Consider the following 57,671-nt stretch of genomic DNA (forward strand, 5'->3'; position numbering starts at 1 on the left):
GAAAGAGAATTGCGTACCGGCATCCTACTGGGCGGCAGGTCCGGGCTGGGGCAATTATTTCATGTCGGTTGAGCCGGTAAATGGGCAGGATCGCCCGCAGTGGCCGACGCTCAAGAAATACATGGATAACACCAGCTGTACGGAAATAGGCCCGAAGAAGGCAGGCGCCTCCACGACGCCAACGCCATCCACTCCGTCTGTGGGTACAACTCCGGTTGCGACCACACCGTCTACGGGTACTGGCTCTTCCACAGCACCGTCGACTTCGGTACCACCGGCAGCAACTCCAATAACCACCACACCTGTTGCTGGAGTAGACGGTGCAGTTAGTAGTGTAATCAACAACTTTACTAACGCCGATTGGCTCAATGGTGTTTATCGCAAGAAAGCCGGTTTCTCGATCCCTGCTACGGCCGCTAATAAGGCTGCCTTCATAGTAGGTGCTTCGGTGCGACTTGCTAACGGAGAGGTCAGAAAGATCTCTGCTGTCCAGATCGGTACCAATATGGCGGTGTACCTGGAAGGCGCTCCGGTAAATGGATCGATCGTAGGCTATCCTAATAAGCTGGCGTTGGTATCGGCAGTACTCGCCACAAGCCCGATCAATGACTTTACCAATGCTGACTGGCTCAACGGTGTGTACCGCAAGAAGGCTGGCTTCTCGATTCCTGGCACCTCAACCAACCAGGCGGCATTCAAGGTAGGAAAATCTGTACGCCTTGCCAATGGCGAGGTTCGCAAGATTACCTATGTCCAGGCAGGTAAAAACCTTGGGGTTTATCTCGAGGGCGCTCCGGTAAATGGATCGACCGTAGGTTATCCCAAGACATTGGCGGCGCTAGCCAACTAATCGGAGCTATGCCTCCAGAGCCTCTTTCGCCAAGAGGCTCTGGAACTTAATCGTTGTCCTGCATAGCAATTGATTCGGTTCATCATAAGCCCTTGAAACATAATGAAAGCATTTATAAGCGTAATAATCAGGCATCCTTGTAGTTACTGTCTTTAAATGAACCAACACGTTCATAAATACAGCTAGGTGAACCTACTATTGAATGCTTTTATAGAATGGCTGCTGAGTAAACCCGAGCGCACCAGTGATTGGGACTGGTTAGGTGATCTGGAAGCACGTAGCGCTGAAGATGAGCGTGACGATACTGACGTGGAGTTTTAAGCGTATGAGGCGTTATCGGTATGCTTCATTTTCTGTAGTTTGCCGTGTTAAAAGCCTTTATCCGCTTAATATAACGTTAGCCACCTCTTCCTCATGATGCGATTCGTGAGAGGAAAGCTGCCTCAAGCTTAAAGCTTCTGCTTTATCGGATAACGCCCTTTTCTTTTCGACTGATAAGGTTTGATATACAGAGAAGCCTTATCCTTACAACCGAACACCCGCCTTGCCACGGAATGAAAACCAAGCGCTCTTTACTAGCAAGCTTTCAACGGCAACTGGCTAAGAACTGGAAGGAGCGGAGCATACTTTTGCAGGGTCAGTAACTCAGGGACAGCGGGCAGCACTAAGCCCTGCATGCTCCAGCAAACCTCGTTATCATTGCTTCCGCTCCAATAACTCATCTCACTTGACCACTCTTCATCAGGCGAAGCCAACTTCCTTTGTTAAGATCTCTCCTTCTTCAGATCACGCCGGTTTTCTGACGGGCCCAGCATCAAGCGTATCAATCACCGTTGTAATTGGCGCCTATCGGCCATAAGTGATCGTTCGGAGGATGATGCTCGGAAAAGCATCGTTGCAATGCTATTAAAGTAGCCAGGCAAGCAATCAGACTTGCCAGGTAGTTGGACTATGGAAACGAGTGATCGCCCCGTGAAACCTGACAATGTGGTTCATGAGTACACGTCTGCATTAGTACTGGGCATTCGCTTCGTCTGTGTATTGGCGCTGTCTGCAATGATTGCCGGTAAGCTTTCCAGGCTTATGGGTACTGACAATGTTGTTGTTTATTTCCTGGTGTTTATTGCGCTGGTCGTGCTGTTGAACAAGATTCTGGAAAGCCTGTTTGCGCGCCGCAAGTTGGTGCCGGAAGAGGAATGAGATTTACATTACTGCTTCCTATACGATCGTCACCATTGATCGCTGACGCGGTTAGCTATCGCACTTCATGGTATCGCTTGCACAAAGGAGCAAAAACGGAATCCGTCATCGCTCTATGATTGTCTATGCTGCATAACCAGACGCCCCACGGATCTCGCAGCCATGACAACAATTCCCTCCAACAAGGCAGCCGTACTGGCTCAAGCGCTTATTCGCAACCTGAACAATGCGTCGCTGACGCATGAAACCTACGGCCCTTTGTTTGAAAGTCAGAGCGGCAGCCTTTCTGAAGGAACAGCCGCACAAAAGCTTGGTTTTTCGCTGGATATCGTTCCGCCAGGCAAGCGCTCATGTCCCTATCATTTTCACCATGCTCAGGAGGAGGCATTTCTCATTCTGGAGGGCACGGGTACGTTGCGGGTAGCAGGCGAGCATGTGCCGATACAGGCCGGCGATGTGCTTTTTATTCCCGCCGGCCCTGACTATCCACATCAGATCATCAATACGTCTCACGCTGAGTTGAAATACCTGTCAATCAGCACGAAAGAGTCGCCCGAAGTCGTGGAGTATCCAGATTCGGGTAAGTACCTTGCGACTGCCAGTGCCAAGGGAATCAAGGCGTTTCGCGCCCTACAGAGGACCGAGGCCAACTTGGACTATTGGGAAGGTGAAATCTGAACACGGCTGTGTTCTGGAGGCCTCTCTATGCCCGAGGTTATGTCGTTAGAGAGGCATTGCTTGCTGCCGTGACCTGTATGGGCGTGCGCTTTTTCCATTTCCAGCCAGCAGCCATCCTGCTACAGGCACGGTCGTTATAGAACGCCGTTCTGCTGATACGGCAGCGCTTCACGCTCAACAGCGTCCTACTGTGTAAGCCTCCGGGCACGCCTAAGCCAGGGATGTGTCATGCAGGCGGCTCTTGAGCCATCCGAGGGTAAAAGACGGCAATGGCAAGCGACTTTGAAAGTCGTCTCCCTGGCCAGGAGTCTCACCTGTGTAAACTGTATACGTCCAAAGGTTGTCAACGAAACGATAATCGCGTTCACTACCCTGATCTATCGTCAGGGGCAGCCGTGAAGTACGCCTCGCTTCAAGGTATAACTCATAATGCGTACACTCGCGAATGATCTTTCCATCATCGCTAGAATCAGTGCTGTTGGTGTTATTCTCAAGGTCATATCTGAAAGCACCCTTCTTCGTTTTGTCGCAATCGCACGGGTAACTGAAGATTCCTGGACAACCTGTGCCGTATTGGACCTGATCGGCTTTGGGCTCAAGGTAGGCGATCCTCTGGATGTCACCACAACACTGTGCCGCGAAGTCCATGCAAGCCAGGACTCGATCCTGATCAATAACGCCAGTGCAGATACGCGCTACTGCAGCCACCCAACCCCCAAGCAGTATGGTTTTGAAAGTTATATCTCGGTTCCCATCTTCCGGCGCGATGGCAGTTTCTTCGGCACGTTGTGCGCACTGGATCCAGAGCCCGCGAATCTGGACGAGACGAAAACCTTGGCAATGATGAGTTCGTTTACTCATCTGCTTTCGCTGGAAATAGAAACCCAGGAAAACCTTATCGAAACCGAAAGCAAGCTGCTTGATGAAAAGCTGACGGCCAAATCCCGAGAGCATTTTCTTGCCTTGGTTGGCCATGATCTGCGCAATCCACTGTTCTCCATTTGTGCGGGTGCACAGCGGCTGCTGAAAACACCGCGCGAGGATCAGGAGCGCTCGCTGGTCGAACTGATCCACGCTTCTGCCCAGCGAGCCCTACGAATGGTGGAAGACATCTTTGATTTCTCCAGAGGACAGCTGGGTAACGGCATCCCGCTAGCCAAGGAGGAGCGCGGCAACCTGGAACTGCACCTTCGGCAGGTCGTCAATGAGCTACAGGCAACCTACCCTGATCGCTGCATTGAAAGCGCGGTAAATACATTGGGGACGGTCTATTGCGATTGCGACCGCCTGGCGCAGCTTCTGTCGAACCTGACAGCCAACGCCATTCAGCACGGCAATCCGCAGAGCCCTATTCTGATCCGTGCAGAGGTGGAGAATGGTTTACTGACGCTATCCGTCCACAACGATGGCGAGCCTCTTTCTGAAAACATCCTGTCTGGCCTGTTCCAACCGTATTGGCGGGCCAGCCGAACGACGCTTCAGACCAACCTGCAACAGGGGCTGGGTATCGGGCTGTACATCATCAATGAAATTGCCCGCTCCCATGGTGGCCATATGAAGGTAAATTCCAACCGAGACAGCGGGACGGTATTCACCCTCACCATGCCTGTAAATCGCTAGCAAGCAAGCGCTCTAGCATCGCCTTTCGAGCTGAATGGTAGGAACATCGGCGGTGCTGTACCTGTCGAAGTGAAAACAACGACAGAATGGTTTTATGACAGTGAACGCCTTGAAATACCGCCTTGCCTCGCTCGATCCACCGGTCAAGTACACACTTGAGAGTCGCGGCGATGTATTTGTCATTACGCTCATCGACCCGCGAACGCCTGCCAAGGTTGAGCGGAGCCTACTTAATCGTCATGCCGCGAATCAGGAACTCATGAACACCATCATTGAAGATGCCATCCATGAGCTCCGTCGCAAAAGTTCTGCCGTTGCACGGGATCTATAAGCGCAACCGCTTACAAGCAAGCGAACGGTAACGATTCTGTCCTCGTTTTAGTACCCAACGGTAAACCGGTTGCGGAGATGCCTGCCTTGCTCCAGTTCGTCAACCATGGCGATTGCATAATCTTCGAATGAAATGTGGCTCCGTCCCTTCTGATCTACCAGTAGGCTGTCTTCACCCAGTCGAAACGTCCCAGTGCGTGGCCCATGTACGAATTCGGCCGAGGGCGAAAGGAATGTCCAGTCAAGCGCTGGCTCCCTTTGTAATCGCTCGAGAAAGAGCGCACCCGCCGAAGCCTCTGGCTTGTATTCCACTGGGAAATCAGGCGTATCGATTACTCTGACTCCGGGTGCCACCTCAAGGCTTCCCGCGCCACCCACTACCAGATAACGTCTGATCCCAGCCTTTTTTACCGCTGAGATAAGAGTTTCCGGGTTGCTGCTGGTAAACATGACGGCACTGATAACGGCGTCATGACCCTTTAGGACACCCGTCAATTCAGCTTCGTTATTCGCATCGACCGCTACCGGTAGTACGCCTGCTGCCTTTTTTATACGAGAGGCATTTCTGGCAATTGCAGTCACTTGATGCCCTCGCTTCATCAACTCATCCTGAATGCACGAGCCGGCATTTCCTGACGCGCCAATTAATGCAACCTTCATGTATAGTCCCCTTCCGTTAGTTAGTAACTTTCGGAAACCACGTTAATTGACGCGGTACGTTCCGACAAGAACGCACTTTTTTCTCACTTGGTTACCCTGAGGTGACTGCCAATGAATCAAGCGGCTCTGGCACCCGACACATTTAACGCTGACTGTCCAACCCGACGGATACTGGATCGAATTGCAGATAAGTGGACGGTGCTGATACTTGATCTTCTGCTGGAAAGTCCCCTAAGGTTCAATGAGCTATTGCGCCGAATCGGCGGGCTTTCCCAGAAGATGTTATCGCAGACGTTGAAAACGCTCGAGCGGGACGGTCTGGTCTTGCGTACGGCATTTCCCACCGTTCCGGTCACCGTGGAATACCGTATCACCGAGCTGGGCGTTACCCTCGCCGAGACGCTCAAGCCACTTCGGTTGTGGGCAGAGGCGAATATGGAGGCGATCGATCAGGCCCAACTGCGCTACGACAGCACGCCTCGGTAAACCAAGGCATGCTGCACGTTACTTTGCACGCGCCAGACAGCGCTGGTAGCGCTCCTCGACACGCTTGGCAAACCAGGCGGTGGTTAGTTTGCGGGTAATCTTGGGGCTTTCGAGCGTAATGCCTGGCAATATGGCCCGAGGTAGCGATTTACCCGCTTTCTTCTCAGCCAGCTCGAAAACGCGGGTGTACAATTTGGATTCCTCGAAATCGAGTGTTTCTCCTTTTTCAAGCGCACGTCGTATGGCCAGTTCACTCATGTCCAGTCGTTTGCCCAGCTTACGGACGGCCAGTTCGGTTGCACTCGGCTCCAGTGAGCCATAGCGGATCAGATCGCCGTCCAGCGCAAGAGAAACGCCTGTCAGACTGCTCACTGCCCGCTGAAACGCAGCATTACGGCTCGAATACCAACCGGCATTGTAATCGGCAAATCGGTAGATCTGTTGGGTGTAGCTGACCGGATAGCCAAGCAGGTGTGCCGTCCCGAAATAGACACCGCCGCGTCGGGTAAAGACCTCGTTACGAATCGATCCGTCAATCGTATAGGGATAACCTCTGGATTGGCGCTCAGCGAACGCTACGCTGACCTGCATCGGCCCGCCAGTTTCAACAGGGTTGAAGCTGCCAAAGAGTGTCTTGCCCAGCGGAACCATGCCAATGAAGTCATCAAAGATATCGCTCAGCTCTTTTTCGGTATGCGCCGCAGCAAGTCGCTCGTTATAGGTTTTGCCGTTGGGTGACCGTAGGCTTAATGCGGTACGGACCAGAAAGGCCGGTATATGCAACTTGCCGGCGCGGCGATCGATTTCCTTTTTCGCAATCGAGCCCATGCCTGGCACTCGAGGGTTTGCCTGAAACGTGGACTCCTGCTCAGTCACCGCCAATACGGAACAGATGTTTTCGGTCGTTGGAGGAATTTTTTGCGCATCGAACGCCGTATAAATATCCCTGGCCCAGCCCTGGCGCTCAGACACACTACCAGGCATGAGCCTGACAATCCTGGCTTGTACTTCAGTTGGGCTGGGCGCAGTTACCTGCTGCGGAGAGTGTGTTCCACATCCTGCCAGCATCAATAGGGCTGTAAGTCCAAGAGCGTACCGGCCATAGCGTAAACCGCTATCCAGGCCCCTGGAAATGGAGTGGAATGATACAAGGAACGTGGCCACCGTGGGTGTGAGACGGAGGGTCTGCAAGGATTATGGTTCCCGTGTCGAGGTGAGATGCGTGTGAGACCTGCCCCCTATCGAAAGAATTCCACCTCGATAGCAAACGTAACGGCCTGCCTCATCCTATCGGATATCGGCCTGAACAGCTGAGATCCGGATTGCCAGATGACCCATCCATTTTTAAGTTGTCATACTGCTGTCTATACTCTCGCCTCAATAACAACAACAGCCGGAGTCGCACCTTGAATATTCTGAAATCTCTCGTGCTTTGCGGGATCAGCCTTGCCGCAACGGCAAATGCCCAGGCCCAGTCAGCTTCCGCTCCCATTACGGCCGACGCACTTCCCGGCAATTACCTGCTGCTCAAACAGAAGATGACCTATCCAGATAGCTGGCTGTCAGGTCATTACAAGCACTTTTCAAAATGGCGTACCTATGCCCAAACGCTACTGCGCGAGGCGTTGCTAACGCCAGATTCAAAGCGTGCCTTCAACGCTCAGGTTATTGATCAGCAGCAGCGTTCAGGCTACAGCGCTCAGAAGATCAGGTTCACGCTGACGGATGAAAGTCGTGTCAACGCTCTGCTTCTTTTGCCTGATACGCCCGGCCCTCATCCCGCGGTGCTAATGCTGCATGACCATGGGGCGCGCTTTGATATTGGCAAAGAGAAGATGGTCAAACCATGGGGTGATCAAACAGTATCTGCTTCCGCGCAGCAGTGGGCCGACAAATATTTCTCTGGCCGCTTTCCTGGCGATGAGCTGGCCAAGCGGGGCTATGTCGTGCTTTCGGTCGATGCCCTTGGTTGGGGTGAGCGCGGCCCGGTGACATACGAACAGCAACAGGCGCTTGCCAGCAATTTCTTCAATTTGGGACGTTCCCTTGCCGGAACAATGGCCTATGAAGACATGCGCTCGGTCGATTTTCTGGCAACGCTCCCCATGGTCGACGCACGTCGCATCGGCGTTGTCGGGTTCTCCATGGGGGCCTTTCGCGCCTGGCAGTTAGCAGCCCTTTCAGACAAGGTTGCGGCAACTGCTGCCATTTCCTGGTTTGGGACTTACCAAGGCCTGATGACGCCGGGGAATAACACATTACGCGGCCAGTCATCGTACTACATGCTGCATCCAGGCATACCGGCCCGGCTCGATATTCCAGACGTTGCCGGAATTGCTGCACCCCGTCCGTTGTTGCTTTTCAACGGTGGAAAGGACACGCTGTTCTCTTCAGAATCGGTCGAAGCGGCTTACGCCAAGGTGCACCGCATCTGGCGTTCTCAACAGGCCGAGCTGAATCTCACCACACAGCTGTGGCCCGAACTTGGCCACGTGTTTGTGCAGGAGCAACAGGAAGCCGCTTTTGTCTGGCTTGATCAGTGGCTCAAGCCACGTTGATATAGAAGGAACGATAGGCATGAAGCTTGACACGATTGCCATTGGCGTCCTGGCGCTGAGCCTGACTGGGTGTGGAACCCTCAATACGGTGTTCCAAGACGATGCGACTACTAGCTACAAGCTCAGGCAGCAGAAAACCTATTGCGAGTCCATAAGCCGGGTCTATAGCGGCGTGGCGTACGATTTCTGCTCACTCAACGCTCCGCCCGTTATCTATCCCCCACCTCAGGAAAAACATGCTGTTCCACTGATTGCGGTAGATATGGCGCTTTCTGGTGTGTTGGATACGTTGGTATTGCCTTACACGATCTATCAGCAGAACAAATACGGCAGTATGGAAATCAAGGGCCAGAAATAGTTTATCCTTTTCCTTGCAGCCAGTAGTACCCGCTCGTAAGCGTTCGGATCTGCACTCGGTTAACCAGGTGTGATCGAGTACGAATGCTTACAGCGTGAACTAGGAATCGACAGAAGAACGGCCCAGGGGCCAGAATACTGCATGGGGGCGCAGCCAGCAGTGGCTCGGCAAAACTTCCCAGCCAGGGCAAGGGATGGTGCTCCGTACGACCAACTACCAACACATCCACCTCATCACGGCTGCAATAGTTGGTTACTGCAGCAATGGGCTGTAATCGCCTCGCCTCGACATAATCAAACATAACCAGGTGCAATGCTGCTCGGCTGGCTTGCGCCGGCGCTTGGGCACGCATAAAGGCAGCAGTCCGCTAACAGCTGTTGTCCACCACAAGAAGGAGGCGTTGATAGCGATTCATGCCGCGGATCCTTGGGGCTCTCCCCCTACCTGATGCCACTATCGTCATACGCCTGTAAAGCCAAGGCTTGATACATATCAAGGAAATGAAGCAGACCTGCGTGTTGCAGGACATCATAAATCACGGCACGTGATGTCACCCAGGTAGAAGGTGTTTCTCAGCCTGCCCCCAGTTATGGAGATCGGCAGCGCCGATTATCCATACGTCGCCAGGTTTCGCATATGACGCAAAGGAGTGCTTAGCTTGGAGGTACGTTCAAGTGGGGCCTACGGAAGTGACTGACATGTCCCAGGCTACTGCGCTCCGCTCAAACGGCAGTCTGTAGTACAGCACGTCGGTTACCTACATAGCCAAGGTCATGATTGCTGGCGGTGAAATAAGGCTGAAATGAAAAGAGCGGTATGTATACAGCACGCACAAGCCTTGATGTAAATCAGTACCAGACGCTCTACATGAGCGTAACTATGGACGAAATCTTACATGGTCCCTGCCCATGAACATACTTATCAAACAGTCACCAGCCCAGTCCCTGCTCCAACTCATGATCCACGGCTGCGATCTACAAGCCGGAACAATGTTGGCCCAGGAGCGCCAGCATGAGCAGTTGGGCCCCGTTCGCCTGTCCAGACATTTGAGACAAGGCTCCACTGCTTTTTTGGATCTTTATCAAAAGCGCTAATCGCTGTTAGGTTAATGTGTCATCCCTTGTGCTTACGCAACAGCTCGCATCAAGCACGAGGGATGGCACCCGTTTCAACGGACTGGATCAGTAGTACCAGTCGCCTTTTCAAGCTGCACCTGTTTTTGCGTACCCAGCAGAAAAGCCGCTTTTTCGGCAAAACTGGTGTGGATATGCAAGGCATTGACTGGATTACGAAACAATTGATGAGTCATGACGCTACCCTCTAACTGGTGGGCTCTTCAAGGAAGAGACAGGTTCACCATAGGCAGCGCAGGAACAGGCTAGAAATGTTTTGTAGCACTAGTCATCATCAGCCAAATCGATAATCGGAGAAATAGATTCCTTTTCAAGGGCTTAGCCGCTATCAACATGGCCCTCTGGATTTGGTCGTATACCAGAGTACACGACTGACTCCTCGTGTGATCGCGACATAAGAGAGCCTTGATGACTCATCGGCCATCGCCTGATCATAGGTGTTCTGAAAAAAACCAGACGCTGCATACAATGCGTTGCGCAGCGGATGCGGTAAGGTACCGGCTCCATCATCGACAACAATGGCTACTTCAGCCTGTAATCCCTTCGCGCGGTGAATGGTATAGCAGCGAACAGGTAGCGCCTTGTCGAGATGGCTTTGAAGAGTCTTGAGCGTCTCATTGCGTCGGCTCAACACCAACACCGCAGTCCGCTCCGAAGAGTTTCGACTTGCAGCGTGGGCGCACTGAGTCTCGATCTCCTTTACCACTTCCGGCAGGCGACTCTTGAAATCGAACCGTGTAACCGCCTGCACGCCATGATCACCTCGCTTGACAGTCCTGGCGGCCTGGCAGGTCTTTTCCTGCTTGAATACTACGCCAGCCAATACTCTCTCAGCGTCCCGAATAATGGGTTCCACGGAGCGGTAGTTGGTAGCCAGCGTCAGAACGGTACTTTTTCTGTTTCGCCCCTGGCTTGGAAAATGACGGTCGAAGTTCATGAAGAGTTCGGGAGAGCTTCCTCGCCAGCCATAAATGGATTGCCAGTCATCCCCTATCGCCATAAGACTGATTGCCCGCTTCTGACGGGCCAGATATCCATGGACGGCTTGCAGCCACAATACGATCTGTGGGGAGATGTCCTGAAATTCATCGATCAGCAGATGACTGAAGGGCATTAGCATTTCCGGACGGATACTCCGATCGTTTCGATTGAGCCGATCGGTAAGCTCCTGAAACGCACGGTTGAACGTCAGCAGGCCCCTCTCTTTCAGACAGGCTTCAAACGTTTTCCAGAAGAGCCCCAGGGCCTCGATAAAGATCTGCTCGCGAACGGAACACTGCACGCTATCGCTTTGTAGACGATCTATCCGTAGTCCCAGGCTTTCGATAAAGCCCGCCTGGACGTAGAACGCCTCAAAAAGCGGAACCGCTACGAACTCGCCCTCCAGCTTGAACGGCTTGAGTGGAGCGGGCCTGTTTCCTTCGCTTTCATCGCTTTCGTTAGCGATATTCAACAGCTTGTCGACCTTCCTCTTGAACGCCGGGACGTCTGAATAGGCACGCTGGTAGGCCTGTTTGAGCAGGTCCAACTGCACAGGATGAAGACGGCCGCCTGTCAATGGATTGTCCAGCTCGGTAGCCGATGCTTTGCGATCGGACAGCTGCTCAAACCATACCGGCGCACCTAATGCGTCCTTGGCGAGCATACCCATCGCCGAATGAAAGGTCCGTACGCAGCTGCGCGCCTGCTCAGCTGAAAAAGAGAACCTCCAGAAGGACAATACCTTGATAAGCTGCTCGCGCAGCTGCGCGCAGGAGTCGTTAGTAAACGATATGACTGTGAGCTGTTCGGGCTTGATATCCAGATGGCACAGCATGAAGACTACGCGCAGCACCAGCGTAGTGGACTTGCCCGACCCTGCACCTGCAAAGATGCGCGTAGCCGGGCTGCGGCTGACAATCATACCCCACTGCTCGTCTGACGGCGCCCGGATCACTCCTGCTTTGACGGCTTCGGCTACGCGCTCATGCATCGCCTGAACGTGCTGCTCGGTTATAGACAGTAACGCAGGCCCATAGAGTCCTTCCGTGGTAGCTCTATGGGCCTTGGGCTCAGACTCCAGAGGCTTCTTGGCTCGTCCGCTCGGCTTCGTCGATCGCTTGGTCGCAGTCGCACTCTTGCTTTGAGCTTTTTTAGCCGTGGGAGCCGGCTTGCCACGCTTTGGAGAACCTTTTGCACCGGTTTCAGGTTTTTTGCGTGGGTTGACTTTCTGGGTGGGCTTACGAGTGACCATGGACTTGAGTTTATTGGTCAGCAACGAGCCCGCCTGCTTGCTTGGCTTGGGATGAGACAGCGGGCCATCACCATTGCTCTGCAGGTATTCCGTGGTACGTGGAAAATAGTTCGATAACGCCCCTGCCAGGTAGCGTTTAACAGCAGACAGCATGTGGATTCTATCCGGTTGAAACTCACCCTCAATGATACGGCGTTTTGGCTCGTTGTGCTGGATAGATAATCAGGGGAATGCTCAGTGTGGCTGCAACGAGCAGAAGTAAACTACCGGCAGCCAAGCACCCTTTTGAAAAACCATGCACCATTACAGAGCACACCTGTGCACAGTCGGTGCGCATTTCATTACCAATATCTTTCTCAGGCGTAACAATGGTTTAGCGACTGTTACCAAATGTATACAGGCTTAATGATATCGAAGCTGCCCTGATTTTATGCATTTACGCCATAAATATATGTGTAACGGACAAACATAAACCTGACTAATCAGTCATGTTTCCTTAGGTACAGCTTCTGCATAGAGCCCTGCGACGGGCATGAAATCCTGGAACTGTTTCCATGGATCTCCATGCCGTTAAACGGCCTGCTTGGTTGCCTTGGCCCTGTCTCGATACGCCATTCGGGAAGTGAGCAAAGCGCAATAGAAGCAGAAACCCATTTTATTCAAATTGACTCGGCGAGACGGGTTTCTAAGCCATGGGCCTAGTACGTCTCGATTGAGGGAGAGCAAATACGTAAGCGTTGCGTTAATAGTCCTGGCAGAGCGTATAGCGCCGCGCCGCGGACACTTTCCTTCTGCCTGTCAGCAGGAAAAGCACCATGGGGCGTTTCACTCGAACTCCTATAAAAATCATAAGGAAAATAGATGTCTACTTTGTACCGCGCCGGTTTTACCCTTTCGCTACTTGCACTTTCGCTTGCAGCTCAGGCTCAATCTCCGGCCCCTGATGATCCCAGCTACATCAATGAAGTCCAAAGCCTTCCCAATGTACAGAAGCCGGTCAAAGGCCAGGCAGGTGCCAAGGGATTTTTTGAAGACGATACGCTAACGCTGACCACGCGGAACTTTGCTGCTCGGGAGATCGGGCAAGACCGTTTCGGTTTCACCTATCCCAAGAACGGCTCCCGTCACTTCACTCATACTCGTAATACCTGGGTTCAGGGCACAGCGCTCAAATACAGCTCCGGTTATACGCAAGGTACCGTGGGGTTCGGTATCGATGTTGCCGGGTTCAATGCCATCAACCTGGAGCGAGGCAAGGGACGAATCGGTGGTGGCGGCAACCGTACGCTGGCAGACAGTGACGGTCATGGCCACGATGAATGGTCAAAGCTAGGGGTAGCTGATGTCCGTTTGCGTGTGTCCAATACCGAGCTTAAGGTCGGTCGCTTTCTGATTGATACACCTGTGGTCAGCTATAACGACAACCGCGCTCTGCCTTCCAGCTTTACCGGTTTCGGGATCGTCAGCGATGAATGGGACAACCTGTCGCTTCAAGCCGGCAGCTTCCGCCGTGCCAGTCCGCGAACCGGTGCAGGCGATGAGAAATTCACGACCGAATACGGTACACGCGAAGTCATTGGTGATCATTTGAGTTATCTGGGCGGTAACTACAAGCCGCTGGACGGGTTCGAGATCAGCCTCTACGGCGCACAGTTTGAAGACGTCTGGAACCAGTATTACTTGGGATTGAGCAAGACCGGCGGTGATATCAAGACGTTTGGCTGGAAAGCTGCATTCAATGGTTATCGTACCCTCGATCAAGGCGATGCGAAGGCTGGCAATATAAACAATACTGCCTGGAGCATGGCGCTTACCGGCAGCCATCAGGCTCACAGCCTGACGTTCGTGTATCAGCAGATTGAAGGAAACGAATACTTCGACTATGCCCACGAGACCGCTGCGATCTACTTGGGCAACTCAATGTTTTCGGACTATAACGGGCCAAACGAGAAGTCCGCCCAGGTCCGGTACGAGACCGACTGGAGCTACTTCGGTGTTCCGGGTCTGACAACGGGCATCTGGTACGTTAAGGGCTGGGACATCGACGGTACGCATTACAATCCCGGCAGTGGCAATTACGCTAACTATGCCGAAGTACTACAACAGGACGGGGAAACCCACCACGAACTCGGGCTGGTCGGCACATACCAGGTCCAGTCCGGCCGAATCAAGGACAGCAAGTTCCGCCTGATGCTGACCCGTCACAAGGCTAGCCAGAATCAGGTAGACGGCAGCTTCAAGGAGATCCGCCTCGTTTCCACATTGCCATTCAACTTCCTGTAATACCGAAGGACGCGCTTCGGCGCGTCCTTTCTCACCCTGCTGGTCCATAGCAAATTGTAATAGTTTCGCTTTAGGCAAATGTCTATCGCCCGGTTAAGCTCTAGGCTTTCCACTCTATCCAAGGTGTTATGAACACGTCCTCCGAACCTCCCAGTCGACGCTTCCCTTCCATATCGAGCGGCCCTGCTCAGCGTCACGTTGCCACTTCCTTACGCCCTTTCTGTTTACCTCATAATGCCCTCTCGTTGCCACGGTGCCTGCCCGATCATCCCATCGCGCACACCGATACTGCACACGGTCGGCTATTCAACTTCCAACAGATAGAGGCCTGATCCACATGGAATGGATTGCTGATCCCACCGCGTGGCTGGGGCTTGCCACGCTGATCGTGCTTGAGCTGGTCCTAGGCATCGATAACCTGGTGTTTATTGCCATTCTGGCAGACAAACTGCCGCCTCACTTACGTGACCGCGCCCGCATCATCGGCCTGTCGCTGGCGATGCTGATGCGTCTGGGTCTGCTGGCCGGCATTTCGTGGCTGGTAACCCTTACCGCTCCGTTGTTCGAGGTATTTGGCAAGAGCTTTTCCGGGCGCGATCTCATTATGCTGTTTGGCGGTATTTTCCTGCTCTTCAAAGCCACGATGGAATTGCATGAACGCCTTGAAGGACATGTCGTTCAGACACGAAACAGCAAAACCTACGCGGCTTTCTGGCCTATCGTCGCTCAGATCGTGGTGCTGGACGCGGTCTTCTCGCTGGATTCCGTGATTACCGCGGTCGGCATGGTCGACCATCTCTCCATCATGATGATCGCGGTGATCGTCTCGATCGGGGTAATGATCGTTGCGAGCAAGCCTCTGACCCATTTCGTCAATGCACATCCTACCGTCATCATGCTGTGCCTGGGTTTCTTGATGATGATCGGTTTGAGCCTGACCGCCGATGGTTTGGGCTTTCATATTCCGAAGGGCTACCTGTATGCCGCGATTGGCTTCTCGATTCTGATCGAGCTGCTCAATCAGATCGCACGCCTGCGACGTCGTAAGAAGCTGCACGGAAACCATCCCTTGAGGGAACGCACGGCATATGCGGTCATGCGCCTGTTGGGCGGGCGTAAGTTTGAAACGGACGAGGTGGATGACGAAATCACCGACCTGCTGGATGATGACCATGATCAAAGCGTCTTCCATCGCCAGGAACGCATTATGATCAGCAGTGTATTGAACCTGTCCGAACGGCCGATTCGCAGCCTCATGACGGTACGCTCCGATGTGGACTACATTGACCTTGCCAATACAGATGAGCACAATCGCCAGCGTCTGATGGACTCCCCTCACTCACGCCTGCCGGTCATACGAGACGGTAAAGTTGATGAGCCGCTGGGATTCATTCATAAGAAAGACCTGCTTCGTGAGTTGCTGGCAGGACACGATGTAGCATTCGATAGCGCTATTCATGTCCCTATCGTATTGCCAGAAACCTGCGGGGCCTTGCATGCGTTGGAGCAGCTTCGCCATGCGTCGACGCACATCGCGTTTGTAGTCAACGAATTCGGTGATTTCGTAGGTGTGCTGACCATTACCGATATGCTTGAGGCCATTGCAGGTGATCTACCAGACGCCAGCGAAATGGAAGTGCCTGATATCCGCAAGGACAAGGACGGTTTTATCGTCAGTGGTGGACTTCCGCTGGGTGTTCTCAGGCAGCGCCTGGGCTTTCAGGTCAAGGCTACTCAGGACTATCAGACGCTGGCCGGCCTCGTCATGAGCCTGCTGGATCGGTTGCCTGTCAAAGGTGATCGCGTGGAATGGCTAGATTGGAGTCTCACCGTGACCGATATTGACGAGCGACGCGTTAGCCGCGTTTATCTTCGCAAGCGATAAGGCCATTGTCAGGGCTCTTGGAAAAGGGCGGCTTCACGCCGCCTTTTCTGTTCGCCCGCATTTGCTCGTTCCCCTCATAAAGTCGCAACGTTTTGTCAAACTTGTCAGTTGAGACGCTGCAGGAAAGGACTTAACGTAATCAGCGTGACGCCGGGCCCCTCTGACGGTTCCTACCGCCATGTCGGAGTCACAGCTGGTACAACTTCGACTGTAAGGAGGGGCTCATGAACACCCTAGAAGCGTTTCTGTTCGCCGATTTTCTTGGTACGGCCACATGGTTGTGGCTTGCATTTCTGGCTGTCGTCATCACCCTGCTCACGCTTGATCTTGGGGTTCTGCATCGTGACAATCACGAGATAGGGATCAAGGAAAGTCTATTCCTCTCGGCAGGCTATATCAGCATGGGCCTGTTGTTTGCCGTATGGGTATGGTTCCAGAAAGGCGGTGACGCCAGCATGGACTACCTGACCGGCTTTCTAATCGAAAAGTCGCTCTCCATGGACAATGTGTTTGTCATGGCGATCATCTTCAGCTTTCTTGGTATTTTTCGACAGTATCAGCACAAGGTGCTGTTCTGGGGAATCATGGGTGTAATCGTCCTCCGAGCGCTTATGATTGGCCTGGGCGCAGCCCTTATCCATCAGTTCAGCTGGATCCTCTATGTGTTCGGGGTATTTCTTGTCGTCACCGGCATCAAAATGCTGTTCGCCAAGGTGGATGAAGCTCCAAACCTGGAAGATAACGTCCTGGTCAAGTTCTTGCGCAGACGGATGCGCGTTACGAATGAGCTGCACGAGCAGCACTTCTTTGTAAGGAAACCTAATGCTGCCGGTCACACAGTCTGGTGGGCAACACCGTTGTTCCTCGCGTTGATTCTGATTGAGTGTGCTGATCTGGTGTTTGCGGTGGACAGCGTACCAGCGATCTTCTCGATCACACAGGACCCGTTCATTGTCTACACCTCGAACATCTTTGCGATCCTGGGTTTGCGTGCACTCTACTTTGCGCTGGCTGCCCTGATTCATCGCTTCGCCTACCTCAAGTATGCGCTGGCGTTGGTTCTGGTGTTCATCGGGAGCAAGATCTTCCTGGTGGGCATCATTGGCAAAATACCTGCCGCCTTGTCATTGAGTGTAACGCTGGGCTTGCTGGCGGGTGGCGTACTGGTATCACTCTGGAAAACCCGGTCAACGGAACCTGCCAAGATCGAGCGCCCCAACGCTGAGCGCTGATCAGGTTAATGCTCAAGCCCTGGCGCCTTACTCGCCAGGGCTTCTGCTTTACCAATGCCACCAATAGGCGTGCGTGTTTGTCTTTGCCTGGCAGATTGGAAGCCATGATGTCAGTGCAAACTGACAAACGAATGGCTTAGGTAGGGGAGCCGGTGCAGGCTGAGGTACTGGCGCGGGCTCAGGTACGGGCTGCGGTTGTGGAGCCGGTACTGGCTGTGGAATAGGCACGGGCTTTGGTTGAGGTTGCGGCTCAGGCCTGGGTTGGGGCACGGGCGGAGTTGGGCTTGCCGCTTTTTGTGGCCCAATAGACACACACGAATTACTAGTCTCCACGTATTTACGCAAGATCGGCCATTGGATGCGGTCCTTGCCGTCAACAGGCTCCACACTCAATACATAGTCGTCACCCCATCCTGGCCCGGCAGCCCAGACAGAAGCAGGGATACAATTTTCAGCGAGGTACTTGAGAGTATTGTCGAGCGCAGGTAACCAGGCAGGATTATTGTTCGGAACACCGATTTCTCCCAGATAACCTTTCTTGTTGTTAGCTTTCAACCACTCTACAAACGGCCTGACCCGATTGACACCAACCATAGGATCATTCATCCCAGCATCCCGAGGATTGGTGTAAGTGCCAGAGTTATTGTCGTCCAGGTAGGTATGCGCTGAATAAAGAATCTTGTCGGCCGGATCCTTGACGGAGAGCAGACCTGCACTTGAAGACGACGACCATAACCAGGCACTAGAGAAGTTTTCACCTTCCACCAATATGTAATGGGTATTATCGATGCGGCGAATACCATCGATACCCGCCTGCATGATGGACGCCACCGTACCCGACGTCGCATAGGGTTCATTCATCACGTCATAGGCGAATAAGGCAGGGTGACTTCCCCATGCTATTGCCATTCGATACGTGACATCACGAAACGCGTCTAGCGGGACGTTTCGACTGCCAATCAGCTGATTCTTGTACCGCGCAAAGTTATGCAGGTCCAGAATAACCCGCATATTGTACTTATGGGCGTAGTCCAGCGTCTGAGTTACAAGCCCAGCATAAGTTGGATCAAACGATGCGTAGGTGGTTTTCTGCAGACGTTCCCACAGGATGGGGAAACGAATGGTCTTTATGCCCTTTGCGCTCCACGCCTTGAAATACTGCTCCGTAGGAAAGATGTAGTTAACGCCATTAGCGCCCGGCAGCACCTCGGCTGCAAAACTTGCACCCGACATGTTCAGACTTACCAGGTCGATGCCTGCTTCGGCCGTTGACAACGCGGATAACAATCCAGCAGCCAGCACTACCTTTATGGCGGCCACGGCAAAACCTCGGGGCTTTAAGATCGCACCCTTCATAGCAGCTTCCTTGCATGAGTTGATGTCTCCCTTCCCGCCTCTGTGTAAACAGAATGCGGAGGTAAAGGCCTCTCCAGCGCAGCGCAGGAAGGCCAGAAAGAACTATACGCGCTACGTTTGAAATCAAAGTGATAGCAGCGTCATAGTTATTTAGCTTTCACGATATGCCTCATGAGATTTGACGCAATCTTGTGCGCCAGATGTACTTTTGGGTTCAGGCGAAGCCGGCCTAGAAGATTGATCACACCTCCACGTGCGACATTCTCTGAATAGCGTACCGATGATCCAAAGCCCCAGATCGGTCGTGAATAGCGTTCCAATGGGAAGGAGGGAAACATTCCATTCAGCGTTACACCAAGCCAAAAGTGCAACGCGCAGCCAGGAGAGCTACTGGTTACAACGGCGGGAAAAGAAACGTACATGATTGACCTTTCCTGATGTGGGCGGAAAGGTACAGGCACATGCCTACGAACCCTTCTAGATAGGGTTCGTAGGCATCATTAGCCCAAGAGCAGTTAAAGGAGAAATACTATCTCCTGTACACCAGTTTAACTACCCGCTGCGCATGAGCGTAGCGTATGGGCTGGAATCAGCCTGTCACCCATTCAGCCACAATGCGCGCCGCATCGGCCAGCACGTCATTGCGCGCTTCCGCCTGCTGGTTTTCAAGAGCGGAATAGAGAGCCAGCACAACGGGTGTACGGCGAGGCGGCCAGAGGATAGCCACGTCGTTGGCCGAGCCGTAATCACCCGTACCTGTCTTATCGCCTACCTGCCAGCCAGCCGGTACCCCGGCCCGGATACGCTTGCCACCTGTGGTATTGCCTTTCAACCACGCCTGCAACTGATGCTGTTTATCCGCAGCCAGCATGTCACCCAATGCCAGACGTTGCAGGCTCATTGCCATGGCCTGAGGGGTACTCGTATCACGAGGATCTCCCGGAATAGCCGAATTGAGTTCGGTTTCCCACCGATCGAGGCGAAAATGCGTATCGCCTATCGAACGGGCAAATGCGGTGACCGCTTCAGGGCCCCCCAGCTTTTTCATGAGCACATTGGCCGCGGTGTTATCACTGTACTGAATGCCTGCGGCGCACAATTCGGCAACGGTCATCCCAGTGGAAACGTGCTTTTCCGTCACGGGAGAGTATGTGACCAGATCGGCCCGGGTGTACGTGAGCCGTTCTTCGAGGAGCCCCGGTTCGTCTTGGCTTCGGGCGAGAAACGCTGAGGCGAGCATGACCTTGAACGTGCTGTTCATGGCAAACCGCTCATTGGCGCGATAGCCCAACTGTGCTCCATTTGCGGTATCGATGGCGCATACTCCAAGCCGTCCGTTCAGCTGCTGCTCCAACTTAGCCAGCCGATCTTGAAAGGAAGCATCATCCCGATTAGCGCCAGCCAGCGTACCTAGCGAATAAGACGCAGACACCACAGCGCTAGTCAATAAAAACGTTCGACGGTTCAGGATGACATTCATGGCGCGGGCTCGTAATCGACTATGTAGGAAAACAACCTGCTGGTTACAGACGTCACGTCGCCGGTAACCAGTAGGGAAACGGTGCAAGCGTAGCGCTGATGGAAGTCGGCTTACCAGCACAAGCTTTCTCAGGATGTTTGCACAATTCGCAGTTTTGGTGCTCAGGCTCAGTGAACCCCATGTTGAAGTAGCAGCCTAGACGGTTTCGTCTAGGCTTGGGGTATCTGTATCAGACGTGGGCATTGCCATACTGGCCGTGCAGTAGCAGACGTGGGACGACCACTTCGTTCTTTTGTGACTTGAGGAGATCGCATGAAAATCACTGTTTTCAGCGCCCAGCCCTACGATCAGCGGTTTCTTGACGAAGCCAATAGACACCATTTCGCCCATCACAACTTCGAGTTCACCTATCAAAATGTCCCGCTCTCGCTTCAAACCGTTGCGCTCGCGCAGGGCAGCGACGCCATTTGCACCTTCGTCAACGATCAACTCGATGCGCCTGTTCTCGAAACACTCAAGGAATATGGGGTCAATGCGATTCTCCTGCGTTGTGCAGGTTTTAATAATGTAGACCTCGACGCTGCCGAGCGACTAGGACTCTTTGTTGCGCGTGTCCCTGCCTATTCACCCGAAGCAGTGGCCGAGCACACCATTGCGCTTATCCTTACGCTTAACCGGCATACGCATCGGGCTTATAACCGCGTCCGCGAAGGCAATTTCATGCTGGAGGGGCTGCTGGGGTTTACGCTGCATGGCAAAACGGTCGGGGTTATCGGCACCGGCAAAATCGGTTTGGCAACGGCCCGCATCCTGAAAGGATTTGGCTGTCGCCTGCTGGGATACGATCCCATGCCTGCGCCTGAATTCAAGACGCTTGGGGATTTCGTTGACCTCGACATGCTACTGGCACAATCGGACATCGTGACGTTGCACTGCCCCTTGATGGACGCAACCCGCCACATTATCAATGAACGCACCTTGGCCGAGATGAAGCCCGGCGCCATGCTCGTCAATACCTCCCGCGGCGGACTGGTGGACACGGCCGCTGTTATAGAGGCACTGAAGAGCCGTCAGTTAGGCGCCCTGGCCATTGATGTGTATGAGCAGGAAAGTTTCCTCTTCTTCCATGATCGCTCATCCGACATCATTGATGACGATGTCTTCCAGCGGCTGATGACCTTTCCCAATGTAATTGTGACCGGACACCAGGGCTTCTTTACCGTCGAAGCGCTACGCGAGATTTCCGAGGTGACACTCCGTAACCTGGAATGCCTGGTGAACGGGACAGCATGCTCCAATGTGCTGATCAACAGGGATCCGGCCGGCCGCTAAGGGAGCCCCGTCATGTGGCAACAACTATACGACCCGCTTGGTAACGCCTATCTCTCGGCTTTGGTGGCCGCTGTTCCTATCTTGTTCTTTCTGGCAGCACTGACGCTTCTCAAGTTGAAAGGGCTGACCGCCTCCCTGCTGACCCTGGGCATTGCCGTGGTCTCCTCTCTGTTTCTGTTCGGCATGCCCCTTGGCAAAATCCTGAGCGCCGCACTGTTGGGCATCGCCAACGGTTTATGGCCGATTGGCTATATCGTGCTGATGGCGGTGTGGCTTTACAAACTGGCAGTCAAGAGCGGCAAGTTTGATGTCATCCGTGGCAGTATTGCCACCATTTCTGAAGATCAGCGCATTCAGGTCATCTTGATTGCGTTCTGCTTTGGTGGCTTTCTCGAGGGTGCTGCAGGCTTTGGTGTACCTATTGCCATCTGCGCGGCGCTTCTGGTCGAGTTGGGTTTCAAGCCGCTCAAGGCTGCCATGCTGTGCCTGCTGGCCAATGCTGCGGCTGGCGCCTATGGCGCCATCGGAATCCCGGTAATTGTTGGCGCGCAACAAGGCTCTGTGCCGCTGGATGACATGGCGCTGATGATGATCGCCATTGTTCAGCCAGCCACCCTGCTTATCCCGATGCTCTTGATCCTGGTACTGGATGGGTTGCGTGGCATCCGTGAAACATGGCCGGTCCTTTTGTTGATCGGCGTGCTATTCAGTGGTCTGCAGACGCTTACGCTGTATCTGCTAGGACCGGAGCTGGTGGATATCATCGCTCCGCTTGTATCCATGGGGGCCCTAGCGCTATTCATGCAGGTCTGGCAGCCCAGCCGTATCTATCGCGAGTCTGACGCACCGCCACGCTCTACACAGCGTTGGTCTCTGATGCAGGTTCTGGCAGCCTGGTCGCCTTTTTATATTCTGACCGGAATCGTGCTGCTGTGGAGCCTGCCCGCATTCAAATCGCTGTTTGCAGCGCAGGGCCCGCTAGCGGCCAGCGTGCTCAAATTGAATGCCCCGTTTCTTCATCAGCAGATCGAAGAAATTCCACCAATTGCCGCTGTAGCTCATACCTTACCCGCTACCTGGAGCGTTGCGCTAATCAGCGCGCCGGGAACAGCCATTCTACTTTCAGTACTGTTAACCACACTGCTTTCTCCTACGCTTTCATGGCAGGGTGCAGGCGAGCAGTTGAAGCAGACCATAAAAGAGCTGTGGCGTCCCTTGATCATGATCTGCCTCATCATGGGTGTTGCCTATATCGCCAATTTTTCAGGTGCCTCTTCTACCATCGGGCTTGCCTTGGCAGAAACCGGAAGCATCTTTCCACTGCTTTCTCCTGCTATCGGCTGGCTGGGCGTTTTTATCACCGGCTCGGTGGTCAACAACAACACGCTATTTGCCCATCTGCAATCCGTGACAGCGCTTCAGATTGGCACCAGCCAGGCACTGCTTGTCGCCGCCAATACCAGCGGAGGCGTGATGGCCAAGCTGATTTCACCGCAATCGATCGCCATTGCCGCAGCCGCCGTGGATCAGGTAGGCGCTGAATCTTCGATTATGAGAATGGTGCTTCAGTACAGCCTGGCACTGTTGGCGTATGTTTGCGTCTGGACATTCATACTGTCGCTGCTGATTTGACGGTTACATCATCCACCAGCAGCGTTGAAACGTTAGTGATCATTTCTGCAGGAGTTTGCTCATGTTCGTGCCCGGCCGCATCGAAGTCGATCAGGTTGCCAATGGATACCTTCCTGCCATGCATTTGCTACTGGAATATACGGTCGACCCTGTTTCCTCAAACCAGCATGCTCACTTTTACCTCTCAGGTCACGTGGGCCAACGTGCGGTAGAAGAAAAGTTTTCCATGCACCGAGACGAAGCCTATAACTTCCTGGCGGAAATTGATCATCGCCTGCGCCGCTATGGTGTGCCTCTACCCAAGGCGAGCGTCTTTACGCATCACGAGGATTACGACCAGATGTTTGAAGATTTAAGAGAAAAACTGCATACCCAGCCGGGAGACCCCATAGATCTCGACCGGTTGGTAGGTGGTGAGTAAGCTGTCAGGGAGCGTTTAACAGCTCCAGCTTTATCGCCTGTCCGAGTCGATGCCTGCCTGAGCTCTAGAACTCAGGCGCATGAGGCGGACTTTTATTACTGCTTGATACGCTCAAGAATCTGATTGGTCGTTGCGATGGCTTGCTTGTTGTTCTTTTCAACATCTTCACGAATCAACATAGCCAGAACGGTCAGAATGGAGGACCGGCAGATCTGAGACATCTCGCCTGACTCTTCCATCAGCAGGCGATAGAGAATCGATGAGGCAAGCTTACGGTCATAGGGTGGCAGTGAGTCGCTGCTGGCTAAAAGGGTAAGCTCTTCATTAAGCACGGCGTAGGCGTCCATTCGGCATATCCATAATGTTGAGCCTGGGCGCGGCTCTGATAAAAATGCCCTGAAAGTGAAGATCCTGACGATGGATCCCTGTACGCGAGCTTTGAGACACGACGTTTAAAAGAGTTTAGTGCCAGCTGTCGCTTCCATAGGCCATTGATGAGATTAGTCGACTCCGTCTCAATTCAGTTCAGGAAATCGCATCCCTTGTTTCCGCTGACAGACGGCGGTCTGCTCCAGCAATGACTGCGTCAAGATGCAGGACCCGGTTTGACTGCACGTCGTCAAAGCAGCTGCAAGAATTACCTGACTATTGAGCCTGAAAGGACCTAGCCATGGATGTTTTCGAGAAAGCGGCACTCTTCAAGAAGCTTCATACGTATGATCAACCGCTGATCCTGCCCAATCCATGGGATGCCGGTAGCGCCCGCATATTGAGCCGGCTTGGCTTCGAGGCCTTGGCAACGACCAGCGCAGGATTAGCCTTCAGCCTGGGGCGCCAGGATGCACGCGGGAGCCTTTCCCGTGATTGCGTGTTGGCCAATGCGGAAAGTATCGTTCTGGCAACCGACCTGCCGGTCAGCGCAGACCTGGAAAACGGCTTTGGTGACTCGCCAGAAGCAGTGAGCGAAACGATACAGCGGGCGGCTGAAATAGGACTGGCAGGCGGCTCGATCGAGGATGCCACCGGCAACGCAAGCTCGCCTCTCTACGATTTCAACCATGCGGTGGAGCGTATCGCGGCTGCAGCTGAAGCCGTGAAGGAGCTGGGTTACCCTTTCATGCTGGTCGCACGTGCTGAGACCTATACCTGTGGTGGTGCAAGCCTCGATGATACGGTGCGGCGTCTCCAAGCCTACGAAGCAGCAGGAGCAGATGTCTTGTATGCGCCCGGGCTGCCTGATCTGGAAGCCATACGGCTGATTTGCGAGTCCGTATCCAAGCCAGTCAATGTTGTGATGGGCCTGTCTGGAGCGAACTATAGCGTGAGTGAGCTGGCCGAAGCGGGAGTCAAACGGATAAGTCTGGGTAGCTCATTGGCGCGAGCGGCATGGAGTGGATTTATCGCAGCGGCATTGGAAGCTCGCGATGAAGGCACATTCGGCTTTGCCGAAAGCGCCGTTTCTTTCGCAGAAATCAACAGCTGGATGAACAGAGACGGAGAGTAAAACGCATCATCCTACTGAAGGTACCTCATTGCTTCCAGGCTGGCCCATCAACTGCCCAACCAGGGCACGTGCCAGCTTGAGGCATTCGAGGGCCGCCTGCTCCAGTGTTTCCTGACCGGAAAAAGAGGAAGCATCGATCAGCGTCATGGCAGCATCAAGCATCTGGGCCTGATTGGAAAACTCGCTCCTCAGCTCTGTATCTGAAAGATCAGTCATTAAATTGGCGTCTGCCGCTTGACCATCTGCACGTCCATCATTGGACGCGTGCTCCCTCAGGATCAGATTGATGAACGCATATTCATCCTTTGTAAGATCAAAAGCGCTACCCTCCTGCTGTGCAGCAGGATTTAGCAATCTGTTCGCCGTGCCTGTATAACGTGTTTTCATGATTGATCGTGATGAACTACATCTGAATGTTCAGTATCAATTCGCTCGACCAGTGCTATTGACAAGTCATTAAGCACATGATCCACCTGTTATACGTATCGGTTATCGAGGCGTTAACTTAAGGGCAGCAAGATAAAAGCAAAAGTTGTGCCAGTTGACAACAGCTATGGTTGAGCGGAGAGCAGTATCCTTACCTAAATGTTTCTAACGCATAATCAACAAAACTGCGGAGTTTGGGTGAGCGATAACGGTCTTGGGAATAGACTAGGTGCATGGGCCTGCTGGGCAATTGATAATGGTCCAGCAGCTTGACCAGCCTGCCCTGCTGCAGATCTTGCCACACGAGGACGTTAGGTAGCATAACGATCCCGATCCCACTAAGCGCGGCCTGCCGAAGCCCCTGGGCACTGTTGACTATGACACGGCCACTGATATCGATGGAAACCTCGCCTTCCGGTCCGCTCAAGCACCAACGCTTTTCGGTCCATCGCCACTCCGTGCCGGCAGGATAGGCGAAGGACAAGCATTCGTGGTGGGAAAGCTCTTCCGGCCGCTCTGGGTAACCATGCCGCTGTAGATACTGAGGCGATGCACATATCGTCAGGCCATAGTCCATCAGTGGTCGGGCAATGAGCCGTGACGCATCCAGCGTGCCCAGGCGAATGGCGACATCGAAACCCTCCTCAACCAGATCGACCACTCGATCCGTTAATACCACGTCGAGCCTGATTTCTGGGTACTGGGCCAGATAGTCTGCCAAGGCAGGCATCAGGCATTCCGAGCCAAACGTGGGCGGTGCCGTGAGACGTAAGACTCCATGAGGGTTAGCCTGCGCCTGCTCAGCCAGACGCTCCGAATCGGCTACGAGACCCAGCACCTCGACGCACCGCTGATAATAGACCGACCCGAACTCTGTCAGGCTTTGCCGCCGAGTAGTCCTGCGCAAAAGACTCATGCCGAGGCGCTTCTCCAACGCGCGGAGATGGTTGCCGACCATCGTAGTGGACAACCCACACTGTTCACCTGCTGCAGTCATGCTGCCACTTTCGACTACACGTACAAACACCGTCATGGCTTGATAAAGATCCATTTTAAAGCCTGGATTCAAAGTGATAGAACAATCATAGCGTTTATCTCATATTGCTACATAAAGATACTCAAGCCTTCTCTAATAGGAGGCTTTATGACAGCTATCTCTTCAACCTCTACCTTCGGATTTGACCAGACGTCTGCGTTTACAGGCTCATCCCTGCCCTTGATGCAGACATATAGCCCGTTGACGGTCAGCTTTGTAAGGGGCAAGGGAACGCGAGTTTGGGATCAGCAAGGAATTGAATATCTAGATGCTGTTGCGGGTATTGCAGTAACCAATATCGGTCACTCCCACCCGCGGATTACCCAAGTCATTCAGGAGCAGGCCGACCTGCTGATGCACACCTCCAATCACTACAGCATTACCTGGCAGCACGAGTTGGCCGAGCGTCTGACACAACTTACGGGTATGCAGCGCGTGTTCTTTGGCAATTCGGGCTCGGAGGCCAACGAGGCCGCTTTTAAACTTGCCCGTCGGTATGCTCAGCATAAAGGCGTCCTAACACCCAAAGTGGTCGTGATGGAAAATGCATTTCATGGACGCTCGCTCGCCATGATATCCGCCAGCGACAGCCCTAGTGTCTGCAACGGCTTCGGGCCGTTGATCAACGACTTTGTCAGGATACCGTTTGGTGACTTGGACGCACTTGACGCCGTAACCCAACGGTACGGTGACCAGATTGTAGCATTGCTGGTTGAGCCCATTCAGGGAGAAGCCGGCGTGATAGCGCCACCCGTGGGTTACCTTACCGCGTTACGTACGCATTGCACGCGCAACGGCTGGTTGCTCATGCTGGATGAAATTCAGAGCGGCATGGGTCGTACAGGTGCCTGGTTCGCCTATCAACATGAAGGCATCCAACCCGACGTCGTTACAATCGCCAAGGCGCTTGCCAATGGCTTACCTATTGGCGCTTGCCTGGCAGCCGGCATTGCTGCCGATCTTTTCACACCAGGAAGCCATGGCAGTACCTTTGGTGGAAATCCGCTCGTATGTCGAGTGGGATGTGCGGTGCTGGATGTTATCAAGGAAGAAGGCTTGGTCCTGCATGCGGCACAACGGGGTACACAACTCAAGGACCGCCTCGAGAACCGCTTGAGCCACCTCCCACAGGTTCAGGCAATACGCGGCCATGGTCTCCTGCTGGGCATTCAGTTGAATAAGCCCTGCCGATCATTGATGCAACAGGCGCTTGACCGGCATCGCCTGCTAATCAATGTCACGCGGGAAAATACTATTCGCCTGTTACCGCCATTGATCATCAGCGAAGCGGAAGTCGACACGCTTGCGGACGCCATACACGATCTGGTTAGCCAGGAGTGGTAATCATGGATATCTGTCTTGATGACAAGACGGCGCTGGCCACGGGTGCAATCGCTGGCATAAGGGCTGGTATTACAAAGCTATTGGCTGTCGAGGGTGTCAACCTCGTTCTGCTTGCCAGGGATACGGAGCGGTTGCAGGCCGTTGCTTGTGAGGCGTCCATGCTGGGCGCCCCTACCGTAAAGCTTCTTACAGGGGACTTGGCTGACGAAGATGCGTTGCACAGTGTGCTTGAAGCGATCGAAGGCAGCGTCATTGATATTCTGGTCAATGCCGCAGGCGCCTCGCGTCCTGTCGCATTGATGGCAAGCGAAGAGGAGTGGCGCCAAGCCTTTCTGATCAATTTCATTGCAGCCCGGCGGCTGACCCATGCCGTACTTCCTGCTATGCAGAACAGACGTTGGGGTCGGATCATTTCAATCAGCGGGTCCATGGAGCCGCGCAGCCTGAACGCGGCGAGCGCAGCCAAGGGTGCCCTACATCTCTGGTCGAAGGGACTTTCCTGTGAGGTCGCGGTGCAAGGCATTACCGTCAACTGTATTGCACCGGGTCGAATCCATAGCAGGCAGGTCATGACCCAGCTGCACCCTTCTGCTGAAGCCAGGGCCGACTTCGTTCAGCGTCATATTCCGGCCGGTTATTTTGACCAGCCTGAAGACGTTGCTGCATTGGTCGCGTTTCTCGCCTCACCACTGGCACGCTACATCACCGGCGCGGTTATTCCGGTAGATGGCGGTATGCATTATTTTGCACACTGACATACGAACCCTATCTGGTTTATCTCCAGAGGGTCCAGAAAGGCTTCGCTGCCCTTGGCCACGCAGCCGCTCGACTCAAACCGGGATGCGAGTCAGCCACCCTAAATGGAAAGGCGATCGGTGCTGGACCAGACTGACCGCCAAGGTAGCACCTAGCGAGGCTGTAAACGCCAGCTATGAGACTCGAACTGAGCGGCAGGCTTAAAACGCATCACGATTGCTATCAGCACCACAATACCGAATGCCATCAGCAGCCATGCCTGGGAAAGATTGGTTGAGTGTTCTCGTATCAACCCCGCCAGGAAGGGCATACCGCTGGCAATGATGTAACCGCCCCCTTGTACGAACCCCATCAATGCGCCGGCGCCTTTGGCATCGCTGACGTGATCCATAGTCACGATCAGGGAGAGCGGAAACAGTGCGCCGATTCCGATACCGAGCAATACGGCAGCAGGAATAGCCATCGACAAAGGCGCGATCACGAGCCCTGCCAACCCCGCCAATATCAGCAGCAACATACCTAATAACGGAACACGCCGATCAGGAAAGCGGCCGATGAACATTGATACGGAAAGCCCTGCTGCTACTTCCGTTAGCGTCAGTGCGCCGAGCAGATAGCCGCTGTCAGCTGCAGACCACCCCAACTGAACATAGAACGGCGGGAGCCAGGCGAGTACCAATGTATACGCACCAGTACCGATACCAAAAGCCGCCATCAGCAACCAGGCTCTACCGGCACCTAACGGGAGCCGGACGGGCGCGGTGGCGGCCGGTGCAGTTTCATGTGAGGCAGTCTGCCTCCACGCCAGCGCACCCAGGACTGCAGGAACGGACCACAGGGCAAAAGTGATTTCCCAATTACCGGTGATCTGTGTCAGCGGCGACGCTGACGCTGCAGCAAGCGCGGCCCCACCCATGATACCGGTGGTGTAAAGGCCCATCAGCATACCTACACGGGTAGGAAAGTGACGTTTGATATAAGCGGGCAGTAGCGCCTGTACCAACGCGATACCCAGCCCTGCAAGCATGGCCGTCAAGACAAGCCCGGTTGCCGAAGGCAGCAGCCAGCGTAATACACCTGCAAACGCAATCGCCACTACGCCAGCCATAACCCCTTTATATTCCCCCAAAAGCACCTGAAGCCGTGAACCAAACAAGGCACCCACGCCCATTGCGAATACGGGCAATGTCGTCAGCAGACCTGCCGAAGCATTGGTAAGCCCAGTCGTATGCTGGATTTCATCGAGCAATGGTCCAATCGCAGCCAGGATGGGCCTTAGGTTAAGGCTGACCAGCATCAGGGCCAACACTACTGGCCAGGTTCTATAGGTGTGGTTCGAAGCAGTCATGCACAACTCCTTTTTGATTGTCTGGATTGACCTCTTTATAATTACCTTAATGCAAAGTATCTTAACGTCAAGATATTAGGATAAAATATGACTGATCGAGCTCTGCTTGCTGCTCAGCAGTGGAAAACCCAACGGCCGGATATAGACCCCTTCCCCATGCAGGTTCTGGGGAGATTTGGCGAGCTTGCCCAGCTGATTACGCGGGATTACATTAATCCCTTCTTTGCCCGCTATGAATTGCATCCGGGCGAGTTTGATGTATTGGCCACCCTGCGGCGCTCGGGAGCGCCATTTGCATTGACGCCAACGGCGCTTTATGAGGCGGCAATGATCTCTTCAGGTGGCATGACCAACCGCCTGGATCGTCTGGAGCGCGCCGAATTGATAGAACGGCGCAAACACCCCTCTGACCGCCGCGGTACACTGGTCGCCTTGACAGACAAAGGGCGAATGCTGATCGATGAGATGCTGGCGCCACATGTTGAAAACGAGCGCAAGGTATTGGCCGCACTGACCGCCGCAGAACAGCATCAACTCGATCAGCTCCTGGGCAAGCTGATCGCAGGCCTTTCGAAGGGTGTGTAATACAGAAGGTCATTAAATAAAAAGAAAACTGTCTATGCCGCTTCGCTGTTCTCTCGGCTACAGTCATGTCACGTCACATGCTGTGACCTGCGTCGCTCGGACGGTTCCGGGCGCTTACGTCTATCGAGGAAAACATGGCTGACTCCAACTCCATGCGTCGCTTCACGCGTATTGATCGTCTCCCCCCTTACGTTTTCAACATTACCGCTGAACTCAAGCTGGCCGCTCGCCGTCGTGGCGAGGACATCATCGACCTGAGCATGGGTAATCCGGACGGCGCCACACCGCCTCACATTGTGGAAAAGCTGTGCCAGGTTGCCCAGCGTGAAGACACTCACGGCTACTCCAGCTCTAAAGGCATCCCTCGCCTGCGCCGCGCCATCTCGCGCTGGTATCAGGATCGTTATTCAGTCGAAATTGATCCGGAGTCCGAAGCCATCGTCACGATTGGGTCAAAGGAAGGTCTCGCCCATCTTATGCTGGCAACCCTGGACGCTGGCGACACGGTACTGGTACCTAACCCCAGCTACCCGATCCATATTTATGGTGCTGTTATTGCCGGTGCCCAGGTACGCTCCGTACCGCTGGTACCGGGTATGGACTTTTTTGCCGAGCTTGAGCGGGCTATTCGCGAAAGTATTCCCAAGCCAAAGATGATGATCCTTGGGTTTCCATCCAATCCCACGGCTCAATGCGTTGAGCTTGAGTTTTTCGAACGCGTCATCGCCCTGGCCAAGCAACACAACGTTCTGGTCGTTCACGACCTCGCCTATGCCGACATCGTGTTCGACGGCTGGAAGGCACCGTCCATCATGCAAGTACCGAGTGCCAAGGACATCGCCGTCGAGTTCTTCACTCTGTCAAAAAGCTACAACATGGCCGGCTGGCGAATCGGCTTCATGGTAGGCAACCCCGAGTTGGTCAGTGCGCTGGCGCGTATCAAGAGTTATCACGATTACGGGACATTTACGCCATTACAGGTAGCTGCGATTGCGGCACTGGAAGGCGATCAGCAATGCGTACGTGATATTGCTGCGCAGTACCAACAACGTCGGGATGTATTGGTGAAAGGTCTGCATGAAGCGGGCTGGATGGTTGAGAACCCAAAGGCATCGATGTATGTCTGGGCCAAAATCCCTGAAGCCTATGCGCACCTGGGCTCGCTTGAATTTGCCAAGAAGCTGCTGGCGGATGCCAAGGTATCGGTCTCACCCGGGATTGGATTTGGAGACTACGGGGACGACCATGTCCGCTTCGCGTTGATCGAAAACCAGGACCGTATTCGTCAGGCCGTGCGGGGTATCAAGGCCATGTTCCGGGCCGACGGCATCCTTGCCAAACCCGCGGCTCAAAAGGCTGTAAGGCTGTAAGGCTAAGGCGGACTGCCTTAGCCTTCTTCTCGACTAACGTGAATGCTTAAGTGCACGCTCCTGGGCATGACGCTCCTGCGCCAGCTCAATCAGCCGGGTGATCAAATCCTGATAAGACAGCCCGCTAGCCTCCCAGAGCTTAGGATACATGCTGATATTAGTAAAGCCTGGGAGGGTATTGACCTCATTGATCAAGACCTCGCCACTGGCTGTCAGAAACACATCTACCCTTGCCAGTCCTGAACATCCCAGCACTTTGAATGCGTCCAACGCCAGTGAGCGTATGCGCTCGCTGATCGCAGATGGCAGATCCGCCGGGACATTGACCTCAGCCGCTGCATCATCGATATATTTGGTGTCGTATGAGTAGAAACCACTGTGCACAACGATTTCTCCGCACGCACTGGCGACCGGCTCCTCGTTTCCGAGAACTGCACACTCGATTTCACGGCCCTTGACGGCCTGCTCCACCAACACCTTGGTATCGTAGGCAAATGCCTGAGCCATCGCATCAAGGTATTCGGCTTCCGTTTCCGCCTTGCTGACACCTACGGACGAACCTTGATTGGCAGGTTTGACGAACACCGGCGTCCCCAACGCTGCGGTGACCTCACTGAATGAAGTGCGGGCAGCGGTCAGGCGGCTGAACGTCAGGAAAGGAGTAATCGGTAATCCCGCATCGCGCAGTAGCCGCTTGGTAACATCCTTATCCATGCAGACAGCAGACCCCAGCACGCCAGACCCCACGAAAGGCAGATCGGCCATGCGGAGAAGCCCTTGAAGAGAGCCGTCTTCGCCCAAGGGGCCATGCACAATCGGGAAAATGACATCAATTTGCCCCAGCGCCTGGGCAGAGGAGGTTTCAATCAGTTGCTGCTCACGCTGTCCTGGCACAAGGGCCAAGGCTCGATTGGACCGATTGAGTGCAATGAGCGCGGGGTTCTCAGCGTGAAGCAGATAATCGGACGCATCATTGAGATGCCATCGGCCTTCCTTGTCGATTCCGATAAGAATGACCTCGAATTTCGCCTTGTCGATGGCGTCGACAATATTTTTGGCGGATTGTAATGAAACCTCATGCTCCGAAGAGCGACCGCCAAAGATGACCCCTACTCGCGTCTTGCTCACGACCCTGCTCCTCAAGCGTTATACGCAGCCATAGGATACAGGGCAGAAGCGATTTGAAAATCGGGGCTATTGAATTATCAATTAGAAAACTGATTACGCGAACCAGAATCGCCCAGCCTGAATAAAACACAGTTGTCAGGCACTAACGCCCTGATGCTGCCATTCGGCTTCAAGCTGAGCCTCCAGCAAACTCAAGGTATTATAGGCTTCCGAGTAATCCAGAAAAGTTTTCTGGACGAGCAGGCGGGCCTGGTCTACCTTTATCTGGTACTGACGAATTTCCTTCTGCAGCTCTACGAGCCGTCTCGCCTTATCTCTTTCCGCCACGCCATCACCCTCCATGAGACCTGAAAAGAGGCGGGCTATTATGTGCCGCAGATCACATTACGAAAATACCGTCTATCTATCCTTTTAGACCGTTCAGCGGCTTTATCATTGACTAATATCAAAATGATATCTAGCGATATGGCTACGGTCTTTTACCTCTTCTAAGATAAAAACAGACATGCCAATCCTGGGTCTTTGTTCTTGATGATCGGAGACATACTGGTAAGCCGTCATGCTTCCTTCATCGCGCATTCATCATTTCTTAACATTCGATACGTAACATTTATATCGACCGCTTTAGTTTCCCCACGGTTACCCGTTCTAAGGCGGTCATTTATTCTCTTCGCCTGATTTAACTCAGCATCTAATTTCTTTACTCAATCACCCTTCCCGCCTGTATTCCCGGCTCTGCCCAATGGCTGCACTTGCTGGTGTGACCGATGCCTGGGTTGAAGCTATTGCATGGATCGAGCTTGCGGTAGAACGCTTTTAGGCCCGGCTTGGCATGGTAGAGATGGCCCACGTTGTGTTCTGCCGGATACTCTGCACCGCGCTGATCCAGTAAGTCCCACATGCGATGCTCAATCGCCAGACAGTCATTACCTTTCTTGACTATGTAATCCTGATGGAAAACATGGCAGAAGAAATGACCGTAGTACAGCTTATGGACAAGCTTGCCATCGAGGTCAGCGGGAAGCGTTTCGAACCACTCCCGGTCATTGCGTCTCAATGCAATGTCCAGCGCCACGATGTCTTCCACCTCCTTAGGGTGAACGTCCCGATAACGTATAGCTGCGCTGGCAGCGGCAAAGCGATGCAGGAACGCCTTGCGCCCCTCCTCAGCGGTACACCTGAAATAGGCACCACGGGCTTGACCGAAAAAGCTGTCCAGGTAACGCTGCGTCTCATCGATCAAAGGGCCCGCGACCTTGAGTATCAAATGATGCTCATACTGATCCCGATACGCTTTCATTCGCTTGGGCAGATGGCTTGGGAACAACCGGCTCAGTGCCTGCAGAACCCGGTCACCGAGGTGCGATGGTAGAAAGCTGAAACGGTTGAATACCTCATCGAAACGGCTCTTGAGCGAGAACAACTTGGGCAGCCGTTCGGTGCCCAGGCGGTCGATGATGAGAAAAGTGTCTTTGCCGTAGGCTTCTGCGACATCGAAGGCATCCCGATGCATGTACTCACCGGCAATGGGTAATTGCGGAAAGTTGGCGAGCATATGCCGCCGGATTTCCGTAAGATCGGCGGTATCGTTAGTGCCGATATAGAAAACCGCGGTATCTTTCTCGATGGGAAAGGTATCCAGCCGAACCGCAAAAACAGCCAGCTTTCCTGCGCTGCCAGAAGCCTCGTACAAGCGGCTCGTGTCGGCGTTGAAGCGCGCCGGGGTAGCGGCATCCACTTCCCGCACATGGCTGGTGTAACCCCTGTCAGAACCGGCCCCTGCGTCACGTTCGATATCGGCTTCACTGTACTGGTGATTATCCAGCCGCGTCAGGATTTCCTCCGGTGTACTGCCTAGCGCAACACCGAGGTGATTGACCAGATGAAGCTCACCGTGCTCATCCAGACGTGCATAAAGCGCCATCTGGGTATAAGCCGGGCCGCGCTGGATGAGCGAACCGCCTGAATTGTTACAGACACCACCCAGCACGGACGCACCGATGCAAGAGGAGCCAATCACCGAATGAGGCTCCCGGCCGTGAACTTTCAGCTCTCGCTCCAGCTGATCAAGGGTGGACCCAGGAAAACAGATCACCTGCTCTCCATTCATGATCAGCTGGATCTTCTTCATGCGCATGGTATTGATGAGCACAATGTCACGGTCGTAATCGTTGCCGTCGGGCGTTGATCCGCCTGTAAGCCCTGTATTGGCCGCCTGCATGATGATAATCGTATTGGCTTTCACACACGCCTTGACCACCTCCCACTGCTCCAGAAGCGAACCTGGCTGAACGACGGCAATCGCATCACCCGTACCAAAGCGATACCCGCTGCGAAATCGCTTTGTGCGAGAGGGGTCGGTCAATACGTGCTGAGGGCCGACCACCCCTTTCAAATGGTGAATAAGCGCCTCCCTGTCATGAGCAATGGCGTCGTCTACAGCAGGAGCGACGGACGATGACGCGTGCATAAGAACTCCAAAGGCAGTAGCTAAAGATTGGCTTCCTCCATGGTAGACCTGACTCCCCCGCGCTTCCACCCACTCGCGGCGAAGGTCTAATCCCGTGAGAAACTACCGTTATCCTTTCAGAGAAGAAGAAATAATCCGGTAATTGTCAGGCTTTGTGATTTGAAACCTTCGTCTTCAAGAAGACATTAATTACAGGTTTGAGCGGGTATAAGGCCGCTTGGGAAGAGAAGTATTAGAGTCGCTACAAAACCTGACTTTTAGTCAGGCCTGTGCAGGCAAACGCAGGCTTGATACCTATTAACTCTGTCCCAATCCTTAGCATCGTCTGTCTGCGCTCATTAGAGAGGTTTTGTTAACCGCTCTTATTCAGGACTCGGTCTTGGCAGGGTCATCAACGGCCAGAATGGCATGGATCATGGCAAGATGACTTAAACCTTGAGGGAAGTTGCCCAGTGCTTCGCCGGTCTGGGGGTCCATCATCTCGGTCATCAACCCCACCCCGTTGGTTGATACCTTCAGCACGTCCTCCATCAATGCCTTGGCGCGCTCGTTGTCACCCAGCACAGCATAAGCTTCAACCAGCCAGAACGAACAGGCCAGAAACGCGCCCTCTTCTTTCTCCGCACCGCTATAGCGATACACCAGCGGGCCGCGCGCCAGTTCACGATGGATTGCTTCACACGTGGTGATCAACCGCTGCTTGCTCTCAAAGCCGAAGCGAATAGCAAGCAAGAGGCCGGCGTCCAGCTTGTCAGTACCGGCATAGAAGGTATAAGCCTGCTTGGCCTCGGACCAGCAATGTTCATCAATCCAATTACGGATACGGTCACGCTCACGCTCCCAGCGCTTTTGCATCGTATCGGGAATGTGACCCTTTTCTGCCAACTTGACTGCTCGATCCAAGGCAAACCAGCAGCCTAACTTGGACATGGTGTAATGCTGCTCTTCTTCCAGCTCCCACATCCCGGCGTCCTTGCAATGCCATTGATCAGCGCAGAGATTGGCCAGCTCGACCAGCATTCCGGCGGTATTAAAATCCAGGATATGACCGCCCTCCACATACATGAGGATGGTTTCTAAAAGATCGCCATACATGCTCAGCTGGCATTGATAACTTGCTCGGTTGCCTACTCGAACAGGGCTGGACTTTCGATAGCCCGGCACATTGATCACCCGCTCTTCCGGCGCCTTGTCGCCCTCCAGAGTAAAGCAGGTGTGTAGACGGTGGCCGTGCCGGCGGATGACGTTCTGCAACCACGCCAGCGCAGCCTGTGCTTCTGCCATGGCACCAATGCGCAGAAATGCTTTGATGGTAAACACCGCATCTCGTACCCATGCATAGCGGTACTCGTAATTCTTGTCGCCTCCCAATCTTTCAGGCAGCCCACATGTAGGTGCCGCCACGATAGCGCCACTTGGCGAATACAAGAGAAGTTTTAGCGCGAGAGCCGAACGAATGACTGCTTCCTTGAACACCCCCTGGTATTGCAGACCTTCAGCCCATTCCCGCCACGCCATGTCACTGCGATCAATACGCTTGTCGACTTCCTCAAGTGTTGGCACAGCCAATGGCTCATTCTCGGCCGCCATCAGCGCCAATACGGTACGGTCCCCTTGTTTCAACGTAACGCGTGCACGCACCAGCCGGTCGGTACATTCATCAATCACCACCTCATCGCCGTAGCACAGCATGGCCATCAGACCATCGATATGCATCACTTCACCGTTCGGTGTCTGGCGAATCCACGGTGAGATGGTCTGGCCTCGCGTACCAGGCACTAACTCGATACTAAGCGTTACCTCACCCTGTACGCCCTCAATACGTCGCCCTAGCTCGGACCAGGGCAACCGGCCAGCAGATCCACTGTTAAGCGACTCGGTCAGGCGGACCTGACCCGAGTCGGTCTCAAACAACGTCTCCAGTACATTGCTGCTTTGCAGATAGGCACGTCGGGCTGTGTAAGGTTGGACAGGGGTAATCGAAAAATAACCACCGCTGGGCGCATCTAGCAGACGATCAAACAGAGGGGGTGAGTCCATATTGGGGGCACACCACCAATCGATGGAGCCGTCAGCCGCTACCAGGGCGACCGAGCGGCCATCACTTAACGCAGCATAATTTTCCAGGGGCGCGTACCCCTCAATGCGGTGCGTCTCGAACGTCTGCATGATGCGATCCGTCAGGCCATGCCGCCGGTTGCGCCGTATACTTCACCCGTCACATAGCTGGACTCCTGGGAAGCCAGAATAACGTAGATCGGAGCCAGCTCTGCCGGTTGGCCAGGCCGCTTGAAGACAGTCTCGCTGCCAAACGACGGAATCTTCTCTTGAGGCTGGCCGCCGCTGGGCTGAAGTGGAGTCCAGAAGGGTCCAGGTGCTACCGCATTGACGCGGATACCCTTGGAAATGACCTGTTTGGCCAACGCCTTGGTAAAGGCAGTGATCGCCGCTTTAGTAGGCGCGTAATCCAGTAGGGTTTCCGACGGTTGCACGGCCTGAATGGACGTGGTGTTGATAATAGCGGCACCGGCCGGCATATGCGGAATTGCCGCCTTGCATAGCCAGAACAGCGCATACACATTAGTCTTGTAAGTGGCGTCGAATTGATCAGTGGTCAAACTGGCGATGTCTTCAACGGCTGTCTGCTTACCTGCCACGTTGACTAGAATATCCAGTCCACCCAGTGCATCCTTGGCTTTGCCAATCAATTCATTGCAAAAGGCCTCGCTTTTCAGGTCGCCCGGAACGCAAACCGCTTTACGACCTTCCGCTTCGATCAGTTGTACAACTTCTTTCGCATCCGCCTCTTCTTCAGGCAAATAATTCAGCACGATGTCGGCCCCCTCGCGCGCATAAGCGATTGCCGTTGCTCGCCCGATACCCGAGTCCGCGCCGGTAATAAGCGCCTTGCGGCCCGCAAGACGTCCAAATCCCTTGTAACTGGTTTCACCGTGATCAGGGCGTGGCTGCATGTCCTGAGCGAGACCGGGCGGATTTTGAGGCTGCTTCGGAAATTCTGGCTGGGGATATTGGGTCAGGGGATTCTGCATGGTGTACTGGTTATCAGTAGGCATAAAATAGTCCTCTCGTCAGTGACGCCGCGATGAAAAGATGAAGGCGGCTTGGATAAAGACAGCGGACGTGTCCAAGTGCTGTCTAAAAATGGGAAAGCCTGACTGCGGAGATGGTTCCATCCGATTTTGGATCGAACTTAATGCATCAAGTGCTTGACGATCCTAAGGGGACGTAACGTGACGAGAGAGATATGAAATAAAAAGCGGTCTGAAGCTTTAAAATCGTCCCGCAAAAGATATTTAGAAAAATTCACCAGCCTTTAGCTGGCTCGTCCACAGGATAGGTTTGCTACAGCATATTCATACCAGTAATCGAGACTGCATAAAATTACTCTCAATTCATTACGCTCTTCTGCTGACTGCGCCCAAAGGAACCGTAACAGACTCCATCTTGGTCTAGCCCTTTGTGCTGTAATAGCGCTCGGGCTAACTTCTCGCCAGTTTCCTATCATCATCCCTGACGCTCTTGGAAAATACCCAGGCGATGCGCTTTGGGCGCTCATGATCCTTACAGGTCTGGCTTTGATCGCGCGCCGCGCCAATGCTGTATGCCTGGCGGTAACAGCGTTTGGTATTTCATGTGCCGTGGAGGCAACGCAGCTTTACCAGGCGCCCTGGATCAATGCGATTCGCCACCATCCGCTAGGCCATCTTGCCTTGGGCACTACGTTTTCCTGGATGGATATCGTTGCTTACGGTATCGGCATATTGGCGGGCGTTTTGATCGATGGCCTGGCCAGACTCACAGTAAAGGCTAGCCACTCACTCAAAGCAGACGCCTGATATGATTCTGGCGCAGCAAGCGCTTACTGTCCTTTATTCTGGAAGGTCGCAAGATAGGCAAGCAGGTCGGCAATCTGCTGCTCATTACTCATTCCCCAGAAACGCATCTTTGTGCCGGGTACGACCTTGTCCGGATCCCTTAAGTAGGCAGCGAGGGTTTCCTCATTCCAGACAATTCCTGACGCTTTCATGGCCTCAGAATAGTTGAAGTCTTCAGTAGCCCCTGCCTTGCGTCCGAAAATAGCGTTGAGTGCGGGGCCGAACGAGCCCCTGGCATAGGTCCCCACCTTATGACAGTTACCACACCAGGACGTAAAATACTTTTTCCCTGCCGTTGCGTCACCGGCACCATAAGCGACTCCGTGTACCAGCAAGGCCAACGTCATTAACACCCAGTTTCGCATGTCTTCTCCCGAATACTATTAGCGACGACTGACGATCATTATGCCTATGTAATACAGCCACGTTCATTGGTATGAAACGTAATGACCAATCATGGCCAGAAGTTAAGGCTTGCATTCTCCTACTTTGCCATAACGTCATCGCTCAGCTGGCAAGTGCTCCTGCTTGTCAGCACTTCAGGACCAATGGCTTTGCCAGCCTGTTGAAGGTGGTCTATAGGTTCCTTTCTCGGTCTTGTAACTGACTGAGCCTTAATGGACACTCAAGGAGGCGGCCTGAACGTGATAGACGTCGCCCAGGACGGTAACGGAAACGAGCTGACCGTCGACCAAAACACAATAGCCAGGACCCTCATTGGCCGATCTACCGGCACCAGCAATCTTGCAGACGTCAGCCAGGAAACATCCATTACCACCCTGTATTTCTCGCAGGAAGGAGACGCCAATCAGCTCACTGTCGATCAGGCCGGCATCAATAGCCAGGCACGTGTCGACCAGTTTGGTACTGCCAATGAAGTCTTTATTTCCCAACGCGGACCTACGGAGTTATTTACCGGGCCGGCTAATTCAGCAACGCTCATGCAGAGCGGAGCAGGTAACACCGCTACGCTTTATCAACAATGAGCGGTGTGGGTCCTGATAAAGCAATAAGCAGGGTGGCCTGTTCGGTATCGCTCCTTGCTCAGCGTTCTTGACTCTCGGGACCTGGTTGGACTGACTGGCTTATTTCCAGTCAGTCCACATCAACTCATGCCGTTGCGGCTGTCTTCTGATCTGCAAGGTAAGTCCCCACCGGTGGCCGCTGGCTGAAGTAGGTGTGTACCCCATGAAATATACGATCAGCGACTACTTGCTGGTGACGGGGATTGAGCAATCGTTTGCTGTCCTGAGCATTGCTCATGAACCCCGTTTCTACCAGAATCGACGGGATGTCAGGTGACTTGAGCACAGCAAAACCAGCTTGCTGGACCTGCTTCTGATGTATCTTCGCAACGGTACCCAGACTCGTTAGTACGCTGTGTCCCAGATCCAGGCTCGAAGCAATGGTAGTGCTCATGGACATGTCCAGAATAACGTTGGCGAGGTCTGGATCCTTGTCTTGCAGAGGCAGGCTATTGGTTCCAACAAGATCGGCATCGTTCTCCCGCTTCGCCATCCAGCGAGCCATAGCAGACGTCGCACCGCTGCTGGAAAGCGCAAAGACAGAAGCCCCACGGGCACGGCGATTGGGTGCTGCATCGGCATGGACCGAGATAAACATGTCGGCGTCATACTGGTGAGCGATGTCCACGCGCTTGCGCAGTGGAACGAAAATATCCTCGGTCCGTACCAGCTTGGCCTTGTAGCCTTTCTCCTTATTGATCCGCTTGGCTAGATTATGAGCAATCGCCAGGGCGACCTTTTTTTCATAGGCACCTTTAGCACTGATGCATCCAGGGTCCTTGCCACCATGACCAGCATCTACGACAACCACCAGATCACGGCCGGGACGCTTCTTGGCGCGAGCTGTCGATGCCGCATGCGCTACTTGTGTGGTTGCAGGCCCCATTGGGTGAAGGTCAAACACCAGTCGATCACCAAAGGAGCCGGACGGGCCAAGCACCAGGCTGTCGAGTTTTACTGGCTGCTTCAGTTCGAGGACGATACGGCTGCCTGTCGTACCATGGGCTCCACCCCGAATCGTTTTGATTGCTGAGCCGGTAACATCCAATTTTGAAACATTGGTGGCTAACGTCGTATTAGGTAAGTCGATGACCAATCGATGAGGTGAGTCGAGCGTGAACGTGCGATAGTGGCTCGGGCCATTGAGATCCAGTACTAGGCGAAAGCGACCAGCGGTACGTGATGCCCTTACGGAGCGGACCTCGCTTGAAGCGGCAAAGGCGTTGGGAAAGGCTGGCAGCGTCAGCCCTGCCAGGATGAAGTTTAGAAGGCGACGACGGTTCATAACTACAACACATTTCGGCGAAACAATTTGTAACCATATAACATATCGAACTAGCAGGCCAAGGTTACGGTGGGCATAATGCGCTATATTCCTGATTTATCGATCCTGTCACTTACTGGAAGGCCCACCTTCTACACTCACGTGGCAGCATCGAAACGCCAAGCGCTCTAGGGTGGGGTTGTTGTAGAGGAGTAGTTTGCCTAAAACATTCTGCCGAGCGTAACGTTCCGAATGGATAGTTATGTGCCCACAGTTAGATGTACGTATCTCTTAAGTTGAGACGTTAGCTAATCTCATCTTCATCAATCATACACTAGTGACCCTAAATAGCGACTAACCGAGAGGGATTCCAGCGGGGTCGTTTCTGATCTGGGCTGTAACACTGTGGAGTACCGCCCTACTCTGCTGATCTGCCTTGCGACAGTTATACGTTACCAACGCAACGATTAGGTGGATGGCAAGGTACTTTTAAATGACTTTTCTCGGCCCAGCGCCTAACGGTCAGAGACGCTCTATTTGCGATACAGAATTGCCGTACCGTTATTTCATTGGAATAACGGCACGGCAAGCGACTGATCTTCAGTCCAGAACCGCGCTATGCATCCCTTATGGAGGCATGCTGAAAACCGTCGCTTAGCGCGCGGCTCGTCACTACATCAACGCAAGGCCGAGACTTGCCATAGCGCTGCACCCATGGAGCTGACAAACCAGACGCGCTTAGTCACCGCCTGGTTTGTTCGTTATCGATATCACCTAATCGGCCTATCAATCCAAAGAACGCTAAACAGTCCTATGGGCTGGAAACTCTTTTCCAGCCCATAGAGACGCGTTACAAGCTCCACCTTAAACTGAACATGACGTTACGCGGGTCACCATAGACACCTGTACCGCTGGAGTTAGGTATGCCTTGCCAGTACTTTTCGTCGAACACATTGTTCAGGTTTACCTGTCCATCCCAGTGCTCATTGAACTGGTAGCCCGCCATAAGCCCGACAACGGCATATGAATCCTGAACGGCGTGACCGGTCCCAACACGGTTATAGGTTTTGCTCTGGGCAAGCACATCTGCACCAATGCGCCAGTCGCTCAGCGCTCCGGTCAAGCGATAAGTAGTAGCAGCTTTGAACAAGTGCTTGGGTTGCTCAGGGGCAAACAAGGTACCCTTATTATAGGTTTGATCTTTCACGTATTGACTGAGCACCAAGGTGTAGGAGGCCGAGATGTCCCAGTTGGGCGTCAAGGCACCTGACAGCTCGGTATCGATACCACGACTGCGCACCTCCCCTGCCGCTTCATAGCAGGTGCGGTTCTGGTTTCGGCAAAGCGTGGGCTGATCTGGCACTGCGTAGGCCCGGTTCTGCTGGGTCATATCGAACACCGCGATAGAGGCATTCAGATTACCGTCCAGGTACTCGCCCTTCAGGCCGATCTCGTAGCTTTCCCCCGTCATCGGCTCAAGCGTGGATCCACCCAAGTCCTGCTCGGTCTGCGGCTTGAAAATCTCGGTGTAGCTGGCATAGACCGAGTAGGTGTCATTCAAGTCATAGATGACCCCCGCATAGGGCGTCACCTCTCGGGTTACCGTGTAATCCCCGGTATCGCTCGCACGGTTATCGTAGTCGTACCATGTCACGCGACTACCCAGGATAACGTGCAGCGGATCAATGGGATTAAACCGGGCAACACCGTAAACAGCTTTTTCCGTTGCCGTATTCTTGCTCGAATAGGGAAGCCGGTTGCTCAGGCTGGGCTTGGCAATGACACCGGGATCAAAGTTGTAGATATCAACCGGCGTTGCTGTCGGCCAGTACCCTCCTTTTTGATCAAACCGCTCTTGCCGGCGGCTGGCGCCCAATGCCAGTTCATGCTCGCGTCCAAACAACGTGAACGGGCCAGATACGGTTGCGTCCAGGTTAGTCTGTACGTCCTTGCTGTGGTATTGACCGGAAGACTGCGTATAGGCATTACCCACCGGGGGATTAATGTAACTGGAGAAGGTATTCGATTCCGCCCAGATTCGAGCAGCTGCCAGCCTGGCACTCCAACCGTTGTCGAAACGGTGGGTGACATCGGTGAAGGCGGTAATGTTATCCCGATCCCAATATGCCCAGTCGTTACTAAGAAATGTCGACCGCGAAAGGTGCAGGTTTTCTCCATTGGGGCCAGCGGGCAGACTTCCCCAGTCCGATACGGCATCGTCTCGCTGTTTAGAGGCTCCCAGAGTCCAGGTGGTGGCGTCGCTGAGATCGGCTTCGAGGATGCCATAAAAGGTCTGACGCTGCTTTTCCCGCTCATCAACGAAGCTGCCGTTGTCTTCGTAGGCTGCAACCACGCGGCCACGCAACGTACCGCTTTCGTTCAGCTTGTTGGATGCGTCCAGCTGGGTACGATAACGGTCCCAGCTGCCAGCGCTGGTGGTGATACTGACTTGCGGAGTAGCGGTGGGACGCTTGCGCACCAGATTCAGTGTCGCTGAAGGGCTGCCAGCGCCAGTCATCAGGCCTGTAGCACCGCGCACGACTTCCACGCGGTCATAGATGGCAAGATCAGCGCCGCTGATGGTATCGAGCGTAAACGTGCTAATACTGGTGGGCAAGCCATCGTACATCAGGTTGTCGATGGTGAATCCACGCGCGAGAAACTGCTGGCGGTCTCCACCGAGTTTACGCAGTTGTATGCCAGGTGCGTATTTGACGATGTCATTGAGTTCATTAAGGGCCTGGTCGTCGATACGCTGGCGCGTCATTACACTTACCGATTGAGGCGTCTCGCGTATCGACAGAGGCAACTTGGTAGACGTACTCATGCTACCTGTCGTGTAGGAGCCGGACCCTTCTGTTGCAGCTATATCGCTGGTAATACTGCCTGAGCCCTCTGCTACTACCTGAGTGATACCCAGCTGCGCCACTTCCTCACCCGCAACCGATCCTGCCTTGGCGATAGTCAGCACGTTACCCTGAACACTGCCTACCAGATCACTCCCGGCCAACAGCGCCTGTAGTGCCACTGCCGGCTCCATCTGGCCCCGTACGGCAGGCGCTGTCTTGCCGGCCACTGCTGCCGAAGTATAGGAAACCTGAAGACCACTGGCCTGGCCCAGTTGTCTCAACGCATTTGCCAAGGGCTGGGACGCAAGATCAACTGTGATCGGGGCGGCAAGTACTGTACCGGTAGTCAACAGCGAAACGGTGAACACCAACGGCCGCAGGGGAAACGCTTTCATTATTCAGAAGTCCTTGAAAAGTGCGAGCACCGCTATACCAGGCCGAACGATGTCGAACTGGGACGTTTTGTACATATGAAAAACGGCGTACAGGCAAAACTGGCAAGATGCTATAAAAGTGACCTATCAATGTAAATGATAAATATTAACAATTAATAATCAATTACAGACATATGACGGATGCCATGGTGACTTCATGTTGTCCATGTAGTTGAAAAACGCTTGAAAAATCGCTAATCGACATTGGATCAACGTCATGATGACCAATGCAAAACGGCATGAATGCGTATGGATTGAAGTAACGGAAGGATTATTCTGGCCGCAGGCGGGCGAGTTGCCGGTTATATCTGCTGGTGCGAGATCGGCTTGTGACTCCAATCAGATAATGGAACGGCAGTTGGACCTTAACGATGCCACAACAAAGCCGGTTTGAGATAAATGCCAAGCGCCTGTCGACGCAACGCCTGACCTTGTCTTTGTTTCGCTCGTTGTCTCTGCCCTGACAATTATGGAATGTTGGCAGGTATGGACAGGCTACAACAAAGCGCTTGAGCAAGCCGAAGCCAATACATTCAACCTAACTCGCTCGATTGCGCAGCATGCAGAAACAGTATCAAAGAAGTCGATACCTTGATCATAGGTGCCTCTGCTTTGTTTCAGTAGCTTAGAACACAATAGACGAGATCTAGCCTCAAGAAAGGCTACCTAGTAAGCCGCTCTGCATCGCTAAAATTAGAGACTTTCAGCGCTTGCTGAGCGCCAGGCGGGCGGCAAAGAGGAGGAAAACGCCCCCAGTGAGTCGGTCCATCCACTGGATCACTTTTTCACGACGTAAAATCTGGGCCAATGGGCGAGTCGCACCGATCAACGCCATAGACCAGATGAATCCAATCGCTACGTGAATGCTTACCAGGCCAAAGGTCCAGAGGATCAAGGAGTGTCCCTGAGGAATGAATTGAGGCAGGAAGGAGACATAGAAAATTCCAACTTTGGGATTCAATACGTTGCCCAGCATTCCTTTGAGAAACCAGTTCGTGTTCTGTACGCGGGTAGTGTCGTTGGCGACCATTGAGTTGCGGGGCCGCACCATCATGTTCAAGCCCAGCCAGCACAGGTAGGCAGCGCCACAATACTTGAGCACATCATAAGCCAGCTCGGATACGGCAATTAAAGCCCCAAGGCCAAAGGCAACGGCGGCGCCCCAGATCAAACACCCCGCATTGATGCCCAGTGCCGCCCGGATGGCCTGCGCTCTTCCCTCAACAGCCGCTGTGCGCAACACCAGGGCAGTATCAAGCCCTGGCGTTAATGTAAGTAAGGTAGCAGCCAAGGTAAACGCAACGACGTTATCAATGATGGGCATGGCTCAAAGAACGGTAGAGATGAAAACCAAACCTTAGCGCGTTTTAGCGTAACCCGACCATACCGCACGTGGAGTAATTCCTTTCCGGGAGCGCAACACTCTGTCATTACGGTGTGTAGCGCCCCTGCCTGACTAACCGATCCTCAAAGGCAAACTCCTGCCTCATAGGTGCCACGCCCATAGATTGATCAAGGCTTTTGCAAATAGCCGGGCAGCGCTTCCAGCCGCCTCATCCACCGTGCGACATGATTATAAGGTTCTAGATCCACATCGCCTTCTGGCGCCAGCACGACGTAAGGATAGACCGCGCAATCTGCGATGGTTGGGCGGCCCATTGCAAGCCAGTCGTTGTGTTCCAGATGCTTGTCGAGTAGCGAGAGCGTTACCACCGCTTTCTCAAGCGCCTGCGATTTATCCAGGTCGTAGCCAAATTTCTGCACCAGCCGTGCAGCACATACGCTGTGCTGCACTTCATTGGCAGCAAACGAGAGCCACTGAACGATCTCGGCTTGGCCTTGCGGATGCGCTGGCCACCATGCCAAACCACCATATACACCCGCCAGATAGACCAGAATGGCCTGCGAGTCTCTGACGACCTGCTTGCCGTCTTCCAGGATAGGTAACTGGCCCAACGGATTCAGCTCCGACAGCGGCGGCTGCTTGTGTGCTCCGCTCAGAAAATCCACTGGCACACGTTCAAGCTCGATATTGGCCAATGACGCAAAAAGCCTCACCTTGTAGCAGTTTCCGGAAGCCTCCAGATCATACAGTTTCATCATGCATCCCCTTCAACAAGCTGATTGAACTCGAGAACGTTGCCATCGGGATCGCGGATAAACAGCGCGACGCGTCTAGGACCAATAGGATGCGGCCCTTCCGTAATCATGATCCCCTGCTCGTTCAACCACCTCTGGAGTGCCTCAAGGTCATCTACGATAAAGGCAGGATGAGTCATACCCGGCAGCTTTATCGGTTCATCCAGTAAAACATTGTGAGCATGGGGTATACGGGTCCCGTTAAAGATCAGGTTTATACGAACCCCATCAGGGCTGAGCATCTCATTGGCCTCATACCGAGGAAAATGTGCGCTCTCCATAAATCCGAGGGCCTGATAAAACGATATCGCTCGGTTTTTATCACTGACACGAATCCCGATGTGGTCGTATGAGAGAATGCGAGCAGGACTTGGTTGCTGGTTCATAGGTTGCACCTCCGGTTGACATCAGGCGTTCTAGTTTCTGCTGATCCATCCGTTTCACCTATGCCGTGAACCTGAGAAGACTTATGCAGTAATTGCACAGATAAAGGCGCAGCAATGGACAAGCTCAAGGCGATGGCCAATTTCATTCGGATAGTGGAAAACGGCAGCCTGAGTTCAGCGGCAGAGGCAACCGGCCAGTCGGTGGCGTCGCTTGTACGCTCACTAGCGGCCCTGGAGCGTCATCTGGGGGTTCGGCTATTGAACCGCAGTACGCGCCGTATGGCCCTTACTGTCGAGGGTGAGGAGTATCTTGCCTGGAGTCAGCGGATGCTGGCTGATGTCGACGACATGGAGCAGCGCCTGGAAGCTCGCGATGGCGTAGTTAGAGGTGTGCTCCGGCTAACGGCGCCTGTCGAATTCGGACAACGCTACGTTGCACCTGTCCTAAACGACTTTCTTAAGGAGCATGAAGAGGCAAGCGCCGAACTGACGTTAAGCGACGAGATCCTCCCGCTGCTGGATGAGCGCCTCGATCTTGCCCTGCGGATCGGCCACCTTCGTGACTCGACCATGATCGCACGAAGAATAGGAGGTACCCGCCTCGTTACCTGTGCCAGCTCTGATTACCTTCGCGCCTCACCTGTCATTGATAACCCAGGCTCATTGCGTGAACATGCTTGCATCCTGTTGTCATCACAAGGCCGGCACTGGTACTACCGGCACAACGGAAAGGAGCTGGCCGAATCCATCACACCTCGGCTGGTCTGCAACCAGGTTAGAGCAGCCACCCTCGCCTGCCTGCAAGGCTTGGGCATCACAAGGCTGATGCATTATCAGGTTGCCGATGAGCTTGCTGAGGGTCGTTTGATCAGAGTCCTCGAATCGTTCGAACCTGCGGACCTGCCCATTCATCTGGTCTATCCGCACGCGCTGCAGCTTTCGCCCCGTGTGCGCGCCTTCGTGGACTGGGCTTGCCCGCAGCTGGAAAAACGTACACCTGACCCGCGGGTACGCCGCCTGTAAAAACCAGGCGGCCTCAGGTTTTCACACTTTCAAACACGCAGAATCAGAGGCATAACATAACGCTACCCGCTCAAGCGATACGCCTTGTTGTCCATACACTATTGAGTTTGGAGCTCGGCCTTGCAAAAAGGACAGAGCCAGGCAAGCGAGTCGCTCTCCGGATGAAGCGAATAAATACAAGCCCGGAGCTCACCGCACTCTTCGCACTCGACACGACGGTTCAGTTGGTCATCGTCATCATCAGGCATGCCAGACATAAGAACATCCATTTAATATGAGTCGGTTGTTACTAGAGGCAGACAGCATGGAATTCAGGACGGCCTCATGTCCTGAAGGCTTTTCTAGAGCCAATCAAGCCAGCCGACACTAGTAAAAAGGTAAAACGCGTAAAAGGGAATAGCCGTTTGCCACCTTGATACTGCGCTTATCAAGCCAAGCCGTCTATTACCAAGAGGTATTAAAGAAGGTATAAGGCGGGGCTCAAGGCTGCGAAGATTGAAACGCTGTGCTAGCTACCAGTGGCCATCCATCCCGCAAATGGTTTTCATCTAGGTAATAGACTCCAGCTCGACTAACTTTCCCTTCTATCGCATGCTCCGCTGCCTGTTTCCATCGCACCCCTTCGTGGAGAATGGCCGCCTGCGCTTCAGAAAAAGGAGTCGTGTGTTTCTACCTCTTCGAATAGCTTGTACATGGCCGGATGATCAAAAGCACCGGCCGCTGCGCTAGATGTCGTATCATAAAAGGGCTTCGTCTAGTCAGCCTTGGCTGGAATGCTCGTGCGCAGCAGGCTTTACCTTTGTTGAGGATCTACCCTTGGCTTTACCCGGCAAGCCCACTCCCAAGGTTCGTCTACGCAGACGTCTTCTGACGCTTTCATTGGCAGGCATTGCGCCAATTGCGCTGATTGCCGGGCTTGGTCTGGTGGCCATCATTCATGAGCAGAAGTCGATAGCCGAGCAGCGGAGCCTCGAGGCCACGCGCCTGACAGCAACGGCAGTAGACGTTGAAATTAACCGCTCGCTGGACCTGCTACAAACCCTTTCACAGTCTCCTTTTCTCGATGATGGCAACCTCGACAGCTATCAGGAATTGGTCCGCCGTGTCGTCCCGCTGGTGCCTGGTTGGAAAACCGTCATTATTGCCACACCGGATGGTCAGGTACTGAGGAGGATTGCCGCCCATCATGTGAGCGCAGACGGCCCGTTGGCAGAACCGGAAAGTTTTATGCAGGTCGTAAGCACTCTCAAACCTGCGATCGGCCAGTTGGCGGCAGGCCCCTCAGGCACATTGGCCATCCCGCTGCGTATGCCGGTCATGCGCAAAGGCAAGCTGGTTTATGTCTTAACGGCGGTGCTCAAGCCTGAGGTGATCTTTAACGTTATCAACCTTCGACGTCTGCCCAGCGATTGGGTCGCCACCGTAGTCGATGCCAATGGACGCCGCATTGCGCGTACGCGCGACCATGAGAAAACCTTGGGCAAACCTGCTGCCCCTTCACTGATGGCAATGGTCAAGCAGAACACAAACGAAGGCAGCGGGCTGACACAGACGGTAGAAGGTATAAGGGTATATTCCGCCTATGTGCATTTGAAGCAGAGCGGATGGTTTGTCGCGACGGGCATTCCCGCACACGATATTGCCAAGGGGGCCCTCAAGGCGTTTGCCATTTATGGTGGAGGCCTTCTGTTGTCCCTGATTGTCGCGCTGTTGGCCACACGATACGCCTCGCGCCGCATCAATGACCCGATGCGCGCCTTGCGGCATGCTGCATTGGCCATGGGTCAGGGCCAGGCACCTCATCTACCGGAAACCGAGATTCGGGAGATCGATGACGTGGCCCAGGCGCTGATCACATCAGCGACGGCACGCCAGGAGAGCGAGCACCAACGTGACCTTTTAGTATCACGCCTGCAAAAAGCCCAGACGGCTCTCTCACAGCAAGTCGAAGACTTGGAAGGACTCTATGCGCTCAGTCAAAGCCTGCTGCAGTTATCGTCGCTGTACGACCAATTAAGTGCGATTCTGAACTTGGTCTGCGAGCTGCTGAACGCACCTGGAGGGTTCATCGGCTTGGAAGGTACAGCACCAGCGCCCGATCGGCTGGTCAGTAAAGGAATATCAAATGCTGCCCTACCGGTGTCATGTCTCCATGATCAGGTGCAGGGCAACCTAGTAGAGCACTCAAGCCGGCTGCGCGCTGAGGGTTTCAGAACGCATCACGATGTAACGATACGGCGTGATGGTCAGGACACACTGGGCTGGCTAACGGTGCTGTTCAGAGAGGCCCATGAGCTTTCACCACGGGAGATTCGGCTGGTCGAGATCTGCGCAGCAACGGCTGCCCTCTTTATAGATCGCGCCAGCCAGCAGGAAAAAGCCCGGCGCTCCGAACAGCAACTTCATGTAGCGCTTAACTCTTCAGCTATTCCCTTCGCCATTCTCTCTCCTGCTACAGAGGCACAAACATCGGTTGAGGACTTCACCCTGGTCTATATCAATGACGCTGGGGCGACGGCCCTACGCTCCCGTGCAGCGGCGCTTACAGACAAGCCTGTCAGCAAGGTGCTGTCTGGTTGGGCGCAGGGCGACATCTATCATGCGCTGCGTGAAACAATGATCAGCGGCGAGCCTAGATCGCTCGAGTCGCTGGTACAAACGAGCACCTGCGAAGGCTGGTTCCATATTGTAGTCACGCCGTTCCAGAACAATATTGCCGTCTGGTTTGCCGATATCAGTGAGCGCAAACTTCAGGAGCAGCAGCTTCGCGAGGCTGATCGTCAGAAAGACGAGTTCCTGGCGACATTGGCCCATGAATTGAGAAACCCGCTGGCGCCTATTCGTCAGGCAGTCAGCCTGCTGGAAACAGGTCAAATCAGCGAAGAGCAGCGCCGGTGGAGCCAGGACGTCATCAAGCGTCAGGTGACCCATATGGGGATGCTACTGGACGATCTGCTTGATGTTTCCCGGATAACCCGCGGCAAGATCGAACTGCGTAAGCAGCCCACGCAGCTAGCCTCTGTGATACGTGCCGCCGTCGAAACGACTAAGCCTCTGTTCGAGACGAAGGGGCACACGCTGACTGTCGAGCTCCCTTCAGACTCTGTCGCTCTGAATGTGGACCCGTTACGACTGGAACAGATTCTGATCAACCTGTTGAGCAACGCAGCCAAATATACACCCCAGAAAGGTCGGATTACGGTTACCACAGCCCTTAATGGCAACAAGGCCTGCATCACTGTTTCAGATAATGGGATTGGCATTGAGCCTGACGCCCTGGCCTCCCTGTTCGAGATGTTTGTACAGGTTCCCAGATCCAGCGAAGAAACCAATAGCGGATTGGGTATTGGATTGGCACTGGCTCAATCCCTGGCTCAACTGCATGACGGCACGCTTACTGTTGCTAGTGAGGGCTCAGGCAAGGGCGCCTGCTTCACCCTCAGCCTACCTTATGATGAGACGCTGGAGGCACCGCACGACGTCGTCTCAGCGCCTGCCGTCTCGACAGCGGCCCATCACCGCATCGTAGTTGCCGATGACAACCCTGACATAGCGGAAACCATGGCAGAGCTACTGCGCCTGGAAGACCATGAGGTCTCATTAGCCTACAACGGCTTTCAGGCGCTGGAGCTGTTCAAAACGCTCAAGCCCGACGTGATGCTGCTGGATGTAGGTATGCCCGGCATGACGGGGCATCAGGTCGCTCAGGCTATTCGGGCATTGCCGGAGGGCAGACACACGCTGCTTATCGCGATCACAGGATGGGGACAGGATCAGGACAAGAAAAAGGCCCTACAGGCCGGCTTCGACTACCACTTTACCAAGCCAGTAAGCATTGCCGATATTTATGCCCTGCTCCAATAGCCAGACGTTATCTGGAAAGAACGCATGGCTCATAGCATGACACTTTCAAACCCTGCTCTAGAGCACCGGCGGGCCATATCGCATCGAAGAGGCAGACGCTCAACGGCCTTGCTCTGGTTGTCATGAGGAAGACTGCATAGCGGGCGCCATCGCCGAAGCCTGGGGTGGCCTGTATTACCTGGAGCGGTCAGCGAAGGTACAGATACGCGCAATGAGCACAGGCAGGTAAGCTCCTTGCTCGCGTGGCCCTGCGATCATACGTAAGACCGCCGAGCAGATGCGCGAAGGCGACCTGGAAAGCGCTCGTCTGCACCTTGCCAGCATCAAACAGATGCTGGATCGTCATGAACCGGACTATGCAACGTAGCACCAGCAGAGGCCGGCTCCGGCGATGCAGAGCGGAACACATCTACTGACGCACCGGGGACGGGTTCGGTACTATGCGGTACGCCACTCATTCACTTATCCCGAGAGCTACGGATGACATTGCCCACGCGACCCTATTCTGCTTTTCTTTTCGATATGGATGGCACGCTGCTGACCAGCATCGCCTCCGCTGAGCGTGCCTGGACGCAGTGGGCACTGGGTCATGGCCTTGACCCGGCCGACCTTATTGCCGTCATGCATGGCGTACGCGCCGTGGAAACCGTTCGCCGTTTTGCGCCACCCGGCGCGGACATTGAGGCAGAGACGCGGGCCATTACCGAGGCCGAGATAGCCGACACCTCGGATGTAAGGGAAATTGCGGGAGCGGCAGCCTTTCTTGCCAGCCTGCCGGAAGGCCGCTGGGCACTCGTGACCTCAGCCTCACGTCGTCTGGCTGAGGCACGCCTTGCCGCGGCGGGTATGGCGCTGCCTGCCGTCATCATTTCGTCTGAGGACGTGGAGCATGGCAAGCCCGCCCCTGACTGCTTCCTGGCAGGCGCCAAAGCCCTTGGGGTCGATATCAGTGAGTGTCTGGTATTTGAGGATACTCATGCAGGCATTACGGCGGCGCAGGCTGCTGGCGCCGATGTAGTGGTCATTACGGCTACTCACAAAACACCACTGGATGTCGCCCATCCTGGCCTTGCGCACTACGCGGATGTGCGTATCAAGCATGAGGCGGAAGGCCGGTTCCGACTGGTTACGGCGAGCAATTGAGATAACAGGGCAGGCCTCTAGATGTCACTGTCAGGCCCACCCGTAACTGGCAGGCGCGCCGCAGCACAGGCTACGGCGCTTACCTTTTAGGGTGCCAGATAACGCTCGTCGAGCCGTACTCGCACCTTGTGCGGACGATCCATTGCATTAGCGCCTGCACTTACGTTGTAACTCCCTGCATGGATATGCCAGCTGTTGAACCGCTCATCGAACCGGGCAACCAGACGCGGATCAACCGTCACTTTTACCCGCTTGGTATGCCCTGGCTTGAGCTCAACGCGATCCCAGCCTACCAGGCGACTCGTGAATCCGTTTTTCCTGGATGGGTTTTCGATATAGAACTGCGGCGTATCGATACCCTTAACCCGCCCACGGTTGGTGACGTCCATGCTCAGCACCAGCTTGCTGCCACGTGTTTCGGCATTGAGGTTACTGTATTTGAACTGGGTATAGGACAGTCCATAGCCGAACGGAAATAGCGGCTTCTTGCCCTCTCGCTCATACCATTTGTAGCCCACGTCAGCACCTTCAATGTTGTAGTTCTCTGAGAAAAACTCCTCAGGTACTGCAAAGGGACTGGAGGTTGTAGTTGAAGGGTCACGCATGGTAGGCCGTGGCAGTTGGCTTTCATCCTGGGGAAAGGTAACCGGCAAACGACCAGATGGGTTGACACTGCCAAACAGGACACCCGCAATGGCCTCACCGCCTTTGGCTCCGGAATACCAGGCCTCCAGTACTGCTGGCACTCGGTTGAGCCAAGGCATCTTTACGGGTCCGCCTGTCTCAAGCACAACGGTTGTTCTTGGGTTGGCCTTAGCAACCTCCTCAATCAAAGCATCCTGATTATCAGGCAGGCTTAAATCAGGAACATCGACGCCCTCGGTTGTCCATTGCTGAGCGAAGACGATAACGGCATCTGCACCTTTGGCCAGTCTGGCCGCCCGCTGAATATCCTCTCCGCTGTCATAGACCACCTGAGCGCGTGGCGCTTCGGCCTGGATGGCCTTCAACGGTGATGAGGGATGATAAACCTGGCTGACATAATCAGAACCCGCCGGCAGAACCAGGCTTCCGATGGGTGTCACCTGGGCAGAGCCGCCACCTGATAAAACACCGGCATCCGCATGGCTACCTATCACAACGATACGTCTTAACGTACGTGAGAGCGGTAACTGATTACGGTCGTTTTTTAGAAGCACGATACCCTGCTCAGCCGTCGCCTTGGCCACCTTGGCATGAGCCTTGAAGTTTATGTCGGTCAGCTTGGGCGGATGGTCAACGGCGCCCACAGCAAACAGGCTGCGCACCACGCGCATGGCCATATCATCCAGCCGCTCCTGGGATACACGTCCTTCCTGCACAGCCTGCTTCAAAGGCTCGCCAAAGTAGATGACTGGGTCCAAATTTTCGCCAGACTCCTGATCCAGTCCTGCAAGCGCTGCTTTCTCTGTACTGGCAGTAGCGCCCCAGTCGGACATGACCCAGCCCTTGTACTTCCAGTCACCCTTCAAGACCTGATTGATGAGAAAGGCATTTTCCGAGGTATAGGTGCCGTTGTATTGGTTGTAGGAAGTCATCACCGAGCCCGGCTGACCTTTTTCGATAGCCAGCTCGAAGGCCAGGAGATCGGACTCACGTGCGGCCCCTTCCTTGATATCGGAGCTCACCGCCACACGGCCGGTCTCCTGAGCATTCAAGGCATAGTGCTTGACCGTCGAGACAACGTGCTTACTCTGTATCCCTTTGATGGAGTAGCCTCCCATGACGCCTGCCAGTAGAGGATCCTCTCCCACGTTCTCGAAGTTACGACCACTGCGGGGTTCCCGAACCAGATTGACGCCGCCAGCCAACATGACATTGATACCCTTGGCGTGTGCTTCGGTGCCGATAACCTTGCCACCTCGGTAAGCCAAATCAGGGTCAAACGTAGCAGCCAGCATCATGCTGGAAGGCAAGGCCGTGGCATTGTCGTTTGGGCGAATGTTTGAAGGGTTGGCCACACCCATGCTGGCGTCACTTTCCTGCAACGCAGGGATGCCAAGGCGAGGAACCCCAGGAGCATAGCCTGCCGAACCGACAGCCCCGTCTGGCTTGGGCGTATTGCCGATTGGAAACGGAAAGCCCACTTGGGTGTGCAAGAGCGAAATCTTTTCGTCGATCGTCATCGCCTTGACAGCAGCTTCGGCACGACGGTCTGCTGAATCTTTATGGTCAGTTGAGTGGGCCGCCCAACCATGCTCAACGTTAAATAAAGCAGCACCCACTATTGCAAGCGAAAAACAACTACGCAGGTTTGTTATTTTCATGTCTTATCCCGAGCCGAGCGATTACCTTCTTATTGAATGTGCTTGGGATGTATCACTGCTCAAAGACCTATCCTAAACACGTTTGTCCGGAGCGTAATGAATGGGATATAGGGAATAGATGACGATGACGCCGAGCCCTCACTGATCCTTGAATTCAATCCTTCTTCTCTGTCCTTGATCGATACTCAACCGGTCGGCTCAGCTTACGTTTCTTTAGAACACCGTTCTTCCGTCTAGAGGCTGAAAGGCCCTCCTCCTTCTAGCCGAGGAGAGCCGGCCAGCATGACCAACCAGAAGACAAATGGGGCAGGACAATAGGCGATCAATACCGTAATGCTGCTTATAACGCTCAGGTAATGCAGATGCGGTACCTTTCAAAGGCTCAGCATCAACTACCGTAACGGCATAACAGGAATATTCTTAGCCGGGCCGTGTTCTTCGACGACTGCCGCGCCCGCATTCGATTCATCGCTGTCCAGGTCCACTAGATGCGAAGGCACTCCGCTAGCGGCGCCCCAGTAGTAGATGACCAGCGCAAACAAGGCTATGACTGCGATGTCGTAGGGATGGGTCAGCCAACCAGTGCCACCAAAGCTTCCCTGGTAGGAAAGGCCAATCATTCCAGCATAAAACGCAACCAACCAGGCCGCGCTCTTTATCTGCTGCTTCAGGCTTACGTCACGAGTCGGCGCCCACTTTCCACAGAACACATAGATCAGCGCCATTACCATTTGCAGCCCCAGCAGCCAGACTATGGTACTCCAGGCGGACCAGTAAACGATAAGCGCCGCAACCATGAATGAAACCGGCCCGATTACTCCGAACGCCCGGACCTTGAAAGGACGTGGCAAGTCAGGCGCGTTACGGCGTAAGGCTGCCACTGAAAGTGGTGCGATGGCATAGCTCAGAACCAGCGCTGCCGATACCACATTGATCATGGCCTCCCAGGAGGGAAACGGCAGTGTCCAGAGCAGCGATAGCCCGAATGTCAACCACAGCGCTGGTCGAGGAATGCCCGACTCGGTGTCGACCTTGGTAAAGAGCTTAAACAGTGTTCCGCTCTTGGCCCAAGCATAAACGACCCTGGGAGAGGCGTTCATATAGATATTTCCGCATCCAGTGGGTGAAATTACCGCATCACATACCACCAGAAAAGCCAGCCAGCCCATGCCAAGCAGAATCGCAATATCCCTGAAGGGAAGACTCATTTCCTGGCTGACCGCTTGCCATCCCTTGCTTAACAGTTCGGCAGGAACACTTCCCAGAAAGGCTATCTGCAACAAGACATAGATCAACGTAGAAAACAGAACCGATAGGATCAGTGCAATCGGTATGGTTTTCTGCGGATTATTCACTTCGCTTGCAACCGAGATGATCGGTGTCAGGCCCAGATAAGCAAAAATGATCCCACCTGCCGAAACCGCCATTTCAATCCCTGAAAGCCCAAAAGGCACAAACCCTTGTGCGCTAAAGTTCTCAGGTTTGAAAAACGCAAACAGCACCACGATTACCGCCAGCGGCACAAAGAACTTGAACACACTGATAAAGTTGTTCGCTCTTGCAAACGTCTTGACGCTTGAATAGTTGAGCTTGAAGAAGAGACATAATAACGCGAATTGAACCAGCCATCCGAGTAGTGTTGGACTAC

49 protein-coding genes, 1 pseudogene and 1 riboswitch (1 of these 51 running past the window's edge) are annotated in these 57,671 nt (G+C 54.0%); of the genes and pseudogenes, 26 read left to right on the plus strand and 24 right to left on the minus strand.

From position 1 onward, the window contains the following. From B3729_RS00980 to B3729_RS01005, 6 genes and pseudogenes are all read left to right on the plus strand, one after another. Positions 1 to 850: pseudogene (locus tag B3729_RS00980) on the plus strand (glycoside hydrolase family 5 protein); the annotation flags it as partial. Positions 851 to 1,048: 198 nt separating this feature from the next. Further along, positions 1,049 to 1,171, plus strand: a complete 123-nt coding sequence (locus B3729_RS00985; RefSeq protein ID WP_256205735.1) for a hypothetical protein — start codon at positions 1,049 to 1,051, stop codon at positions 1,169 to 1,171. A 630-nt stretch (positions 1,172 to 1,801) separates the two neighbouring features. Continuing rightward, on the plus strand, positions 1,802 to 2,050 hold the full coding sequence (locus B3729_RS00990) for a hypothetical protein (protein WP_010798589.1): 249 nt from the start codon (positions 1,802 to 1,804) through the stop codon (positions 2,048 to 2,050). 162 nt (positions 2,051 to 2,212) lie between these two features. After that, positions 2,213 to 2,728: a cupin domain-containing protein gene (locus B3729_RS00995; RefSeq protein WP_010798590.1), complete on the plus strand. Its 516-nt coding sequence runs from the start codon at positions 2,213 to 2,215 to the stop codon at positions 2,726 to 2,728. A 429-nt stretch (positions 2,729 to 3,157) separates the two neighbouring features. Beyond that, positions 3,158 to 4,348: a GAF domain-containing sensor histidine kinase gene (locus B3729_RS01000; protein ID WP_312126008.1), complete on the plus strand. Its 1,191-nt coding sequence runs from the start codon at positions 3,158 to 3,160 to the stop codon at positions 4,346 to 4,348. Positions 4,349 to 4,442: 94 nt separating this feature from the next. Further along, positions 4,443 to 4,679, plus strand: a complete 237-nt coding sequence (locus B3729_RS01005) for a hypothetical protein (protein WP_010798593.1) — start codon at positions 4,443 to 4,445, stop codon at positions 4,677 to 4,679. 47 nt (positions 4,680 to 4,726) lie between these two features. Here the strand turns inward: B3729_RS01005 and B3729_RS01010 are convergent, their stop codons facing one another. Then, a complete protein-coding gene (locus tag B3729_RS01010; protein WP_286786793.1) occupies positions 4,727 to 5,338 on the minus strand; it encodes an NAD(P)-dependent oxidoreductase in 612 nt (203 codons plus the stop codon). Positions 5,339 to 5,449: 111 nt separating this feature from the next. On the opposite strand from B3729_RS01010, the gene B3729_RS01015 reads away from it, so the two are divergent. Then, the gene (locus B3729_RS01015) at positions 5,450 to 5,824 is read left to right on the plus strand and encodes a winged helix-turn-helix transcriptional regulator (protein ID WP_286786794.1); all 375 of its coding nucleotides are present in this window, start codon (positions 5,450 to 5,452) and stop codon (positions 5,822 to 5,824) included. An 18-nt stretch (positions 5,825 to 5,842) separates the two neighbouring features. On the opposite strand, the gene B3729_RS01020 is transcribed toward B3729_RS01015, so the two are convergent. Then, on the minus strand, positions 5,843 to 6,892 hold the full coding sequence (locus B3729_RS01020) for a DUF1615 domain-containing protein (RefSeq protein ID WP_286786864.1): 1,050 nt from the start codon (positions 6,890 to 6,892) through the stop codon (positions 5,843 to 5,845). A 338-nt stretch (positions 6,893 to 7,230) separates the two neighbouring features. Between B3729_RS01020 and B3729_RS01025 the strand changes: the two genes are divergently transcribed. Next, a complete protein-coding gene (locus B3729_RS01025) occupies positions 7,231 to 8,382 on the plus strand; it encodes a dienelactone hydrolase family protein (protein WP_010798597.1) in 1,152 nt (383 codons plus the stop codon). Between the two features lie 19 nt (positions 8,383 to 8,401). After that, entirely contained in the window at positions 8,402 to 8,740 is a 339-nt protein-coding gene (locus tag B3729_RS01030; RefSeq protein ID WP_010798598.1) for a YceK/YidQ family lipoprotein, read from the plus strand. A 1-nt stretch (position 8,741) separates the two neighbouring features. Here the strand turns inward: B3729_RS01030 and B3729_RS01035 are convergent, their stop codons facing one another. Then, positions 8,742 to 9,092, minus strand: a complete 351-nt coding sequence (locus B3729_RS01035; RefSeq protein ID WP_286786795.1) for a hypothetical protein — start codon at positions 9,090 to 9,092, stop codon at positions 8,742 to 8,744. Positions 9,093 to 9,648: 556 nt separating this feature from the next. Between B3729_RS01035 and B3729_RS01040 the strand changes: the two genes are divergently transcribed. Next, entirely contained in the window at positions 9,649 to 9,834 is a 186-nt protein-coding gene (locus B3729_RS01040; RefSeq protein ID WP_037031074.1) for a hypothetical protein, read from the plus strand. Between the two features lie 74 nt (positions 9,835 to 9,908). Here the strand turns inward: B3729_RS01040 and B3729_RS01045 are convergent, their stop codons facing one another. Both B3729_RS01045 and B3729_RS01050 read right to left on the minus strand, forming a co-directional pair. After that, positions 9,909 to 10,049, minus strand: coding sequence for a hypothetical protein (locus tag B3729_RS01045; protein WP_286786796.1), 141 nt, complete (start codon positions 10,047 to 10,049; stop codon positions 9,909 to 9,911). A 152-nt stretch (positions 10,050 to 10,201) separates the two neighbouring features. Then, entirely contained in the window at positions 10,202 to 12,259 is a 2,058-nt protein-coding gene (locus B3729_RS01050) for a UvrD-helicase domain-containing protein (RefSeq protein WP_286786797.1), read from the minus strand. 708 nt (positions 12,260 to 12,967) lie between these two features. Here B3729_RS01050 and B3729_RS01055 point away from each other — a divergent pair. The 3 genes from B3729_RS01055 to B3729_RS01065 all read left to right on the plus strand — a co-directional run bounded on the left by B3729_RS01055 (position 12,968) and on the right by B3729_RS01065 (position 17,506). Beyond that, entirely contained in the window at positions 12,968 to 14,389 is a 1,422-nt protein-coding gene (locus B3729_RS01055) for an OprD family outer membrane porin (protein WP_125889157.1), read from the plus strand. A 337-nt stretch (positions 14,390 to 14,726) separates the two neighbouring features. Then, the gene (locus B3729_RS01060) at positions 14,727 to 16,274 is read left to right on the plus strand and encodes a TerC family protein (RefSeq protein WP_286786798.1); all 1,548 of its coding nucleotides are present in this window, start codon (positions 14,727 to 14,729) and stop codon (positions 16,272 to 16,274) included. Between the two features lie 224 nt (positions 16,275 to 16,498). After that, the gene (locus B3729_RS01065; protein ID WP_286786799.1) at positions 16,499 to 17,506 is read left to right on the plus strand and encodes a TerC family protein; all 1,008 of its coding nucleotides are present in this window, start codon (positions 16,499 to 16,501) and stop codon (positions 17,504 to 17,506) included. Positions 17,507 to 17,554: 48 nt separating this feature from the next. Here B3729_RS01065 and B3729_RS01070 read toward each other — a convergent pair whose 3' ends face one another. Together B3729_RS01070 and B3729_RS01075 are read right to left on the minus strand one after the other, a co-directional pair. Beyond that, positions 17,555 to 18,862 (minus strand): glycoside hydrolase family 5 protein, encoded by a 1,308-nt coding sequence (locus B3729_RS01070; RefSeq protein ID WP_286786800.1) that lies wholly within the window; start codon positions 18,860 to 18,862, stop codon positions 17,555 to 17,557. A 484-nt stretch (positions 18,863 to 19,346) separates the two neighbouring features. Beyond that, a riboswitch (Fluoride riboswitch) is annotated at positions 19,347 to 19,408 on the minus strand. Between the two features lie 43 nt (positions 19,409 to 19,451). Further along, complete coding sequence (locus B3729_RS01075) at positions 19,452 to 20,342, minus strand: class A beta-lactamase LUT-2 (protein ID WP_063860828.1); 891 nt, start codon at positions 20,340 to 20,342, stop codon at positions 19,452 to 19,454. Positions 20,343 to 20,654: 312 nt separating this feature from the next. On the opposite strand from B3729_RS01075, the gene B3729_RS01080 reads away from it, so the two are divergent. The 3 genes from B3729_RS01080 to B3729_RS01090 all read left to right on the plus strand — a co-directional run bounded on the left by B3729_RS01080 (position 20,655) and on the right by B3729_RS01090 (position 23,727). Then, complete coding sequence (locus tag B3729_RS01080) at positions 20,655 to 21,674, plus strand: 2-hydroxyacid dehydrogenase (RefSeq protein WP_010798608.1); 1,020 nt, start codon at positions 20,655 to 20,657, stop codon at positions 21,672 to 21,674. Positions 21,675 to 21,686: 12 nt separating this feature from the next. Further along, positions 21,687 to 23,306, plus strand: a complete 1,620-nt coding sequence (locus B3729_RS01085; RefSeq protein ID WP_286786801.1) for an L-lactate permease — start codon at positions 21,687 to 21,689, stop codon at positions 23,304 to 23,306. Positions 23,307 to 23,367: 61 nt separating this feature from the next. Continuing rightward, positions 23,368 to 23,727: a DUF5064 family protein gene (locus tag B3729_RS01090; RefSeq protein ID WP_286786802.1), complete on the plus strand. Its 360-nt coding sequence runs from the start codon at positions 23,368 to 23,370 to the stop codon at positions 23,725 to 23,727. Between the two features lie 95 nt (positions 23,728 to 23,822). Here the strand turns inward: B3729_RS01090 and B3729_RS01095 are convergent, their stop codons facing one another. Continuing rightward, a complete protein-coding gene (locus tag B3729_RS01095) occupies positions 23,823 to 24,074 on the minus strand; it encodes a hypothetical protein (RefSeq protein WP_010798611.1) in 252 nt (83 codons plus the stop codon). Positions 24,075 to 24,397: 323 nt separating this feature from the next. Between B3729_RS01095 and B3729_RS01100 the strand changes: the two genes are divergently transcribed. After that, positions 24,398 to 25,231: an isocitrate lyase/PEP mutase family protein gene (locus tag B3729_RS01100; RefSeq protein WP_125889164.1), complete on the plus strand. Its 834-nt coding sequence runs from the start codon at positions 24,398 to 24,400 to the stop codon at positions 25,229 to 25,231. Positions 25,232 to 25,237: 6 nt separating this feature from the next. On the opposite strand, the gene B3729_RS01105 is transcribed toward B3729_RS01100, so the two are convergent. Both B3729_RS01105 and B3729_RS01110 read right to left on the minus strand, forming a co-directional pair. After that, entirely contained in the window at positions 25,238 to 25,618 is a 381-nt protein-coding gene (locus B3729_RS01105; RefSeq protein ID WP_074829344.1) for a hypothetical protein, read from the minus strand. 190 nt (positions 25,619 to 25,808) lie between these two features. Then, positions 25,809 to 26,708, minus strand: a complete 900-nt coding sequence (locus B3729_RS01110) for a LysR family transcriptional regulator (RefSeq protein WP_286786803.1) — start codon at positions 26,706 to 26,708, stop codon at positions 25,809 to 25,811. 168 nt (positions 26,709 to 26,876) lie between these two features. Between B3729_RS01110 and B3729_RS01115 the strand changes: the two genes are divergently transcribed. Together B3729_RS01115 and B3729_RS01120 are read left to right on the plus strand one after the other, a co-directional pair. Continuing rightward, positions 26,877 to 28,037 carry an aspartate aminotransferase family protein gene (locus B3729_RS01115; protein WP_409438653.1) on the plus strand — a complete coding sequence of 387 codons (1,161 nt, stop codon included), beginning with the start codon at positions 26,877 to 26,879 and terminating at the stop codon, positions 28,035 to 28,037. Between the two features lie 2 nt (positions 28,038 to 28,039). Continuing rightward, complete coding sequence (locus B3729_RS01120; protein WP_286786805.1) at positions 28,040 to 28,792, plus strand: SDR family NAD(P)-dependent oxidoreductase; 753 nt, start codon at positions 28,040 to 28,042, stop codon at positions 28,790 to 28,792. A gap of 152 nt (positions 28,793 to 28,944) precedes the next feature. Here B3729_RS01120 and B3729_RS01125 read toward each other — a convergent pair whose 3' ends face one another. Next, complete coding sequence (locus tag B3729_RS01125) at positions 28,945 to 30,141, minus strand: MFS transporter (protein ID WP_286786806.1); 1,197 nt, start codon at positions 30,139 to 30,141, stop codon at positions 28,945 to 28,947. 87 nt (positions 30,142 to 30,228) lie between these two features. Here B3729_RS01125 and B3729_RS01130 point away from each other — a divergent pair, with 87 nt between their 5' ends. Both B3729_RS01130 and alaC read left to right on the plus strand, forming a co-directional pair. Beyond that, on the plus strand, positions 30,229 to 30,726 hold the full coding sequence (locus B3729_RS01130) for a MarR family winged helix-turn-helix transcriptional regulator (protein ID WP_219653358.1): 498 nt from the start codon (positions 30,229 to 30,231) through the stop codon (positions 30,724 to 30,726). 134 nt (positions 30,727 to 30,860) lie between these two features. Continuing rightward, entirely contained in the window at positions 30,861 to 32,096 is a 1,236-nt protein-coding gene (alaC, locus tag B3729_RS01135) for an alanine transaminase (RefSeq protein ID WP_286786807.1), read from the plus strand. Between the two features lie 33 nt (positions 32,097 to 32,129). Here the strand turns inward: alaC and ddlA are convergent, their stop codons facing one another. From ddlA to B3729_RS01160, 5 genes are all read right to left on the minus strand, one after another. Further along, entirely contained in the window at positions 32,130 to 33,224 is a 1,095-nt protein-coding gene (gene ddlA, locus B3729_RS01140) for a D-alanine--D-alanine ligase (RefSeq protein WP_286786808.1), read from the minus strand. Between the two features lie 135 nt (positions 33,225 to 33,359). Beyond that, positions 33,360 to 33,551: a hypothetical protein gene (locus tag B3729_RS01145; protein ID WP_010798621.1), complete on the minus strand. Its 192-nt coding sequence runs from the start codon at positions 33,549 to 33,551 to the stop codon at positions 33,360 to 33,362. A 373-nt stretch (positions 33,552 to 33,924) separates the two neighbouring features. Next, entirely contained in the window at positions 33,925 to 35,694 is a 1,770-nt protein-coding gene (dld, locus tag B3729_RS01150; RefSeq protein WP_286786809.1) for a D-lactate dehydrogenase, read from the minus strand. A gap of 366 nt (positions 35,695 to 36,060) precedes the next feature. Further along, positions 36,061 to 37,863 (minus strand): glycoside hydrolase family 15 protein, encoded by a 1,803-nt coding sequence (locus B3729_RS01155; RefSeq protein WP_286786810.1) that lies wholly within the window; start codon positions 37,861 to 37,863, stop codon positions 36,061 to 36,063. 11 nt (positions 37,864 to 37,874) lie between these two features. Next, positions 37,875 to 38,768, minus strand: a complete 894-nt coding sequence (locus tag B3729_RS01160; protein ID WP_286786811.1) for an SDR family oxidoreductase — start codon at positions 38,766 to 38,768, stop codon at positions 37,875 to 37,877. A 453-nt stretch (positions 38,769 to 39,221) separates the two neighbouring features. On the opposite strand from B3729_RS01160, the gene B3729_RS01165 reads away from it, so the two are divergent. Further along, positions 39,222 to 39,551, plus strand: a complete 330-nt coding sequence (locus tag B3729_RS01165; protein ID WP_267888710.1) for a DUF2809 domain-containing protein — start codon at positions 39,222 to 39,224, stop codon at positions 39,549 to 39,551. Positions 39,552 to 39,574: 23 nt separating this feature from the next. Here the strand turns inward: B3729_RS01165 and B3729_RS01170 are convergent, their stop codons facing one another. After that, a complete protein-coding gene (locus B3729_RS01170; RefSeq protein WP_286786812.1) occupies positions 39,575 to 39,955 on the minus strand; it encodes a c-type cytochrome in 381 nt (126 codons plus the stop codon). 252 nt (positions 39,956 to 40,207) lie between these two features. Between B3729_RS01170 and B3729_RS01175 the strand changes: the two genes are divergently transcribed. Further along, positions 40,208 to 40,576 carry a hypothetical protein gene (locus tag B3729_RS01175; RefSeq protein ID WP_286786813.1) on the plus strand — a complete coding sequence of 123 codons (369 nt, stop codon included), beginning with the start codon at positions 40,208 to 40,210 and terminating at the stop codon, positions 40,574 to 40,576. A gap of 124 nt (positions 40,577 to 40,700) precedes the next feature. On the opposite strand, the gene B3729_RS01180 is transcribed toward B3729_RS01175, so the two are convergent. From B3729_RS01180 to B3729_RS01200, 5 genes are all read right to left on the minus strand, one after another. Next, entirely contained in the window at positions 40,701 to 41,900 is a 1,200-nt protein-coding gene (locus B3729_RS01180) for an N-acetylmuramoyl-L-alanine amidase (protein WP_286786814.1), read from the minus strand. 829 nt (positions 41,901 to 42,729) lie between these two features. Then, positions 42,730 to 45,123, minus strand: coding sequence for a TonB-dependent siderophore receptor (locus B3729_RS01185; RefSeq protein WP_286786815.1), 2,394 nt, complete (start codon positions 45,121 to 45,123; stop codon positions 42,730 to 42,732). Positions 45,124 to 45,865: 742 nt separating this feature from the next. After that, on the minus strand, positions 45,866 to 46,486 hold the full coding sequence (locus B3729_RS01190) for a LysE family translocator (protein WP_074829297.1): 621 nt from the start codon (positions 46,484 to 46,486) through the stop codon (positions 45,866 to 45,868). 188 nt (positions 46,487 to 46,674) lie between these two features. Continuing rightward, the gene (locus tag B3729_RS01195) at positions 46,675 to 47,262 is read right to left on the minus strand and encodes a glutathione S-transferase family protein (protein WP_219653397.1); all 588 of its coding nucleotides are present in this window, start codon (positions 47,260 to 47,262) and stop codon (positions 46,675 to 46,677) included. Next, positions 47,262 to 47,687, minus strand: coding sequence for a VOC family protein (locus tag B3729_RS01200; RefSeq protein WP_026003723.1), 426 nt, complete (start codon positions 47,685 to 47,687; stop codon positions 47,262 to 47,264). Before B3729_RS01200 ends, B3729_RS01195 begins: the two co-directional genes overlap by 1 nt. 114 nt (positions 47,688 to 47,801) lie before the next feature. Between B3729_RS01200 and B3729_RS01205 the strand changes: the two genes are divergently transcribed. The 3 genes from B3729_RS01205 (at position 47,802) to B3729_RS01215 (ending at position 53,717) form a co-directional block, all read left to right on the plus strand. Continuing rightward, positions 47,802 to 48,710, plus strand: coding sequence for a LysR family transcriptional regulator (locus tag B3729_RS01205; RefSeq protein WP_286786816.1), 909 nt, complete (start codon positions 47,802 to 47,804; stop codon positions 48,708 to 48,710). A gap of 816 nt (positions 48,711 to 49,526) precedes the next feature. Then, complete coding sequence (locus tag B3729_RS01210) at positions 49,527 to 52,574, plus strand: ATP-binding protein (protein ID WP_286786817.1); 3,048 nt, start codon at positions 49,527 to 49,529, stop codon at positions 52,572 to 52,574. A gap of 480 nt (positions 52,575 to 53,054) precedes the next feature. After that, positions 53,055 to 53,717 (plus strand): HAD-IA family hydrolase, encoded by a 663-nt coding sequence (locus tag B3729_RS01215; RefSeq protein WP_286786818.1) that lies wholly within the window; start codon positions 53,055 to 53,057, stop codon positions 53,715 to 53,717. A gap of 86 nt (positions 53,718 to 53,803) precedes the next feature. Here the strand turns inward: B3729_RS01215 and B3729_RS01220 are convergent, their stop codons facing one another. Then, on the minus strand, positions 53,804 to 56,023 hold the full coding sequence (locus B3729_RS01220; RefSeq protein ID WP_286786819.1) for a beta-glucosidase: 2,220 nt from the start codon (positions 56,021 to 56,023) through the stop codon (positions 53,804 to 53,806). A 392-nt stretch (positions 56,024 to 56,415) separates the two neighbouring features. Then, on the minus strand, positions 56,416 to 57,671 hold the 3' portion of the coding sequence (locus B3729_RS01225) for an APC family permease (RefSeq protein ID WP_286786865.1). Its footprint extends 349 nt past the window's final position; only the last 1,256 of its 1,605 coding nucleotides appear in the window; the start codon falls outside the window, past its right edge; the stop codon is at positions 56,416 to 56,418.

This window comes from Pseudomonas sp. UBA3149 (genome assembly GCF_002364655.1).
In the GTDB taxonomy this organism is placed as follows: domain Bacteria; phylum Pseudomonadota; class Gammaproteobacteria; order Pseudomonadales; family Pseudomonadaceae; genus Chryseomonas; species Chryseomonas luteola.

Bases quoted from the DNA above. Each gene is read 5' to 3' on its own strand.
- B3729_RS01160 (WP_286786811.1), bottom strand. From the start codon at position 38,768: ATGCCTACTGATAACCAGTACACCATGCAGAATCCCCTGACCCAATAT.
- B3729_RS01110 (WP_286786803.1), bottom strand. From the start codon at position 26,708: ATGGATCTTTATCAAGCCATGACGGTGTTTGTACGTGTAGTCGAAAGT.
- B3729_RS01060 (WP_286786798.1), top strand. From the start codon at position 14,727: ATGGAATGGATTGCTGATCCCACCGCGTGGCTGGGGCTTGCCACGCTG.
- B3729_RS01130 (WP_219653358.1), top strand. From the start codon at position 30,229: ATGACTGATCGAGCTCTGCTTGCTGCTCAGCAGTGGAAAACCCAACGG.
- B3729_RS01010 (WP_286786793.1), bottom strand. From the start codon at position 5,338: ATGAAGGTTGCATTAATTGGCGCGTCAGGAAATGCCGGCTCGTGCATT.
- B3729_RS01000 (WP_312126008.1), top strand. From the start codon at position 3,158: ATGCGTACACTCGCGAATGATCTTTCCATCATCGCTAGAATCAGTGCT.
- B3729_RS00990 (WP_010798589.1), top strand. From the start codon at position 1,802: ATGGAAACGAGTGATCGCCCCGTGAAACCTGACAATGTGGTTCATGAG.
- B3729_RS01055 (WP_125889157.1), top strand. From the start codon at position 12,968: ATGTCTACTTTGTACCGCGCCGGTTTTACCCTTTCGCTACTTGCACTT.
- B3729_RS01035 (WP_286786795.1), bottom strand. From the start codon at position 9,092: ATGCGTGCCCAAGCGCCGGCGCAAGCCAGCCGAGCAGCATTGCACCTG.
- B3729_RS01050 (WP_286786797.1), bottom strand. From the start codon at position 12,259: ATGCTGTCTGCTGTTAAACGCTACCTGGCAGGGGCGTTATCGAACTAT.
- B3729_RS01090 (WP_286786802.1), top strand. From the start codon at position 23,368: ATGTTCGTGCCCGGCCGCATCGAAGTCGATCAGGTTGCCAATGGATAC.
- dld (WP_286786809.1), bottom strand. From the start codon at position 35,694: ATGCACGCGTCATCGTCCGTCGCTCCTGCTGTAGACGACGCCATTGCT.
- B3729_RS01175 (WP_286786813.1), top strand. From the start codon at position 40,208: ATGGACACTCAAGGAGGCGGCCTGAACGTGATAGACGTCGCCCAGGAC.
- B3729_RS01095 (WP_010798611.1), bottom strand. From the start codon at position 24,074: ATGGACGCCTACGCCGTGCTTAATGAAGAGCTTACCCTTTTAGCCAGC.
- B3729_RS01045 (WP_286786796.1), bottom strand. From the start codon at position 10,049: ATGACTCATCAATTGTTTCGTAATCCAGTCAATGCCTTGCATATCCAC.
- B3729_RS01120 (WP_286786805.1), top strand. From the start codon at position 28,040: ATGGATATCTGTCTTGATGACAAGACGGCGCTGGCCACGGGTGCAATC.
- B3729_RS01180 (WP_286786814.1), bottom strand. From the start codon at position 41,900: ATGAACCGTCGTCGCCTTCTAAACTTCATCCTGGCAGGGCTGACGCTG.
- B3729_RS01105 (WP_074829344.1), bottom strand. From the start codon at position 25,618: ATGAAAACACGTTATACAGGCACGGCGAACAGATTGCTAAATCCTGCT.
- B3729_RS01125 (WP_286786806.1), bottom strand. From the start codon at position 30,141: ATGACTGCTTCGAACCACACCTATAGAACCTGGCCAGTAGTGTTGGCC.
- B3729_RS01080 (WP_010798608.1), top strand. From the start codon at position 20,655: ATGAAAATCACTGTTTTCAGCGCCCAGCCCTACGATCAGCGGTTTCTT.
- B3729_RS00995 (WP_010798590.1), top strand. From the start codon at position 2,213: ATGACAACAATTCCCTCCAACAAGGCAGCCGTACTGGCTCAAGCGCTT.
- B3729_RS01020 (WP_286786864.1), bottom strand. From the start codon at position 6,892: ATGCTGGCAGGATGTGGAACACACTCTCCGCAGCAGGTAACTGCGCCC.
- B3729_RS01170 (WP_286786812.1), bottom strand. From the start codon at position 39,955: ATGCGAAACTGGGTGTTAATGACGTTGGCCTTGCTGGTACACGGAGTC.
- B3729_RS01195 (WP_219653397.1), bottom strand. From the start codon at position 47,262: ATGAAACTGTATGATCTGGAGGCTTCCGGAAACTGCTACAAGGTGAGG.
- B3729_RS01075 (WP_063860828.1), bottom strand. From the start codon at position 20,342: ATGAATGTCATCCTGAACCGTCGAACGTTTTTATTGACTAGCGCTGTG.
- B3729_RS01220 (WP_286786819.1), bottom strand. From the start codon at position 56,023: ATGAAAATAACAAACCTGCGTAGTTGTTTTTCGCTTGCAATAGTGGGT.
- B3729_RS01155 (WP_286786810.1), bottom strand. From the start codon at position 37,863: ATGCAGACGTTCGAGACGCACCGCATTGAGGGGTACGCGCCCCTGGAA.
- alaC (WP_286786807.1), top strand. From the start codon at position 30,861: ATGGCTGACTCCAACTCCATGCGTCGCTTCACGCGTATTGATCGTCTC.
- B3729_RS01205 (WP_286786816.1), top strand. From the start codon at position 47,802: ATGGACAAGCTCAAGGCGATGGCCAATTTCATTCGGATAGTGGAAAAC.
- B3729_RS01100 (WP_125889164.1), top strand. From the start codon at position 24,398: ATGGATGTTTTCGAGAAAGCGGCACTCTTCAAGAAGCTTCATACGTAT.
- B3729_RS01070 (WP_286786800.1), bottom strand. From the start codon at position 18,862: ATGAAGGGTGCGATCTTAAAGCCCCGAGGTTTTGCCGTGGCCGCCATA.
- B3729_RS01115 (WP_409438653.1), top strand. From the start codon at position 26,877: ATGCAGACATATAGCCCGTTGACGGTCAGCTTTGTAAGGGGCAAGGGA.
- B3729_RS01030 (WP_010798598.1), top strand. From the start codon at position 8,402: ATGAAGCTTGACACGATTGCCATTGGCGTCCTGGCGCTGAGCCTGACT.
- B3729_RS01015 (WP_286786794.1), top strand. From the start codon at position 5,450: ATGAATCAAGCGGCTCTGGCACCCGACACATTTAACGCTGACTGTCCA.
- B3729_RS01185 (WP_286786815.1), bottom strand. From the start codon at position 45,123: ATGAAAGCGTTTCCCCTGCGGCCGTTGGTGTTCACCGTTTCGCTGTTG.
- B3729_RS01005 (WP_010798593.1), top strand. From the start codon at position 4,443: ATGACAGTGAACGCCTTGAAATACCGCCTTGCCTCGCTCGATCCACCG.
- B3729_RS01065 (WP_286786799.1), top strand. From the start codon at position 16,499: ATGAACACCCTAGAAGCGTTTCTGTTCGCCGATTTTCTTGGTACGGCC.
- B3729_RS01085 (WP_286786801.1), top strand. From the start codon at position 21,687: ATGTGGCAACAACTATACGACCCGCTTGGTAACGCCTATCTCTCGGCT.
- B3729_RS01200 (WP_026003723.1), bottom strand. From the start codon at position 47,687: ATGAACCAGCAACCAAGTCCTGCTCGCATTCTCTCATACGACCACATC.
- B3729_RS01190 (WP_074829297.1), bottom strand. From the start codon at position 46,486: ATGCCCATCATTGATAACGTCGTTGCGTTTACCTTGGCTGCTACCTTA.
- B3729_RS01040 (WP_037031074.1), top strand. From the start codon at position 9,649: ATGAACATACTTATCAAACAGTCACCAGCCCAGTCCCTGCTCCAACTC.
- B3729_RS01215 (WP_286786818.1), top strand. From the start codon at position 53,055: ATGACATTGCCCACGCGACCCTATTCTGCTTTTCTTTTCGATATGGAT.